39 protein-coding genes and 1 pseudogene (2 of these 40 only partly in view) are annotated in these 57,671 nt (G+C 34.5%); 31 read left to right on the forward strand and 9 right to left on the reverse strand.

The window, feature by feature from the left end; genetic code table 11:
• On the forward strand, positions 1-855 hold the 3' portion of the coding sequence (gene gtfB, locus JN168_RS00975) for an accessory Sec system glycosylation chaperone GtfB (RefSeq protein ID WP_279526082.1). It extends 480 nt beyond the left edge of the window; 855 of the gene's 1,335 nt are visible here — the last part of the coding sequence; its start codon lies off the left edge, out of view; the stop codon is at positions 853-855.
• Positions 856-1,096: 241 nt separating this feature from the next.
• Here the strand turns inward: gtfB and JN168_RS00980 are convergent, their stop codons facing one another.
• Positions 1,097-1,486 (reverse strand): tautomerase family protein, encoded by a 390-nt coding sequence (locus JN168_RS00980; protein ID WP_042740526.1) that lies wholly within the window; start codon positions 1,484-1,486, stop codon positions 1,097-1,099.
• 269 nt (positions 1,487-1,755) lie between these two features.
• Here JN168_RS00980 and JN168_RS00985 point away from each other — a divergent pair, with 269 nt between their 5' ends.
• The gene (locus JN168_RS00985) at positions 1,756-3,183 is read left to right on the forward strand and encodes an aldehyde dehydrogenase family protein (protein ID WP_107512373.1); all 1,428 of its coding nucleotides are present in this window, start codon (positions 1,756-1,758) and stop codon (positions 3,181-3,183) included.
• A 296-nt stretch (positions 3,184-3,479) separates the two neighbouring features.
• Here the strand turns inward: JN168_RS00985 and JN168_RS00990 are convergent, their stop codons facing one another.
• From JN168_RS00990 to JN168_RS01000, 3 genes are all read right to left on the reverse strand, one after another.
• Entirely contained in the window at positions 3,480-4,835 is a 1,356-nt protein-coding gene (locus tag JN168_RS00990; RefSeq protein ID WP_042740524.1) for a dihydrolipoyl dehydrogenase family protein, read from the reverse strand.
• A gap of 18 nt (positions 4,836-4,853) precedes the next feature.
• On the reverse strand, positions 4,854-5,303 hold the full coding sequence (locus JN168_RS00995) for a MarR family winged helix-turn-helix transcriptional regulator (protein WP_042740523.1): 450 nt from the start codon (positions 5,301-5,303) through the stop codon (positions 4,854-4,856).
• A gap of 269 nt (positions 5,304-5,572) precedes the next feature.
• Positions 5,573-6,148 carry a LysE family transporter gene (locus tag JN168_RS01000; protein ID WP_042740522.1) on the reverse strand — a complete coding sequence of 192 codons (576 nt, stop codon included), beginning with the start codon at positions 6,146-6,148 and terminating at the stop codon, positions 5,573-5,575.
• Positions 6,149-6,279: 131 nt separating this feature from the next.
• On the opposite strand from JN168_RS01000, the gene JN168_RS01005 reads away from it, so the two are divergent.
• Positions 6,280-6,828 carry a helix-turn-helix domain-containing protein gene (locus tag JN168_RS01005; protein ID WP_042740521.1) on the forward strand — a complete coding sequence of 183 codons (549 nt, stop codon included), beginning with the start codon at positions 6,280-6,282 and terminating at the stop codon, positions 6,826-6,828.
• 162 nt (positions 6,829-6,990) lie between these two features.
• Here JN168_RS01005 and JN168_RS01010 read toward each other — a convergent pair whose 3' ends face one another.
• On the reverse strand, positions 6,991-7,848 hold the full coding sequence (locus JN168_RS01010) for an oxidoreductase (protein ID WP_232162069.1): 858 nt from the start codon (positions 7,846-7,848) through the stop codon (positions 6,991-6,993).
• An 80-nt stretch (positions 7,849-7,928) separates the two neighbouring features.
• Here JN168_RS01010 and panB point away from each other — a divergent pair.
• The 7 genes and pseudogenes from panB (at position 7,929) to JN168_RS01045 (ending at position 28,840) form a co-directional block, all read left to right on the forward strand.
• Positions 7,929-8,766, forward strand: a pseudogene (panB, locus tag JN168_RS01015) (3-methyl-2-oxobutanoate hydroxymethyltransferase).
• A complete protein-coding gene (gene panC / locus JN168_RS01020; RefSeq protein WP_042740518.1) occupies positions 8,738-9,589 on the forward strand; it encodes a pantoate--beta-alanine ligase in 852 nt (283 codons plus the stop codon). The pseudogene panB and the gene panC overlap by 29 nt, the downstream one beginning before the upstream one ends.
• A 261-nt stretch (positions 9,590-9,850) precedes the next feature.
• The gene (mqo, locus tag JN168_RS01025) at positions 9,851-11,338 is read left to right on the forward strand and encodes a malate dehydrogenase (quinone) (RefSeq protein WP_042740517.1); all 1,488 of its coding nucleotides are present in this window, start codon (positions 9,851-9,853) and stop codon (positions 11,336-11,338) included.
• A gap of 368 nt (positions 11,339-11,706) precedes the next feature.
• Positions 11,707-12,063 carry a hypothetical protein gene (locus JN168_RS01030; RefSeq protein WP_042740516.1) on the forward strand — a complete coding sequence of 119 codons (357 nt, stop codon included), beginning with the start codon at positions 11,707-11,709 and terminating at the stop codon, positions 12,061-12,063.
• A 124-nt stretch (positions 12,064-12,187) separates the two neighbouring features.
• Complete coding sequence (gene exaC / locus JN168_RS01035; RefSeq protein ID WP_107527708.1) at positions 12,188-13,708, forward strand: acetaldehyde dehydrogenase ExaC; 1,521 nt, start codon at positions 12,188-12,190, stop codon at positions 13,706-13,708.
• Between the two features lie 254 nt (positions 13,709-13,962).
• Positions 13,963-14,292, forward strand: coding sequence for a hypothetical protein (locus JN168_RS01040; protein WP_042740514.1), 330 nt, complete (start codon positions 13,963-13,965; stop codon positions 14,290-14,292).
• Positions 14,293-14,623: 331 nt separating this feature from the next.
• Positions 14,624-28,840 (forward strand): Ig-like domain-containing protein, encoded by a 14,217-nt coding sequence (locus JN168_RS01045; RefSeq protein WP_279526083.1) that lies wholly within the window; start codon positions 14,624-14,626, stop codon positions 28,838-28,840.
• Positions 28,841-28,922: 82 nt separating this feature from the next.
• On the opposite strand, the gene JN168_RS01050 is transcribed toward JN168_RS01045, so the two are convergent.
• From JN168_RS01050 to JN168_RS01060, 3 genes are all read right to left on the reverse strand, one after another.
• On the reverse strand, positions 28,923-29,375 hold the full coding sequence (locus JN168_RS01050) for a hypothetical protein (RefSeq protein ID WP_042740512.1): 453 nt from the start codon (positions 29,373-29,375) through the stop codon (positions 28,923-28,925).
• On the reverse strand, positions 29,372-30,184 hold the full coding sequence (locus JN168_RS01055; protein WP_279526084.1) for a DUF3100 domain-containing protein: 813 nt from the start codon (positions 30,182-30,184) through the stop codon (positions 29,372-29,374). The genes JN168_RS01050 and JN168_RS01055 overlap by 4 nt, the downstream gene beginning before the upstream one ends.
• 347 nt (positions 30,185-30,531) lie before the next feature.
• The gene (locus JN168_RS01060; RefSeq protein WP_229366471.1) at positions 30,532-31,722 is read right to left on the reverse strand and encodes an MFS transporter; all 1,191 of its coding nucleotides are present in this window, start codon (positions 31,720-31,722) and stop codon (positions 30,532-30,534) included.
• Positions 31,723-31,837: 115 nt separating this feature from the next.
• Between JN168_RS01060 and JN168_RS01065 the strand changes: the two genes are divergently transcribed.
• The 21 genes from JN168_RS01065 (at position 31,838) to JN168_RS01165 (ending at position 57,136) form a co-directional block, all read left to right on the forward strand.
• A complete protein-coding gene (locus JN168_RS01065) occupies positions 31,838-32,722 on the forward strand; it encodes a LysR family transcriptional regulator (RefSeq protein ID WP_229366472.1) in 885 nt (294 codons plus the stop codon).
• Between the two features lie 207 nt (positions 32,723-32,929).
• Positions 32,930-33,913, forward strand: a complete 984-nt coding sequence (locus JN168_RS01070; RefSeq protein ID WP_232139620.1) for a DUF4352 domain-containing protein — start codon at positions 32,930-32,932, stop codon at positions 33,911-33,913.
• Between the two features lie 38 nt (positions 33,914-33,951).
• The gene (locus tag JN168_RS01075; protein ID WP_229366475.1) at positions 33,952-34,302 is read left to right on the forward strand and encodes a DUF4064 domain-containing protein; all 351 of its coding nucleotides are present in this window, start codon (positions 33,952-33,954) and stop codon (positions 34,300-34,302) included.
• 161 nt (positions 34,303-34,463) lie between these two features.
• Positions 34,464-35,210 carry a glycerophosphodiester phosphodiesterase family protein gene (locus tag JN168_RS01080; protein ID WP_229366476.1) on the forward strand — a complete coding sequence of 249 codons (747 nt, stop codon included), beginning with the start codon at positions 34,464-34,466 and terminating at the stop codon, positions 35,208-35,210.
• A 301-nt stretch (positions 35,211-35,511) separates the two neighbouring features.
• Positions 35,512-35,952: an NAD(+)--rifampin ADP-ribosyltransferase gene (gene arr / locus JN168_RS01085; RefSeq protein WP_042740505.1), complete on the forward strand. Its 441-nt coding sequence runs from the start codon at positions 35,512-35,514 to the stop codon at positions 35,950-35,952.
• 202 nt (positions 35,953-36,154) lie between these two features.
• Positions 36,155-37,096, forward strand: a complete 942-nt coding sequence (locus tag JN168_RS01090; protein WP_042740504.1) for a mechanosensitive ion channel — start codon at positions 36,155-36,157, stop codon at positions 37,094-37,096.
• Between the two features lie 623 nt (positions 37,097-37,719).
• Positions 37,720-38,178, forward strand: coding sequence for a MarR family winged helix-turn-helix transcriptional regulator (locus JN168_RS01095; protein WP_279526085.1), 459 nt, complete (start codon positions 37,720-37,722; stop codon positions 38,176-38,178).
• Between the two features lie 465 nt (positions 38,179-38,643).
• Positions 38,644-40,287 carry an alpha-keto acid decarboxylase family protein gene (locus tag JN168_RS01100; protein ID WP_279526086.1) on the forward strand — a complete coding sequence of 548 codons (1,644 nt, stop codon included), beginning with the start codon at positions 38,644-38,646 and terminating at the stop codon, positions 40,285-40,287.
• Positions 40,288-40,572: 285 nt separating this feature from the next.
• The gene (locus JN168_RS01105; RefSeq protein WP_411841293.1) at positions 40,573-41,148 is read left to right on the forward strand and encodes a PadR family transcriptional regulator; all 576 of its coding nucleotides are present in this window, start codon (positions 40,573-40,575) and stop codon (positions 41,146-41,148) included.
• Between the two features lie 30 nt (positions 41,149-41,178).
• The gene (locus JN168_RS01110; RefSeq protein WP_279526087.1) at positions 41,179-42,300 is read left to right on the forward strand and encodes an FAD-dependent oxidoreductase; all 1,122 of its coding nucleotides are present in this window, start codon (positions 41,179-41,181) and stop codon (positions 42,298-42,300) included.
• Positions 42,301-42,556: 256 nt separating this feature from the next.
• Entirely contained in the window at positions 42,557-43,429 is an 873-nt protein-coding gene (locus tag JN168_RS01115) for a squalene/phytoene synthase family protein (protein WP_279526088.1), read from the forward strand.
• 135 nt (positions 43,430-43,564) lie between these two features.
• Positions 43,565-44,638 (forward strand): GntR family transcriptional regulator, encoded by a 1,074-nt coding sequence (locus tag JN168_RS01120; RefSeq protein WP_229366480.1) that lies wholly within the window; start codon positions 43,565-43,567, stop codon positions 44,636-44,638.
• 423 nt (positions 44,639-45,061) lie between these two features.
• On the forward strand, positions 45,062-46,693 hold the full coding sequence (locus JN168_RS01125) for a xylulokinase (protein WP_279526089.1): 1,632 nt from the start codon (positions 45,062-45,064) through the stop codon (positions 46,691-46,693).
• Positions 46,662-47,357, forward strand: a complete 696-nt coding sequence (locus JN168_RS01130; RefSeq protein WP_042740496.1) for an L-ribulose-5-phosphate 4-epimerase — start codon at positions 46,662-46,664, stop codon at positions 47,355-47,357. The genes JN168_RS01125 and JN168_RS01130 overlap by 32 nt, the downstream gene beginning before the upstream one ends.
• Positions 47,358-47,370: 13 nt before the next feature.
• A complete protein-coding gene (araA, locus tag JN168_RS01135) occupies positions 47,371-48,792 on the forward strand; it encodes an L-arabinose isomerase (protein WP_279526090.1) in 1,422 nt (473 codons plus the stop codon).
• Positions 48,793-48,847: 55 nt separating this feature from the next.
• Complete coding sequence (locus JN168_RS01140; RefSeq protein ID WP_042740494.1) at positions 48,848-50,254, forward strand: sugar porter family MFS transporter; 1,407 nt, start codon at positions 48,848-48,850, stop codon at positions 50,252-50,254.
• A gap of 231 nt (positions 50,255-50,485) precedes the next feature.
• Positions 50,486-51,592 (forward strand): ROK family protein, encoded by a 1,107-nt coding sequence (locus JN168_RS01145; RefSeq protein ID WP_459213962.1) that lies wholly within the window; start codon positions 50,486-50,488, stop codon positions 51,590-51,592.
• Between the two features lie 148 nt (positions 51,593-51,740).
• Positions 51,741-53,063 carry a xylose isomerase gene (gene xylA / locus JN168_RS01150; protein ID WP_042740492.1) on the forward strand — a complete coding sequence of 441 codons (1,323 nt, stop codon included), beginning with the start codon at positions 51,741-51,743 and terminating at the stop codon, positions 53,061-53,063.
• A 5-nt stretch (positions 53,064-53,068) separates the two neighbouring features.
• Positions 53,069-54,559 (forward strand): xylulokinase, encoded by a 1,491-nt coding sequence (gene xylB / locus JN168_RS01155; protein WP_279526092.1) that lies wholly within the window; start codon positions 53,069-53,071, stop codon positions 54,557-54,559.
• An 18-nt stretch (positions 54,560-54,577) separates the two neighbouring features.
• Positions 54,578-55,966 carry a D-xylose transporter XylE gene (gene xylE / locus JN168_RS01160; RefSeq protein ID WP_042740490.1) on the forward strand — a complete coding sequence of 463 codons (1,389 nt, stop codon included), beginning with the start codon at positions 54,578-54,580 and terminating at the stop codon, positions 55,964-55,966.
• 180 nt (positions 55,967-56,146) lie between these two features.
• Entirely contained in the window at positions 56,147-57,136 is a 990-nt protein-coding gene (locus JN168_RS01165; RefSeq protein WP_279526093.1) for a Gfo/Idh/MocA family protein, read from the forward strand.
• Positions 57,137-57,269: 133 nt separating this feature from the next.
• On the opposite strand, the gene larC is transcribed toward JN168_RS01165, so the two are convergent.
• On the reverse strand, positions 57,270-57,671 hold the final stretch of the coding sequence (larC, locus tag JN168_RS01170; RefSeq protein ID WP_279526094.1) for a nickel pincer cofactor biosynthesis protein LarC. Its footprint extends 807 nt past the window's final position; the window shows 402 of its 1,209 coding nt (coding positions 808-1,209); its start codon lies off the right edge, out of view; it ends in the stop codon at positions 57,270-57,272.

A 57,671-nucleotide genomic window follows, 5' to 3' on the forward strand; every position in this document is an offset into this window, starting at 1 on the left:
GACATTGTTTTAGATTGGAAAGGAAAATCGCACTTCTTTGATTCAGAAGTAGCATTTATTATGTTTTATTTACAGACCTTAAATTTAGAAACACAAAGCTTTGTTATTAATTCACTAGCGACATCGTTTGCAGTCCTTTATAATTTGTCTACACCAGGAAATGATATTTTATTCTGGCAAGAAGAAAGTCACGGCAATATACCAGGTAATATGCAACTGATATTAAATCATGAACTACAACGTAATATAATGATTCATATTCCTGAGCAAGATGAATATCAAACGATTACGAATCAACTTGCTGACACTAAGCGTAAACAAATTATCCCTTCAGGTTATCTGTATAAATATAAGAAAAAGAACAGACATACGAAGGAAGCACTTATTATGACGAATTCAGATCAATTGATGAATATTGAGCTGTTTTTAGAAAAATGTCCAGATATTACATTTCACATTGCAGCAATTACCGAAATGTCTACAAAGTTAATGAATTTAAGTAGCTATGCCAATGTTAAACTTTATCCAACTGTTGATGCTGAAACAATTGAACGTTTGTATCAAAGTTGTGATTTATATTTAGATATTAATGAAGGTAAAGAAATTATGGGTGCACTAAATAAAGCTTTTGAATATGAATTGTTAATCATGGGTTATAATGATATCGCTCATAATCAAGTGTTGACTGCTAAAGCCAATTTATTTAGTAAACAAAGCGTAGGTAGTGAGTTTATTCCTACATTGTTGAAGATTACGCAAGATAAGGCAACATTCGCCAAACACTTAACAACTCAAAAAGAACATGCTAATGAAGTAAATAAACATTATTTCAATCAGCAATTATTAAAGCGATAAATGAATTAAAGCCATGGATAGTACGATTTGTGTAGAGAACCAAAAGCGTCCTACCTTTGTTATAAAACAATCAAAAAAACAGCAGCGAAGGCCAAAGTTAAAGGCTAACACTGCTGTTTTTTGATTTGGAGTAAACGGATTGTTGCTCATGATATCGATTGAATGAGTTAAAGTGAGGCGCATTATTTTACTGGCGATTTCTGATTCGCATCATTTAAAGTGCGATGTAGCATGATGATAATTATAAATCGCCTGTTAAGAATTGAGCTTTACCATTAAAGAAACTCCAGTCTGAATCCGTATTTTCCACTAAGCTAATCATGATATCTTCTGTGCGAATACCTAATTGTGTGTTTAACGCAGAGACTAGATTGTGATAAAAGTTGGTCTTTTGTGTTTCTGTACGTGGACGTGTCACAAGTGTAAAGACAAGGACTTGATCAGAACGTTCAACACCTAAACCAGTGTCTAGAATTTGCATTTCATAGTCTTCATGTTGATTAACAATTTGATATCTGTCGCCTTCAGGAGCTTCGAAAGCTTCCAACATTACGCGATACGAAATATCTAAAATGGATTTAATTTCGTCTTTAGTTCTTCCTTTTAACATATCGATTTTTATTAGTGGCATGTGCTGATCACCTATCCTTATTTGTTTTTGCGAAATGAACTATCACAATATTAACGATTTATCATTCCTAATACCCTAAATTGTGTAAAATAATTACCCAGGAAATAAGCATTTGTGACATATTAAAGGACGATACATTTTATTAACGATTTGGTAAGCCGATTATTTGAAATGTATTACACATGAGCGTAATATTCGTTTGGTCTTAATTTTTATTAGCTTGTTAAGTAAAGAGTTAAGCGTAAAAAAGATACATGAGGAGCGGTAATATGTTCGAACAAACTAAACAATATATTAATGGGCAATGGGTTGAAAGTCATAGTAACGAAACAATAGATGTAATCAATCCAGCAACGGAAGAAGCATTTGGAAAGATTGCGAAAGGGAATGCGCAAGATGTTGAAGATGCAGTTAATGCAGCAGACAGCGTATACTTAGAATTTAGAAATACTACTGTTGAATACCGTAAAAATTTATTAAACGACATCGTTAAAGAATATGAAAATCGTAAAGAGGATTTAGTTAAAGCGATGACTTTAGAATTAGGTACACCAGTAACTGCTTCAGAAAATGTACATTACGAAATGGGATTATCTCATTTTAAAGCTGCGAGAGACGCATTAGATCATCTTAACTTTAGAGAACGTAGAGGAAATAATGTAGTCATTAAAGAGGCTATTGGTGTTTCTGGTTTAATCACACCTTGGAATTTCCCAACGAATCAAACAGCATTGAAACTTGCTGGTGCATTTGCTGCTGGTAGTACAGTTGTTTTAAAACCATCTGAAGAAACACCATTTGCTGCAATTATCTTAGCTGAAATCTTCGATAAAGTAGGCGTGCCGGCAGGTGTGTTTAATTTAGTTAATGGTGACGGTATGGGTGTAGGTAATCCAATTTCTGAAAATGAAAAAATTAGAATGGTATCTTTCACAGGTTCTGGTAATACTGGTAGTAAAATAATGGAAAAAGCGAGCAAAGACTTTAAAAAAGTTTCACTAGAATTAGGTGGTAAATCACCTTACGTTATTTTAGCAGATGCAGATCTGGATAAAGCGGCAGACGCTGCAGTGCATAAGGTTGTAGATAATTCTGGACAAGTTTGTATTGCTGGTTCAAGAACAATCGTTCCAGAATCAATCAAAGATGATTTTATTGCAAAGGTAAAAGAAAAAATGGCTGCCATTCGTGTTGGCGATCCACAGGATGCTAGTATCGAAATGGGACCTGTTATCAATGAAAAACAATACAATCAAATTCAAAAATTTATTGAAATTGGTATTGAAGAAGGCGCAACATTAGAATTAGGTGGATTAGGCAAGCCGGAAGCATTAGAAACAGGTTATTTTGTACAACCAACGATTTTCTCTAATGTAGATAACAGTATGACAATTGCTCAAGAAGAAATCTTTGGACCAGTCATGTCTATTATTACTTATAATGACATTGATGAAGCAATTAAAATTGCGAATGATACGAAATATGGTTTAGCTGCCTATGTATATGGTTCTGACATGGATACTTTACAAAAAGTAGCAACTGCGTTTGAAGCGGGTGTTATTGAAATAAATGAATATCCAAGAAGTGCAGATATGCCATTCGGTGGATATAAACAATCTGGTATTGGTAGAGAATGGGGAGACTACGGAATTGAGGAGTTCTTAGAAGTTAAAACTATTTCAGGATTCTTCCAATAATTTTCATCTTTTACTAGCACCACACATATAAATAGTAAAAATTAATTAAAGAAAGCACACATACATGAAGTACATTACATACTAACAAATTAATTAGTATGTAGCGTCTATCGATGGATGTGTGCTTTTTTCTATAATGTCTTACTATGAACAATATTATAGCAAGATAAATACAATATCTTAGAAACGAAGTTAAAATAGAATACTTTGCGCTCAAACAGATTGGTAACACGATATACAACTGAGAGCCACAAAGGGTTTGGAAATGAAATGGATTGCGTAATTGAATTACTAAATTACATCATATTCATTTTTAATAAATCTAACACACCACTAGAACTGCCAGGGAAAGCAAATACCATTTGATTTAATTCTTGTGCTGTAATTTGTTTGTTGACAATAAATGTGAGCAAGTTAATTAAATCAGGCGCATCATTAGCATAAATTTCAGCACCAACTAGGTGTTTTTGTGAATCTAAGACAATATCCATTTCTGCTGTAGTTTCATTTTTATATTCGAATAGTAATTGTTTGCCAAATGGAATTGTTTTGATTGTATATTGATCTTCGTTTTGTTTAGCTTCTTCAACAGTTACACCAATTTGTGCTAATCGCGGTAATGAATATAAGACAGATGGAATAGCAGGGTATGCAATTGCTGAAGTAGTCATACCAAGAATATGAGCTGCGATATAATTAGATTCAAATGTTGCAGTTGGTGTTAATTTAGGAATTACTTTATCCAACACATCTCCACTCGCGTAAATATTTGGTACATTTGTTCTTAAATATTCATCAACTTGTATACCTTTTGCACTGTATTCAATACCTAATTTTTCTAAGCCGATACCTTCAATATTTGGACGACGACCAGTTGAATCTAACACGTAGTCTGTCTCAATACTTTCTCCTTTAGCTGTAGTTACAATATAACCAGCATCTGTTTTACTTACTTTTTCAGGTGAATCTTCAAGATGGAATTGAACACCTTCATTAGCCAATTTATCTATTAACTTATCGACATGTTTACGGTTGAATCCAGTTAATGCTTCATCTGTATGATGGATGATTGTTACTTCGCTACCATTTTTAATAGCGATTGAAGCAAATTCGATTCCAATAATGCCTGCACCTATAATAGTCATGTGTTTAGGGAAATGTTCTAATGATAAGAAATTACGACTATCAAAAGTATGTTCTGTACCTTCGATTGGCAATTTATTGCTGTGTTGTCCTGTTGCAAGAACGATATAATCAGCAGTAAGTTGTTGTTCGTTTACTTCGATTAAATGTTCGCTAACAAGTGAACCTGCACCGTGATATACATCAATACCATATTGAGTAAACATATGTTCTAACGTACCTGATAGTGGAGAGATAACTTGTTGTTTATAGGACATAAGATTTTCCCAGTTTACAGATAATTGTTCTTGATTAATGATATTAGGATAACTTTCAGCTGCTTCTAATATTTCGTAAGGGCCTTCTAATAAAATTTTGGCATTACAACCATAGTTTGTACATGTCCCAGCAATCTTATCTTTCTCAATAATAGCTACTGATTTGTTAGCTTGCTTTAAAGTTAAAGCAGCATGCCATGCTGCATGTCCACTACCTAAAAATATAACATCATAGTTAAATTGTTCTGACATAAAAAATTCCTCCTAAATTTATTTCACGATATGATTTAATGACTGTTCTAAACGATCCATAATTTCCTTTGCGTGTTGATATTCACTTGTATCCATATGTTCTGCGACACATTGTGAAATTGCAGTATAAATTTCTTGTTCTTTATTTTTACCCATTTCGGTAAGGCTGACGAGCAATTGACGCTTATCAGATTCAATTTTCTTTCGCTCAATCCATCCAGCTTGTTCTAAGCGCTTGAGTAAAGGCGTAAGTGTATTGCTCTTTAAATTTAGTGCATGTCCAATACGATATAAAGTTTGGTTGTCTTGTTCCCAAAGAGAGACTAAGACAATATATTGTGAATATGTTAATCCATAATCTGAGAGTACCTGTTCATAAAACTTAGAAAATAAACGGCTAACATTATATACAGAGAAACATAGTTGATTTGTTAATTTCATTGTGTCGTCCAAATAGGTCACCTCCATGAAATAAATTAATCGTGCGCGATTGATTAAAGTGTAACGTGCTAAATATAAAAATGCAAACAATAAATTTCGTGTAATTGAAAAAAGTAATATAAAAGATAATGGAGAAATATTTTAGTAGAAAAAGTGGTAGTATCAATAGTTATAAAAAAGTGAGGTTAGAGTGCATTCAAAATGTGAATCGTGTTTATATTATGGGAAACATAACTTAATAAAGTGAAAGTTGAAGGCATAATTTATTTAATAGTGAGACATCTAACCTCGATTTCTTATTCAAACAGCATCATACAAGCTAAGATAACTAAACTAGCTGACATAATAATCTTATATTGTGTGTTGTACTTAGTCAGTAATTGTTTGAAGCAAAGCCCCATCAACGACCAAGCAATGGCACCAGAAACACCAATTAAGGCAATAATGAGTGTGTAGCTAATCATCATAAAATAGCTAGAACTTTGTACTGTGGCATAACTAACAATTGCAGTAAGTACATAAACAATTGTCTTAGGATTCATGTATTGTAGGTAAAGTCCATCACGCAATCTATAACAACTACGGTTGTCTTTTCCCTTTTCATGACTTTTAAATACAGAAAAAGCTAAATAAAGTAAGTAGATAAAACCTAAGATTTTGATTAGTAGGACGAAATTTTTAAAATAAAGCGTTAGATAGGTGCTAAACACTAAACATATAATAGACAATGATAAAAATCCTAAACCGATACCGAATAAAAAACGTTTCGTTCCTTTGAAACCAAAACGGAGTGATCCATCTAAAGCAAGTAAATTATTTGGTCCTGGTGTATAACTCATAAATACTGTATATAAAATAAAAGAAATAAGCATAATTGTATTCTCCTTGTCATTTCCTGTATGATGGATATATAAGCTAATAAATCCACAATAAAGGATAATCCTGTTAACTGGATTTTATATCCTTTAAACTGGAAAGTCAATATAAAGAAGGAGACTTAACTATGGAGTTCCATAAAATTGTAGCTAAAAATATTTATTTATATAGAAAGAAAAATAAGATTAGTTTGGAACAACTTTCAAAACTGACAGGTGTTAGTTCATCATCTTTAAATGAAATTGAAAAGGGAAATACCATACCTTCTATCAATACAGTATGGAAAATTAGTAACGGTTTGAAATTATCATTTAGTAGTTTAATGAATGAAAGTGAAGCGGATTATAAATTTATCAAGAAGGATGATATCATTCCAGTAACAGAAGAAGAGGGGAAATATAAAGTGTTTCCTTACTTTCCATTTGAAAAAAGTAAGTCGTTTGAATTCTTTCATGTTGAATTAGATCCTCAAGCAAAGCTTGAATCTGAACCACATTTATCAGGGTCTGAAGAATCAATCATTATTATTGAAGGGGAATTAGAGATGCACCTTGAGAATGAAGTGCTTACTCTAACTGAGGGTGATGCATTAAGATTTAAATCGGATATACCACATACGTATATAAATAAAGGAAATCATAGGACATTGATTTCTATGGTTATTGATTATAAATAATAGTAAAGCACTGTTGTTTCCTATAGATGTTCGCTTCTGTACGTTAGACTTTGAGTAAAACGTCTGAAGAGAATAATGGAAATACAGTGCTTTTTAAAATTTATTAAACAAAGGTATGGCTGAGGGTTGTCTTACCTCACAGTGCGCGCATAATTGTGGCGCTTATTGTTGTTGTGCTAATAATAATGGATAGACGGTATCAAGTGTCGGCGTTGCTAGTTGATGCTTACGAGCAACTTGATAGAGAAAGCCTTGAATGCCTGCAATTTCCAATGGCTTTCCTTCGATAATATCATAATACATGCTAGTTCCCATATGATCAGGATAACCTTGATAGATAGTCATAATTTCACTAATAACATCTTGGTGGAATATAACACCTTCCGCTTGAGCTATCTTCACGCCTTCTTGTAACAATCGTTCACATAAAGTTTGTATGCCTTCAACCTTTAGCACTTGAGCAGTTTGGCGACTTAATGCTGTTACTGTATTAATCGCTAAGTTAACCAATAATTTATACCAAATAGATTGATCAATATCTTCAACTAAAGTGATATCTAATTGCGTATTTGAAAATAACTGTTGAAGTTGTTGTGTTGATGGTGAATTCTGTAATATCAATTGATGATCTCTAAAATGAGTAATATGTTGTTGGCGCTTTTGCCCGCTAATATAAACCACTGCTTGAAATACGTGTTTGTGTGGGATGCGTGATAATTGACCTGTGCCATTTTGCGCTAGAATAATAATGGTGTCTTCATGAATGAAGTTTGGTAATTTTTGTATTACTGCATCTAGTTGTGGAATTTTAACTGCAATAAATAAAATGTCGACAGGGTCCTTAAACTCATCAATAGCGGTCACGTTTATTATTGTCTCAGTGTTTGGTGCAGTGCTTTCTGTGTAAGTGATGGTTTGTGACTGTCTACCCACTAAAGTGAGATGCGTAAATGTTGGTAATAAATCATGTGCAATCGTACCACCGACTGCGCCAGGTCCAATAATAGCAATCTTAGTCATTTCGTGTTTCCTTTTCTAAAAAATTTCGTTAATATGTGATTATTAATACAAATATAACAAAAATACGGGGGATATAGTAATTGAAAACATTAAATCAACTACTGGCAATGAAACAAGATAATGACAAAATTTCAATGGTAACTGCATATGATTATCCGAGTGCTAAGCAAGCCGAAGCAGCACAGATTGATACGATTCTCGTAGGAGATTCACTGGGCATGACGGTCTTAGGATATGAGAGTACTGTACAAGTAACTGTGGCAGACATGATCCATCATACGAAAGCAGTGCGACGTGGTGCACCTGATACCTTTGTCATTGTTGACGTACCATTCGGAGCTGTAGGTATAAGTGAAGCGCAAGATATTCAATCAGCAATTAAGTTATATCGTGAAACGGATGCCAATGCAATCAAAGCAGAAGGTGCCCACTTAACAACATTTATTAAAAATTGTAGCAATATTGGAATTCCAGTTGTTTCTCATTTGGGACTTACGCCGCAGAGTGTCGGTATTATGGGATATAAGATGCAAGCAAATACCAAGGAAGCAGCACAACAACTCATTAATGATTCATTAGAAGTGCAACATGCTGGTGCAGTGATGATTGTATTAGAAGCAGTGCCAAGTGATTTAGCAAAAGTTATTGCTGAGAAGGTAGATATCCCTGTCATTGGCATTGGAGCAGGCAATGGTACAGATGGGCAGGTATTGGTATATCACGATATCTTAAATTATGGTGTAGAGCATAAAGCGAAATTTGTGAAACGCTATGGTGATTTTTCAAGCGGTGTAGATGCATTAAATCAATATAATAGAGAAGTTAAAGCAGGACAATTTCCTGATGCAGAACATACGTATAAAAAGCAAATTTTGAGTGAGGAATCATAATGACGAAGTTAATTACTACGATTGCTGAAATGCAACAACTTACACAAACATGGCAACAATGTGGGTTAAATATTGGTTTTGTACCTACGATGGGCGCGTTACATGAAGGTCATTTGACTATGATGCAACAATCTATTGATGAAAATGATATTACTGTGATTAGTATCTTTGTAAATCCTTTACAGTTTGGGCCGGATGAGGACTTTGATGCATACCCAAGAAATATTGAACAAGACAGTGCTAAAGCTGAAAGTATTGGCGTAGATTATATCTTTTATCCAAGTGTAGCAGAGATGTATCCTTCAGAACCGACGATTCAAGTTAGAGCAGGTAGATTAGCATCAGTGTTAGAAGGTGCACAAAGACCTGGCCATTTTGATGGTGTCGTCACAGTGGTTAATAAATTATTTAATATTGTTCGTCCAACTTATGCATATTTTGGAAAAAAAGATGCACAACAATTAGCAATTATTGAACAAATGGTTAAAGACTTTAACCATCCTATTAAAATTGTAGGTGTGGAAATCGTTCGTGAAGCAGATGGACTTGCACGTAGTTCGCGCAACATCTATTTAACTGAGGAGGAACGTAAACAAGCACCTCATTTATATCAAAGTTTAAAGCTTGCACATGAGCGTTATATTGCAGGTGAGAAGGATAGTACTAAATTAATAGAAGCGGCATGTACTTATTTGAATGAACATACTGATGGAGAAATAGAAACATTTGCCATCTATAGTTATCCGGAACTTGTTGAACAACAAACCATAACAGGTGATATATTTATCTCTTTAGCGGTTAAGTTTAGTAAAGCACGACTTATAGATAATATTATTGTAACCGATGACTAATTAACCAATAATTATTGTATAGCATTTAATATAAATTGTTAGAAGAAATGTAACACACACATTTTACATTTTCTTAACGTTGATTTATCATTAAACGTGAGAGAGATTTATCGAGAAAACAAGTAAAATGATCAGATTACATTAATTTGGGTATATACCTAATAACATTGGAAAAATGTTTGTATTGTATCATACCATGAAATAGTAAGTGCTATTTTTGTGGGCTATTCAAAGAAGTGAATTATGAAAGGTGGTAAAAAAATGAGTGATTCAAACTCTAAAGACGTCATTTTAATTGGCGCGGGTGTTTTAAGTACAACATTCGGCTCATTTTTAAAAGATCTTGCACCAGATTGGAATATTAAACTTTTTGAAAGACTTGAGAAACCTGCAATTGAAAGTTCAAACGAACGAAATAATGCTGGTACTGGACATGCCGCATTATGTGAGTTGAACTATACAGTTGAACAAAAAGATGGTTCTATCGATATTGAAAAGGCAAAGGAAATCAATGAACAATTTGAGATTTCTAAACAATTTTGGTCTTACCTAGTTAAGACTAACCAAATTCAAAACCCTCAAGAATTTATTCGTCCTTTACCGCACATTAGTTTCGTACAAGGCGAACGTAATATTAATTTCTTGAAAAGACGTTTCGAAGCACTTTCTCCATTATCTATGTTTAAAGGCATCGAATATACGGAAGATCATGAAAAGCTGAAAGAATGGATTCCGTTAATGATGGATGGACGTAACCCAGAAGAGAAAGTTGCTGCTAGTAAGATAGATGAAGGTACTGACGTAAACTTTGGTGAACTTACTAGAAAAATGGCTAAAAACTTAAACGAACATGATAATGCTGAAATCTTCTATAAACATGAAGTTCAAGATTTCAACCGTCGTAAAGATGGCAAATGGGAAGTTAAAGTTAAAGACCTAAACACTAAAAAAGTAGAAACATATATCACTGATTATGTATTTATTGGTGCTGGTGGACATGCGATACCATTGTTACAAAAAACAGGTATCCCTGAAAGCAAACACTTAGGTGGTTTCCCAATTAGTGGTGCATTCTTAGTTTGTAACAATCCAAAGGTTGTTGCAGAACACGAAGCCAAAGTATATGGTAAAGAACCACCTGGCACACCTCCAATGACAGTACCACACTTAGATAGAAGATATATCCAAGATGAGAATACGTTACTATTTGGTCCATTTGCTGCAATTGGTCCTAAATTCTTGAAGAACGGTTCTAACTTAGATTTATTCAAATCGTTAAATACAAGTAATGTGGGTACAATGTTAGCATCAGCATTCAAAAACTTCCCATTAGTGAAATACTCTATCCAAGAAGTATTGGCTAAAAAGGAAGACCGTATGAAAGAGCTACGTAGATTTGTGCCTAATGCCAAAGACGAAGACTGGGATATTCATATCGCAGGTAAACGTGTTCAAGTTATCAAAGATACGAAAGAACATGGTCGAGGCTACATTCAATTTGGTACTGAGGTAGTTAACTCTAAAGATCATTCAGTTATCGCATTATTGGGTGAATCACCAGGGGCATCTACTTCTGTTTCTGTAGCATTAGAAGTATTAGAGAAAAACTTCCCTGAATATATCAAAGAATGGGATGGCAAGATTAAAGAAATGATTCCATCTTATGGACAATCATTAATCGAAGATTATGCTTTATTGAAAGAAATTAGACAGGCTACTGGTAATGAGCTTGATTTAATCAATAAATAATAAAGTGCTTTATGTTGTATGCTGTTGAAAAGCACTTCGGATATAAATCTGAGAAATAGAACTCGTAAATGAGTTTTATAATAAGCTCCCTTCAAATGTTTATTTTGAAGGGAGCTTTTATAATTAAACACTGCGTATTATTAATACGATTTACTAGTATAAGAATATGTCTCGAAATGCGTCTGCGATTCGTATTGTAATATCAGCAACTATGACACATTATTTTACATTAAAATATAGTAGGCTATTATCTATTCTTATTATAGTTGTAAAAATATTAAAATATAAATAATTATACATAATTTGTTGACAAAGAATTATATTAGAGTAAAAATATATTAAAAAGATAAACTATTGAGGTGTATATTTTGAAAGCGCGTATAGGATTTATTATTTTATCAGCAGTTTTGATTATTTTTACATTATTAGTTTGTGCAAAGTATTCGATAGGTGAACATGCAATTAGCTTTGAACAACCATACGAATTATTACTAAGTATTGCGACGATTTTATTATTATTTTTACCAGCACTTATCTTTGGAATCTTCAAGTATACAGCAACTGGCATCATATCAGGCATCTGGCAATTGTTCTTTGCTTTTATATTTATTATGGGTGGCTTGATACTTACATTTATATCACCGATTATCTTATTATTGTTTATGTTTTACTTAACAGGCATTGTCTTAATTGTTAGTGCCATCACATCAATGACAGTTAGATAGCTACATAATTTAGTTCATCCATTTTCACATATAATTCAAGTGAAAATGGAAAAAAATTCCTTCTGAAGAAAACGCTTACAATATTGTCCTATAGGGTATACAAGCGAATAGAGGAGGTTTTAATATGCTATATACAAATCCAACTGAGCAAGATGCGAAATACAAAGTGAAATCAACATATGCAAATTACATTGGAGGCACTTGGAAAGAACCAGAAGAAGGTCAATATTTTGATAACATTTCGCCTATTACAGGTGAAGTTTATGCACAGATTCCAAGATCAACAAAAGCAGACGTAGATTTGGCAGTTGCAGCAGCGAAAGAAGCACAGATTGAATGGGCAAAGCAATCACCTGCAGAACGTTCGCAACTATTGTTGAAAATTGCAGATAGGGTTGAGGAGAATTTAGAATATTTAGCTGTAATCGAAACATTTGATAACGGGAAACCGGTTAGAGAAACATTAGCTGCAGATTTACCGTTAGTTGTTGATCATTTTAGATATTTTGCAGGAGTTATTCGTGCTGAAGAAGGTGGTATTTCACAAATTGATAATGATACCGTTGCATATCATTACAAAGAACCACTAGGTGTTGTTGGTCAGATCATTCCATGGAACTTCCCATTGTTAATGGCGACATGGAAGATTGCGCCTGCATTAGTAACTGGAAATGCTGTCGTGTTAAAACCGGCAGAACAAACACCAGTTTCTATTTTGCACTTTATCGAATTAATTGAAGATCTATTACCAGCAGGAATTTTAAATGTAGTTAATGGCTTTGGGGCTGAAACAGGTGAAGCTTTAGCTACACATACAGAAATTAATAAAGTGGCTTTTACGGGAGAGACTACAACTGGAAAAATAATTATGAAAAATGCGAGCGATAATATTATTCCAGTGACGTTAGAATTAGGTGGTAAATCACCGAATATATTTTTTAAAGACATTATGGATGAAAATGATGAATATCTAGATAAAGCAGTTGAGGGATTAGTTATGTTTGCCTTGAATCAAGGTGAAGTCTGTACATGTCCATCCAGAGCGTTAATTCACGAAGATATTTATGATGACTTTATTGAGTTGTGCATAGATAAAGTGAACAAGATTAAACTTGGCAATCCTTTAGATGACACAACTATGGTGGGAGCACAAACTTCTAATGAACAACAAGAAAAGATTAAAAAATACTTAGATATTGGAAAATCTGAAGGAGCAGAAGTATTAGTTGGTGGGGGTATCCGTACCGAAGGAGACGACTTAGAGAATGGATTTTATATAGAACCTACAATTTTTAAAGGTACACAAGACATGAGAATTTTCCAAGAAGAAATATTTGGACCGGTACTATCTGTTGCGACATTTAAAGATGAAGCTGAAGCCTTGGAGATGGCGAATGATACAGAATACGGACTTGGTGCAGGACTATGGACTAGAAATCAAAATACTGCTTATCGAATTGGCCGTGGTATTCAAGCAGGTCGAGTATGGGTGAATAACTACCATACATATCCCGCACATGCAGCGTTTGGTGGTTATAAAATGAGCGGGATTGGTAGAGAAAATCACTTGATGATGCTAGAACACTATCAACAAACTAAAAATTTATTAGTGAGTTATGATACTAAACCAACAGGTCTTTTTTAGATTATATTTTAGGTAGAAAGCACACACAATTAAATATACTGCTTTAATTAGGAGATTGCTATTGAGCTCATCCATGAATGCCATTTTAAACGGATAAGATACGTGGTAAAGGATTAGTGATAGGAATCTCTTTTTCATTTTTAGTGGGAAAATCAATCCTTGCATATAAGTTGCGCAAAATTAAGAAAAAATGTTTTGTAATTGCCTGAAATGTATATACTATTAATAAATGATAAATAAAGTGGTGTGATTTGATGTATTTAATTGTTAGATATAGTATGGGTAATACACTTTTGTATCTAAGAAATGACAGAAAAGAGCCAATTAATTCTAGAGTCATTGCAATTTCAAATCAAGACTATATAAATCAATTAACGTTATATATTGAAGATTTAATCAAGAGCGTAGGTGCTAACGTTAATGTGATTCGCTTTATTGTATTAGAAATAAATGATATTAAATCATTACACTTAGATGCAGTGTGTATTGTTAGCCGAGTATTAGAAATGATTATAGGTACTAAAGTAATTGTAACAAATGATATTAATAGTTTTGATTATGACAAATATTTAAGAACGGCATAATTAAGATTTAAAATTAACACAAAGATTAACTCTGTGAATTAATTGTTAAAATGATTAATATAATGACATTAAAAGAGGTTTATTAGTGAAATTGAAATACTAATGAACCTCTTTTTATTGCGTTTAAAAATAGAATTAAAAAGGTGTTTTTCAATTTAAAATGTGATTTAAAGCATGCAATACGTACGCTTTGATTATGGGTTAATAAGATTGATATGTAATATTTTATAAAAATACGTTAATAATCTAAAATAAATACTTAAATTATTTATAGTATTGTGATAATATACATATTAGAATTGTTTACAATATAATAACGTGGAGGAATCTAATGAACAAAAATTGTAATAACATTTCGAGTCAAAGGAATAAATACTCGATTAGAAAGCTTACAGTTGGTACAGCATCTTTACTCATAGGTGCTACATTAGTGTTTGGATTAGGTAATGAGGCATACGCCGATGAATTAGCAAGCCAAGAAAAAAACAACACAGTTGCTAATTCAAACGAAAATTCCGAACCACATGAACAACAAGAGAGCACAACGGTAGACAAATCACAAGAGCAATCCATACAACAATCGACACAAGAGCAAACCGCATATGAAACAAAGCATATTGATGAAGCGCAACAGAGTACAAATGAAACAACGAGTAAACCTAATGCAATTCAACATGAGCACATAGATAAAGACGTTACTAACGAGCACACGAGTAACGAAGAACAACAGAACAAAGAAGAAAGCATAGAGACACAAGCTGAACCAATTAACAATAAAGAAGAATCTGTGCTAACAGAACATAAACCAGAAGAAACAAAGCAACAGATTACTGAAGATGAAGCATCGACTGAAGAAAGAGAAACGTCATCGGTAGAAGCACCTGAGAATTCAAATGTAAACAATTCTATTAATAAACCACAGATTATTAGGCCCGAAGAACAAAAGAATGAAAATACAAAAGAAAGTCGCAAAGTTAACGGGCAAGCACAGCCAGATAAGCAATCACAGAATAAAAAGCTTAGAAAAGTTGTTGCAACTCACGAACCATCAACACGTACATTAAAAAGAACAAAACGCCAAACTACTGCGAACAGAGATAAGACAGAAGATGCGTCTCTTGAGGCATTAAAGTACTCAGATAATTATACATTCCAAACTTTGATATTTGATCCTGAAAAATTGTTAAAGGATGATATCTTAAAAGGTAAAAATATTCCATTCAGAATTCATAGCTATATGACAGGAGCAAATTCAGGAGATCGTTTTAAGATTAATTTACAATTAGATGAAGTAATTGCGAATCATATTACTAAAATATCAGCTATTCCAGCTAACCAAACAACGCCTGTTGAATTTAACAGAGTAATTACACCAGAAGGAAAGAAAACTAATATTTGGCAAGTGAATTATATTAGAGCGAATAATGGTTTATTTGGAGGAGCTGAAATTTTAAGTCAATATACTGCTGAAGGCGGTATGATTGAATTAGACGATACAGTTGGCAATATCTTGCATGCTGAAACAGATTTAGACGGCGATAAACTCAATTATTTAATTTATGTAAAAGACTCATTAGAAAATACAAAAATTAGAACATCTGAATCCAGTGGTTACTTTATAACAAAAGCTGACAAATCATTTACAAATTTAAAATTATCTACCTCAACAGCAGCGAATAGTGCATTTAAAGCAAGTTCTGGGTCAGTACAGTTTGACCCTACTATTGGCAAATATGGAGCATTCGTAGGAGACCAACAAATTTTAAAAAATGGAATATTAAATTATGGAGGACCATTATTAGATTTAGGACTCAATAAGCAGTGGGTTTATTTTTATAAAATTGACCCTAAATTAATTCCATTTGCAGAATCGATAGAATTGCACAAATATGACTTTAAAGGCCTAGCAGGCTTCGATAAAACATATTATGAAGAAACCTTAGTAGCAAAATTGCCATTGAGTCAAAATGGTGAAGGATCAATTACTGCGTATGATTTAAACACTTTAATTGAATTTAATAATTCGCTACCTGAAACAGTGGGTATTAGAATTGTTGTTAAATTTAATCAATCACCTAATAATATTTTGATTAGAGATGGAAAGTTTGATGAAAATGGAAATATCATTCCAGGGACATCCAAAGTGAGAGAAGAATTTACGTTTTATGGTTATTTTACAGACCGTGAAGGTGGTTTAATAGAAAATACCTTTGGCACATCAACATATTATATCCAAGATAAAGATAGAGATGGCTTAACAGATAGCTTTGAAATTCATAGTTCTCATACTGATCCTGAAAATGCTGACACAGACAATGACGGAGATACAGATGGCAATGAATACATGAATTTAAGAACATCTCCATTAGTTGGCAAACCTAGAGTAGAAGCTGTCACTACAGACATGACTAAAATTCATGGCAGAGTTGATATTATGGATGGCGCTACAGAACAAGAAGTTACTATTGTTGACTCAGCTGATAAAGTGATCGGTAAAGGTAAAGTAGATATTTATGGACAATTTGATATTAAAGTATCCCATTTAACACCAGGTAAGTACACGGCTAACGTAATGTCGAAAAAATATACAAACCCCGAATCTACAACGTTTGATGTTATAGATATCACAAAGGCATTGAAGCCGACAATTGAGCCAGTAACTGATATTGATCCAAATATTGGAATACTAGGTTTGAGTGGCTCTACAATTACTGTCAAAGATGACAAAGGTAAATTTATTGGTCGCGTGGATATTGCTAAGGGTCAAACTGGCAACTTTATTATATTAAAGAAACCCTTAAAGGCAGGAACTGTTTTAATCGCTACAGCGAAGAGAGGAAAATATACTAGTATTCCTTCAGATCCAGTTATTGTTAAAGATACTTCTGTGATAGATCCACCTACAGTTAACCCAGTAATGAATAGAGATAAAAGTATAACTGGAACTACTGAACCAGAGACAATTGTTAGATTAATATTACCAGATAGTTCTGAAATATTATCCAAAGGTGATGAAAATGGAAGATTCGAAATCCAATTGCCAGCTGATTATAAGTTAAAAGTTGGAGAAGAACTTCAATTAGTGGCTATCAGTGGAAAAAGTATTGCATCAGAACCTACGACTGTTACTGTGGAAGGATATGTAGGATTCCCTATTGTGCAAACAGTAACGACTGAATCGAAAAAAATAACTGGTTTAGCTACTTCAGGGTCTTTGATTAGTGTGAAATTACCTGATGGCACATTGCTATATGGTGAAGTAGCAGATTCGGGAAATTTTGAAATTTTATTGCCGAGTTATATTAAATTTATTGGTGGAGAAAAAATAGATCTTTCTGCTACGAGTCAACCAGGAAACTTTGCTTTATCAACGTCAATTATAGTTCAAGATGCAACAGCGCCAGAACCTCCAACAGTCAATGAGTTTACTGATACAAGCACACAATTATCAGGTACAACTGAAGCTGGCGCAATTGTAAATGTGGAATTGCCAGATGGTTCTGAATTGAGTGGTCTAGCAGATGGTCAAGGTAATTATACAATCGATTTTCCAACTAATAATAAGTTTAATGGTGGAGAAAGTATTAAGGTCACATCAACAGATGCTGCAGGAAATAAGTCTGAAGCGACAGTGATAGATGTGAAAGATACAACGCCACCAGTGGTTCCAACGGTGAGTGAAGTTACGAGCGAAAGTACACAAGTGACAGGCACAGGCGAAGCGGGTTCAACGGTGAAAGTAGAATTACCGGATGGTACTGTATTGAATGGAGTAGCGGATGCCCAAGGGAATTACACAATCGATCTTCCAGCTAATATGAAATTCAACGGTGGAGAACGCATTAAGGTCACATCAACAGATGCATCAGGCAACAAGTCTAATGAAACAGTGATAGATGTTAAAGATACAACGCCACCAGTGGCTCCAACGGTGGGCGAAGTTACGAGCGAAAGTACGCAAGTGACAGGTATAGGCGAAGCTGGCTCAACAGTTAAGGTAGAATTACCAGATGGTACTGTATTGAATGGAGTAGCGGATGCCCAAGGGAATTACACAATCGATCTTCCAGCTAATATGAAATTCAACGGTGGAGAAAGTATTAAGGTTACATCCACAGATGTGTCAGGTAATAAGTCTAATGAAACAGTGATAGATGTTAAAGATACAACACCACCAGTCGCACCAACGGTGAATGAACTTACGAGTGAAAGTACACAAGTAACGGGTACAGGTGAACCAGGAAGTACAGTCATGATAGAATTGTCGGATGCTACAGATTTATTTGGTAGAGTAGATAATCAAGGTCATTTTACGATAGATATTCCGTCAAACAAGAGATTTAGTGGGGGAGAACGTATCAAAGTCGCATCAATCGACACATCAGGTAATAAATCTAAAGAAATAGTCATAGATGTAAAAGATACAACGCCACCAGTTGCACCAACAGTGAGCGAAATTACAAGTGAAAGTACACAAGTCACAGGTGCGGGTGAACCAGGAAGTACTGTAAAAGTTGAGTTACCAGACGGCACAGAGATAACAGGTGTAGCGAATGATCAAGGAAACTATACAATCGATCTCCCAAGTAATAAGAAATTTAACGGTGGAGAAAGTATTAGGATCACATCAACAGATGCTTTAGGCAATAAGTCTGAAGAAACAGTGATAGATGTGAAAGATACAACACCACCAGTGGCACCGACGGTGAGTGAAGTTACGAGTGAAAGTACGCAAGTGACAGGCACAGGTGAACCAGGCTCAACAGTTAAGGTAGAGTTACCAGATGGAACAGAGTTAACAGGTGTAGCAGATGATCAAGGCAATTACGTTATTGATCTGCCAGCTAATAAGAAATTTAACGGTGGAGAAAGTATTAAGGTAACATCAACAGATGCATCAGGTAATAAGTCTGGTGAAACAGTGATAGATGTGAAAGATACAACGCCGCCAGTGGCACCGACGGTGAGTGAGGTTACAAGTGAAAGTACGCAAGTCACAGGTACGGGTGAACCAGGATCAACGGTTAAGGTAGAATTACCGGACGGCACAGAATTATCAGCAGTGGCAGATGATCAAGGAAACTACACAATCGACCTTCCATCTAATAAGAAATTCCAAGGTGGAGAAAGTATTAAGATTACATCAACAGATGCGTCAGGCAACAAGTCTGATGACACAGTCATAGATGTGAAGGATACAACGCCGCCAGTGGCACCGACGGTGAGTGAGGTTACAAGTGAAAGTACGCAAGTCACAGGTACGGGTGAACCAGGCTCAACAGTTAAGGTAGAGTTACCAGATGGAACAGAGTTAACAGGTGTAGCAGATGATCAAGGCAATTACGTTATTGATCTGCCAGCTAATAAGAAATTTAACGGTGGAGAAAGTATTAAGGTAACATCAACAGATGCATCAGGTAATAAGTCTGGTGAAACAGTGATAGATGTGAAAGATACAACGCCGCCAGTGGCACCGACGGTGAGTGAGGTTACAAGTGAAAGTACGCAAGTCACAGGTACAGGTGAACCAGGCTCAACAGTGAAAGTTGAGTTACCTGATGGAACAGAGTTAACAGGTGTAGCGGATGACCAAGGTAACTATACAATCGATCTCCCAAGTAATAAGAAATTTAACGGTGGAGAAAGTATTAAGGTCACATCAACAGATGCATCAGGTAATAAATCTGGTGAAACAGTGATAGATGTGAAAGATACCACACCACCAGTAGCACCAACGGTGAGTGAGTTTACAAGTGAAAGTACGCAAGTAACAGGCACAGGAGAGCCAGGAAGTACGGTTAAGGTAGAGTTACCAGATGGAACAGAGTTAACTGCAATAGCTGACGACCAAGGAAACTACACAATCGATCTCCCAAGTAATAAGAAATTTAACGGTGGAGAAAGTATTAAGGTCACATCAACAGATGCATCAGGTAATAAATCTGGTGAAACAGTGATAGATGTAAAAGATACAACACCACCAGTGGCACCAACGGTGACTGAAGTTACGAGTGAAAGTACACAAGTCACAGGTACGGGTGAACCAGGAAGTACGGTTAAGGTAGAGTTACCAGACGGCACAGAGATAACAGGTGTAGCGAATGATCAAGGTAACTATACAATCGATCTCCCAAGTAATAAGAAATTTAACGGTGGAGAAAGTATTAAGATCACATCAACAGATGCGTCAGGTAATAAGTCTAATGAAACAGTAATAGATGTAAAAGATACAACGCCACCAGTGGCACCAACGGTGAGTGAAGTCACAAGTGAAAGTACGCAAGTGACAGGCACAGGTGAACCAGGCTCAACAGTGAAAGTTGAATTGCTTGATGGTACAGTATTGGATGGAGTCGCAGATGATCAAGGCAATTACACAATCGCCCTTCCAACTAATAAGAAATTTAATGGTGGAGAAAGTATTAAGATCACATCAACAGATGCGTCAGGTAATAAGTCTAATGAAACAGTAATAGATGTAAAAGATACAACACCACCAGTGGCACCAATGGTGAGCGAAGTTACAAGTGGAAGTACGCAAGTGACAGGAACAGGTGAACCAGGTTCAACGGTTAAGGTAGAATTACCGGATGGTACGGTATTGGATGGAGTCGCAGATGATCAAGGCAATTACACAATCGATCTTCCAGCTAATAAGAAATTTAATGGCGGAGAACAAATAAAAGTCACATCAACAGATGCATCAGGTAATAAGTCTGATGAGAAAGTCATAGATGTGAAAGATACAACGCCGCCAGTGGCACCGACGGTGAGTGAGGTTACAAGTGAAAGTACGCAAGTCACAGGTACGGGTGAACCAGGATCAACGGTTAAGGTAGAATTACCGGACGGCACAGAATTATCAGCAGTGGCAGATGATCAAGGCAATTACGTTATTGATATTCCAGCTAATAAGAAATTCAATGGCGGAGAAAGTATCAAAGTCACATCGACAGATGCGTCAGGTAATAAGTCTAATGAAACAGTGATAGATGTGAAAGATACAACGCCACCAGTGGCACCAACGGTGAGCGAAGTTACAAGTGAAAGTACGCAAGTAACGGGTACAGGCGAGCCGGGAAGTACGGTTAAGGTAGAATTACCGGATGGAACAGAGTTAACTGCAATAGCTGACGACCAAGGAAACTACACAATCGATCTCCCAAGTAATAAGAAATTCCAAGGTGGAGAAAGTATTAAGATTACATCAACAGATGCGTCAGGTAACAAATCTGGTGAAACAGTGATAGATGTTAAAGATACAACACCACCAGTGGCACCAACGGTGAGTGAAGTCACAAGTGAAAGTACGCAAGTGACAGGAACAGGAGAACCAGGAAGTACAGTTAAGGTAGAATTACCGGATGGTACAGTATTGGATGGAGTCGCGGATAATCAAGGAAACTATACAATCGATCTCCCAAGTAATAAGAAATTCCAAGGTGGAGAAAGTATTAAGATTACATCAACAGATGCGTCAGGTAACAAATCTGGTGAAACAGTGATAGATGTTAAAGATACAACACCACCAGTGGCACCGACGGTGAGCGAAGTTACAAGTGAAAGTACGCAAGTAACAGGCACAGGCGAACCAGGAAGTACAGTTAAGGTAGAATTACCTAATGGTACAGTATTGGATGGAGTTGCGGATGATCAAGGCAATTACACAATCAATCTTCCAAGTAATAAGAAATTCCAAGGTGGAGAAAGTATTAAAGTTACATCAACAGATGCGTCAGGTAATAAATCTGATGAGAAAGTCATAGATGTAAAGGATACAACGCCGCCAGTGGCACCGACGGTGAGTGAGGTTACAAGTGAAAGTACGCAAGTCACAGGTACGGGTGAACCAGGCTCAACAGTTAAGGTAGAGTTACCAGATGGAACAGAGTTAACAGGTGTAGCAGATGATCAAGGCAATTACGTTATTGATCTGCCAGCTAATAAGAAATTTAACGGTGGAGAAAGTATTAAGGTAACATCAACAGATGCATCAGGTAATAAGTCTGGTGAAACAGTGATAGATGTGAAAGATACAACGCCGCCAGTGGCACCGACGGTGAGTGAGGTTACAAGTGAAAGTACGCAAGTCACAGGTACGGGTGAACCAGGATCAACGGTTAAGGTAGAATTACCGGACGGCACAGAATTATCAGCAGTGGCAGATGATCAAGGAAACTACACAATCGACCTTCCATCTAATAAGAAATTCCAAGGTGGAGAAAGTATTAAGATTACATCAACAGATGCGTCAGGCAACAAGTCTGATGACACAGTCATAGATGTGAAGGATACAACGCCGCCAGTGGCACCAACAGTGAGTGAGGTTACAAGTGAAAGTACGCAAGTCACAGGCACAGGCGAACCAGGCTCAACGGTTAAAGTAGAATTACCGGACGGCACAGAATTATCAGCAGTCACAGATGACCAAGGAAACTACACAATCGACCTTCCATCTAATAAGAAATTTAATGGTGGAGAAAGTATTAAGATTACATCAATGGATTCATCAGGTAATAAGTCAGATGAGACAGAGGTAGATGTAAAAGATACAACACCACCAGTGGCACCAACGGTGACTGAAGTTACGAGTGAAAGTACGCAAGTAACAGGTACAGGTGAACCAGGAAGTACGGTTAAGGTAGAGTTACCAGATGGAACAGAGTTAACAGGTGTAGCGGATGATCAAGGTAATTACACAATTGATCTTTCAGCTAACAAAAAGCTTAACGGTGGAGAAAGTATTAAGGTAACATCAACAGATGCATCAGGTAATAAATCTGGTGAAACAGTGATAGATGTGAAAGATACAACGCCACCAGTAGCACCAACGGTGAGTGAGGTTACAAGTGAAAGTACGCAAGTAACAGGCACAGGAGAGCCAGGAAGTACGGTTAAGGTAGAGTTACCAGATGGAACAGAGTTAACTGCAATAGCTGACGACCAAGGAAACTACACAATCGATCTTCCATCTAATAAGAAATTTAATGGCGGAGAACAAATAAAAGTCACATCAACAGATGCATCAGGTAATAAGTCTGATGAGAAAATCATAGATGTGAAAGATACAACGCCGCCAGTGGCACCGACGGTGGGTGAAGTTACGAGTGAAAGTACGCAAGTAACAGGCACAGGCGAACCAGGTTCAACGGTTAAAGTAGAATTACCGGACGGCACAGAATTATCCGCAGTGGCAGATGATCAAGGCAATTACGTTATTGATATTCCAGCTAATAAGAAATTCAAAGGTGGAGAAAGTATTAAGGTCACGTCAACAGATGCATCAGGTAATAAATCTGATGAGAAAGTCATAGCTGTGAAAGATACAACACCGCCAGTCGCACCAACGGTGAGTGAGGTTACGAGTGAAAGCACACAAGTAACAGGCACAGGCGAACCAGGAAGCACGGTTAAGGTAGAATTACCAGATGGCACAGAATTATCAGCAGTCACAGATGACCAAGGAAACTACATAATCGACCTTCCAGCTAATAAGAAATTCAATGGTGGAGAAAGCATTAAAGTTACATCAACAGATGCATCAGGCAATAAATCTGATGAGAAAGTCATAGATGTAAAAGATACAACACCACCAGTGGCACCGACGGTGAGTGAAGTCACAAGTGAAAGTACGCAAGTAACAGGCACAGGTGAACCAGGCTCAACAGTTAAGGTAGAGTTACCAGATGGAACAGAGTTAACTGCAATAGCTGACGACCAAGGAAACTACACAATCGATCTCCCAAGTAATAAGAAATTCAAAGGTGGAGAAAGTATTAAGATTACATCAACAGATGCGTCAGGTAACAAATCTGATGAGAAAGTCATAGATGTAAAAGATACAACGCCGCCAGTCGCACCAACGGTGAGTGAGGTTACAAGTGAAAGTACACAAGTAACAGGGACAGGCGAGCCAGGAAGTACAGTTAAGGTAGAATTACCGGACGGTACAGAATTATCCGCAGTGGCAGATGATCAAGGTAACTATACAATCGATCTCCCAAGTAATAAGAAATTTAATGGTGGAGAAAGTATTAAGGTTATATCAACAGATGCATCAGGTAATAAGTCTAAAGAGACAGTGATAGATGTAAAAGATACAACACCACCAGTGGCACCAACCGTGAGTGAAGTTACAAGTGAAAGTACGCAAGTAACGGGTACAGGCGAGCCGGGAAGTACGGTTAAGGTAGAATTACCGGATGGAACAGAGTTAACTGCAATAGCTGACGACCAAGGAAACTACACAATCGATCTCCCAAGTAATAAGAAATTCCAAGGTGGAGAAAGTATTAAGATTACATCAACAGATCCATCAGGCAACAAGTCAGATGAGACAGTGGTAGATGTAAAAGATACAACACCACCAGTGGTACCAACGGTGAGTGAAGTAACAAGCGCAAGCACACAAGTAACAGGGACAGGCGAACCAGGCTCAACAGTGAAAGTTGAATTGCCGGATGGTACTGTATTGAATGGAATTGCAGATGACCAAGGAAATTATGTCATCGACCTTCCAACAAATAAGAAGTTTAACGGTGGAGAAAGTATTAAGGTGACATCCACAGATACATCAGGTAACAAGTCAAATGTATCGACAGTCGAAGTAAGAGATGTTACACCTCCTAAACCACCAACAGTGCTTCCTATTACAAGTGAAAGTACACAAATTAGTGGTCTAGCTGAACCAAATGCCAAGATTAAATTAACAATTGCAGGTGGAAATGAATTAACAGCTGTAGCAAATGATCAAGGTATTTACGTTATAGCTCTTCCGAATGGATGGATTCTTGATGGTGGAGAAGATGTGAATGTGTATGCAATTGATGCATCAGGAAATGTTTCATTACCCACTTATATAAGGGTTTTAGATGTAACAGCACCAGAAGAGCCAATAGTAAATCCAATTACTAGTGAAAGTACACAAATCACGGGTACAACTGAACCTGGAGCGACAATTAAAGTCGAGTTACCAGATGGAACAGAATTGTCAGCAATTGCAGATGACCAAGGTGACTACACTATTATTGTTGATGATGCCAACCGTTTCCGTGGTGGAGAAAAAGTGAAAATTACAGCAACAGATGATGCAGGTAATAAATCAGAAGTTATTGTAATTGATGTTAAGGATACAACACCGCCACTAGTACCAACAGTAAGTCCTTTTACAAGTCAAGATACGTTGATTAGTGGAACAGCGGAGCCAGATTCTATAGTGAAGGTATTACTTCCAGATGGTACAGAATTAACAGCTACAGCAAATCTACAAGGCAATTATTTGATTGATATTCCTAACAATCAAAAATTCCAAGGTGGAGAAAAAATTAAATTAACAGCTACAGATCAATCGGGTAATACATCACTTGTAGAAATAATCGATGTAGAAGATAAGACACCGCCAACGCCACCTACAATCGGTAAATTAACGAGTGAAAGTATGGAAATATCAGGAACTAGCGAACCTGGAGCAAAAATAATTATGGTGTTACCTGATGATTCAGAGTTAACAGCAGTGGCAGATGATCAAGGAAATTATACAATTGATTTGTATGACACAATTTTTGCTGGAAATGAAACACTCAGAGTGACTGCGACAGATTTAGCAGGTAATAAATCAGAAGCAACAATCATACAAGTTATAGATGCTACACCACCTGAAGCACCAAAGGTAAATCAAGTTACAAGTGATGATAATAAAGTCGCTGGAACAAGTGAAGAAAATACAACAGTAACACTTACACTACCAGATGGCACAGAATTAACGGGTCAAACAGACGATCAAGGTAACTACACAATAGATATACCTGCTAATAAGCAATTCCAAGGTGGGGAAAGTATCCAATTAACTACAACGGATGCAGCAGGAAATAAATCAACAGTAACAATTATAAATGTTGCTGATGTCACACCACCTGTTGTACCAAGCGTAAATCCTATTACAACTGAAAGTACTACAATCACTGGTACAGGTGAACCACAAGCAGTAGTAAGAGTAGAACTACCAGATGGAACGTATTTAGTTCAACATATTGATGATCAAGGTAATTATTCAATAGATATACCTTCTAATACTAAATTCCAAGGTGGAGAACAACTTAAAGTAATATCAATTGATAAATCATTTAATATTTCGGAAGAGAAAGTAATAAATGTGAAAGATGTTACACCGCCAAAAGAGCCAGTTGTTTACCCAATTATTAGCTTTAGCCAAGGTGTATCTGGTTTCTCAGAACCTGATGCATTGATTACAATTAAATTACCAAGTGGAGAGTTACTTAAAGGAAAAGCTGATAATAATGGCTCCTACATGGTACCTTGGAAAGATGGCTTTGAATTACAAGGTGGGGAAGTTATAGAGGTATTCGCCACTGATGCAGCTGGTAATGATTCTACAACAGTACGTTCTACAGTCATTGATAGAACACCACCAGAGGAACCAACAGTGAATGAAATTACAAGTGAAAGTAAAGTGATTTCTGGTAATACAGAACCACTTGCGACAATAATAGTAGAAGCAGCATATAAACCTACACTTACTGTTGAAGCTGATCAAAACGGTAATTTCACATTACAATTACCTAAAGATTATGGATTACAAGGTGGAGAACAACTTAAGGTAATTTCTATGGATAAAGAGGGCAATCAATCTGATGTATTGAGAGTTTCTGTGACAGATGTTACACCTCCAAAATCGCCATTAATTGATGAAATCACAAGCGAAAGTAAAGCAATTACTGGTGAAGCAGAGCCATTGTCTATAATAGAAGTCAATATTTCAAATGGCACTAAGATTAAAGGGAAAACAGATGGATTTGGTAACTTTATAATCTTACTACCTGATAACATGAAATTAAATGGTGGAGAAACAATTGAGGCGATTGCAACAGATATCTCAGGCAATGCTTCGAAACCAACAAGACTGACAGTCGTTGATAATACACCGCCATCGATACCGACTGTAAATGATCTAACAAGTGAAGATACAATGATTACTGGTACAGGTGAGGTCGGTAGTACAGTCAGTGTTAAATTACCAGATGGTACAGTACTTAAGAAATTAGTAGATAATAAAGGTCAATATACTATAGAATTACCGAATAAAGTAAAATTTAAAGGTGGAGAAAGTCTGCAAGTTATTGCAACTGATAAAGCAGGCAATCAAACGGCTGCACTAGAAATAATAGTAGAAGATACAACACCACCTGTTATGCCAAAAATTGATTCGTTTACAACTGAAAGTAAGCAATTAACAGGTATCACAGAACCAGATGCGGTTGTGAATGTTCAATTACCTACAAGTGAAAAATTATCTATAAAAGCTGACGATAAAGGTGCTTTTGCTATAGATTTACCTTCTGGATTAGTATTTAAAGGTGGAGAAAAGCTAAGTATTACCGCAACAGATGCTCAAGGTAATGAAACATCTCCAATTATAATCATTGTTAAAGATACAACAATTCCAGAAACACCTAAAGTAAATAAAGTGACAAGTGAAAGTACTCATATTACTGGTACAGCAGAACCAGGAGCTCTTGTAAAAGTTAAACTACCAAATGGTAAATTATTAACTGCACAAGTAGATAAACAAGGTGCTTTCAATGTTGAATTACCGTATAAAGGTACATTTAAAGGTGGAGAAGTACTAAAAGTATCAGTTGTGGATCCTTCAAGTAATGAGTCGTTAGCTACAACAATTCATGTAGAGGATATCACAGCACCTAAATCACCAACTGTGAAACCAATAACAAGTGATAATCCACTCGTTGTCGGTACAGCAGAGGTGGGTTCAACGATTAAAGTTAAACTGCCAAATGGTAAAGTTATATCTACAAAAGTGGGTAAACAAGGAAATTACAAAGTGAAAATTCCTAATAACTTTAAATTAAATGGTGGAGAATCATTGATTATTACAGCAACGGATGTGTCTGGTAATACATCAGAAGAAATTACTGTTAAAGTTACTGATAATACAGCACCGACAAATCCTAATGTAAATCCAATAGATAAAGATAGCAAAAATATTTCAGGAACTGCTGAAGCAAATGCAACTATTAAGATTAAATTACCGAATGGTAAAGTTTTAGTTGGAAATGCAGATAGCAAAGGTAGATTTGATATTAAAGTTCCAGAGACTGTAGATTTGAGTAAAATGAAATCTATTAAAGTGATTGCTATTGATGCTAATGGTAATGCATCCAATGAAGTAAATGTAGACATTGAACAAACAAATCATACTCAAGATGTAAACCAGAATAATGGAACTGCAAATGACCAACAAAGTAATATCAGTCACAGTCAGGCATTAGATCATGTACAAAGTGATATTGAGCAAGACTTGAGTGGACAACACAATGCAGATAAATCAATGAATTCAAATCGTGAAAATGAACCAAATGGTAGCAACCACGAGCAAAGTGAATTACCATCAACAGGACAAAATGATGCTGTGAATACAACAGCTTATGGTAGTCTGATGGCACTAATTGGTTCAGCGTTATTGTTTACTAGACGCAGAAAAAACAATGACAAAAATAAGCAAGATAATTAAATAGATGCAAGTCTCCCTAACCATTAACTTGGATTAGGGAGATTTTTTTAATAAGTGATAATGGATGAGCTTTATTTTCGGATTATACTAATCCTTGAATACGCAAGATGATTTCTGCAACTAAGGCAGCACCAAGATAGGTACTGATTAACATTACAATACCAATGATAACAGTCTTCCAACCTAATTTTGCGAAGTCGACCCAAGAGCTACCGATTGAAACGCCCGCATATGCAACAACTGGCGTGGCAAGGGACAATAATTCAACTTGTTCAGTCCACTTTACGATATATGAGGAACCTGGCATGCCAGGGATTGTGAGTATTAAACCAATAATGCCAATGTAGGCGATACTAGGAACATTAAATGGAAGTAATTGATGTAATATTAAACCTATAAATGCGATAAACATAAGTGATAAGATGCCAGGTAATGCTTTGAAAGGCATTATACTCTGTCCGATCCAATTACTGATAAGTGAAATAAACCCAACAACAATAAGTGTGAGAAACCAGTCTAAATATTTAGATGTCATTCTATTTCTTCTCCTTTGCTACTGAAATTTCCTTTTATGGCCATCATTAATTGATAGTATTTTTGTGTTAATGGGAGAGCTATAAGTATACCGATATATAATCCTGTCACTGATGTCAGTAAGTTACTTACCCCTGAAAAAGCAGTGATCGTACTTGCTTGATCTGGATACATTGAAACCAAAGGACCTAATGCGGCAGCTGTCATAACACCACTACCTACACCAGATGCCATAGCATATGCAAGTGGACTTAGTGGAACAATAGAAATGATTAATCCAGCAAATATACTAAAGAAAATAGCACCAAATATGGTTCCGAATATGTAAATAGACATAACACCGCGCCATTCAGGAGACGATATGCCGAATTTTTCAGTAATCAAAGCTAAATTTGCTTCTCTACCAATAGAATGAGTCATTCCGATAGCTTCTTTGCGTAATCCCAAAACTAAAGCTAGTGGTAATGCGAAGATTATAGTAGCTAGGTGCCCAATTTCTTGTAGTATTAAGGCTGGCCCAGCAGCGATAATTTTGGGTAAAGCTGGACCTGCTTCAACACCGAATTTCGCGATAAGTAACGCTACAGAAATAAAAACCATTGATTCCGCATGTTTAGCTTGTGTCTTTTTAATTATTGGTGTGAAATAAACGGCTAAACCTAGTAATACGGCATATACTACTGGTAATAACAGGAGTGACGTAGGACCTAAAGGGATTTTATGTGTTCCGATGAATTCAGATATAATCATTATGACGAAGACGATGCCATGTAGACGCCAATCTTTCCATAAGCTCGTTTTTGCTTTCATAGTGTATAACCTCCATATATAATTTTGAATTTTCTGACATTAATAGCGTCTATTTTATACTTATTTTTCTGAAAATTAAAGGGCGTAAAAAAGATTTTTAAAAAAGTTAGTTTCTAACGAGGTGAGCTAAGTGCAATTAATGAAAAGTGATAATGTTACAGAATATAATATATATGAAAGTAAGAGAGCCCACCTTGAAAGATGAGCTCTCTTGTTGCTTTGTAGAAAAACTTATTAGCATTGTGATGCTTTAAAAAAAATTATAGTTAGCGTTGCGATGCTTTTTCTAAAAATATAACTATTGGTTATTAGGAATTTAATCAGAACAGTAATTAATAATTGAATAATCAACGCTGTTTAATAGTCATCGAAATGATAAAGGCAATTGCCATAAATATAGTGATCATTGCGACGACGCCAGGCCATTGAAACATACCATAAAAATAACCTGCTAAAGTACCACCAACTGAAGAACCAATATAATAAAACAGCAAGTATAAACTAGAGGCTTGAGCTTTATGATGTTCTGCTCTACCTGCAACGACTGCACTGGCAATAGCATGACCGCTAAAAAAGGCGTAAACACTAAATGCGAGACCAAGTATTTTAAATGGAAGCGGTGGTAACAATGTAATCCAAATACCAACAATAAGTAGTAGAATACTGAATTTTAATGCATTTAATGTGCCTAATGCGCGGCGTAATTTGGCATTTAGAATTGAGGACAACATGCCAATTAAAAATAATAAATAGATAAAGCTAATAATTGTATCATGTAATTGATAAGGCTTTGAAGCTAAGACAAAGCTGATATAGTTGAAAGCAGCTATATTACAGCCCAATAATAGAAAACCAACCATAAATGGCTTCAACAATCTAACATTTTTAAGGTGTTGGCTATAACTTTTGAGTAATTCTGTAATTGAAAAGCGTTGCTTTTCAAAGTGTTGTGAAGTTGGTAATAAAAATGAAAATAAAATTGCAGCAATGACACTGATAATGCCTATGGACAATAAACCGATTTGGTAACCATATATACTGGATATGATACCTGTAAATATTCTACCGAATGCGCCACCGAAAGCATTTCCGCTAATATAAATACCCATAGCTGCTGGGAGACTTCGCGCTGATACTTCTTCGCCGATATATGCCATAGCAATAGAAGGGAGACCTGCTAAACAAATGCCTTGGATAAAACGAATAATTAGAAACACATTGAAATCTGTAATAAATGATTGCAATAACGCTAATAGTGATACTGAAATCACAGAAAATATCATTATCGGCTTTCGACCAATAACCTCTGATATTGCACCAAAAAATAGCATGGCAAGCGCTAGTGTTAATGTTGTGACAGATAAAGCTAAACTTGCTACAGTCTCACTAACATTAAATGATTTTGTGAAATGAGGTATAAGTGGTTGAACACTATACAGAATTGAAAAAATAGTGAACCCGGAGATAAAGAGTGCAATAATAATTTTTGCATATGCCTTAGTCCCTTTTTCTACGAAATTGTTTGTTTGATAATCCAATGAAATTTACCTCACTTTTAGTTGATAGATTTATCGTAGCATGTATATAATGATTTAAAAAATGCATAATTATCATATAACTTATGCGTTTATAGCATAAGGGAGGGCCTTTAAAATGGAATGGCATCATTTTGAATACTTTAAACAGTTAGCTAAATTAGAAAATATGTCTGAAACTGCGAAGATTTTAAATGTAAGTCAATCTGCATTAAGTAGAGCTATTAAAAACTTAGAAAAGGAATTAGGTGTGCCACTATTTAATAGAATCGGAAGAAAGTTGAAGCTGAACCAGTATGGTATAGACTTTTTATATACAACGAATAATATTGTGGGAGAAATGGAAATATATAAGAATCAAGTCGCACATGATACTAATATTGAAAGTGGGAAATTGACGATTGGTTTCTTGCATTCAGTAGGTGTGACATACATTTCAGATTTTCTGAAAGCCTTTAAAAAGAAATTTCCAAAGGTACGTCTGAAATTAATTCAAAATCATGCCAAAAAATTGCTAGAAATGTTAGATGATGGAGAAGTGGATATCATCGTTACTACAGTATCTGAAATAACACCTAATACTCAATTTGAACCACTGTTAGAAGAGGAATTATACATCACGTTAAATGACACACATCCATTAGCGCACCATGATCAGATTTCGATCAAAGCTTTATACGATGAAAAGTTCATACTATTAAAGCAAAATTATGTGTTGAGAGAACAGATTGATGAATTGTTTAAGCATTTTGATTTTGTTCCTGAAATTAACTTTGAAGGAGATGAAACGATAACAATTGCGGCATTCATAAGTTCAGGATTAGGGATTTCAATTTTACCGCATTTACGAAATATACAAATTGCGAATTTAAAACAAATACCAATCAGTGACTACGTAGCTAATAGAAAAATTGGACTCTGTTATAAAACTAAAAACCAATCCGTCCCGATTATCAATCAGACTAGAAAAAGTTTAATCGACTATTTTCAAAGCGTGAAATAGAGTGGTAGGGAATAGTGACAATTAGTTAGGAAAATAAGTAGACCTATGGGTCTGCTTATTTTTTTAACTAATTATGGAGAAAATAATTAAAATTTTAAAAAATCTTAAGGAAACATATTGATTTTAATTAAAAATATTATAGAATTATAGAAGGTTGATTAAATAAATTATATGATGGTGTTATGCATACATGTGTGGAGGGATTGAATGAAAAGATTTTTAATTATTATGGTTTTGGGGATTTTTGTGTTAGCTGGCTGTGACATTAATTTAAATACATCTAGCGATAACAGGGACAGTGAAGAGAATTCGAGAAAATCTGATAAAGCTAAAGCAACTTCGAAAATGAAGGACTTTAAAATAGGACAAGTTATAGATGCTGATGGTGTTGATGTAAAAGTTACAAAAGTGGAATTTGTAAATGATTATGATGAATACAGTGCACCAGAAAACGGAAAAGCAATTAAAGTATATCTAAAGTTTAAAAATAACAATGATGAACAGGTGTTAGTGGATTCAACTGATTTCAGTATGAAAGTGGATAATGAAAACTATCAAGAATGGTTTGGCAATGAAGATGTAAATGATGGATTTACTCACCAATTAAACAAAGGGAATACTGCATCAGGTTATATTACATATGATGTACCAGATAGTGAAGAGTATACTTTAGAAATGGATGCTACCCCTAACTTTGAAAGTGTAAAAGCGCGTTGGAAAATTAAAAAATCTGACATTAAAGAAGGAAATAAAGGAAACGTTAGTCAAACATCAACACCTGTTGAAACAGAAGATACATCTGATGAAGATACATTTGATAGTGAGGATACAGAAAGTGAGGATACACCATATACTGCGGAAATGTATAACGATTTAGTTGATGAATACAATAGTTTAACAGATGGAGAAAAGATGGATCATGTGGATCATGACGTTTTAGAAATTGAATATACACAATTAGAAGATCGTATAGAAGCATTATATGACAAACAAATAGAAGAAGAAGATAAAGCTCTAGAAGAAGAATTACAGCGTGAAGAAGAAGAATATGAAAAAGAAATGGATGAAATAGATAAGCAATACGAGGAAGACATGAAAGAATTAGAAGAGGAAGAATCCTCTGAAAGTGAAGATACTTCAGCTGATGATAGTGAAATGCCTGAAGAAAATGCTAAAGAAACTACAGAATAAAGAGATATAAAAAATTTAAATAATGGAGGAATTGTGAGATGAACAATAATCATTATGTGAGACCAACAAATCGTGTTGCGGAAATGATATTAGGTATACTGGGGAGTGTATTTGGAATTCTAGGTGGTCTATTCGCTATTATGCTTGGAGGAATTGGTTCAGAATTTGGAGATGCAGATAGTGCGAGTATAGGTGGCTTAGGAACTGCTGTAATCTTAACCTGTATTATCACGTTGATACTAAGCTGTATTATCAATAAACAACGTATTGTTATGGGGATTCTGTTAATTATTGGTGGAATTTTAAATATGATATTTATCGGCTTTTTCGGAATTTTATCTGGAATTTTAATTTTGGTAGCAGGTATTTTAGCATTAGTAAGAAAATAACTCAAAAAGCGCAAGGTTTATAACAATCCTTGCGCTTTTTGATATAAATGTACTTTATTTATATCTAGTATATATGATAACTAAGCAATCGCATTTATTTTGATTATTTGTATTATCATGTTTATCATGATTATAAATAATATATTGAAGGAGTAGAATCTATGTTTACGATATATGGTCACAGAGGTTTACCGAGTAAGGCACCTGAAAATACACTTGCTTCATTCAAAGAAGCTGCTTCTACACGAGGTTTGAAATGGGTGGAATTAGATGTAGCTATCACGAAAGATGAACAATTAATTATTGTGCATGATGATTTTTTAGAGAGAACTACAAATCATAAGGGTGAAATAACGCAAGTTGCATATGACCAAATTAAATCTGCTTCAGCTGGCAGTTGGCATAGTACGGAGTTTGAAAATGAAAAGATTCCTACATTTGATGATGTGATTACATTTGCCAATGAAACGCATATGAATATAAATGTTGAATTGAAGGGGGTTTCTGGCCCGGACGGAACACGTTTGTCTGAAAGTATGGTGCAACAAGTTGCTGAGAAACTTGCTTCTCTTGAAGATGGCATTGATGTGATGATTTCAAGCTTTAACATACCGTTATTAAAGCTTGCGGAAACATACATGCCACAGTACCGTAGAGCAGTTATATTTAAGGCGGTTGCCTTTAAAGCAGATTGGCGAACAATTTTGGATTTCTGTGGATCTAAGATTGTTAATATTGAAGATGCGAAGTTGACGCAAAATCGTGTTGAAATGATTCGTAATGCAGGATTTGATTTGAATGTTTGGACAGTAAATAAAAAAGAACGTGCCAATCAACTTGCGAATTGGGGCGCTACAGGTATTTTTACTGATAAAGCTGATGCGATGATACATTTGGAAAGAGATTAATGACAAGATTGTAAGAATAGATGTATTTGACAGAAACAGCATTTAGTTAATTTAATTAAGTCGATTTAGTTAGATTTAGTTAGATTTAGTAACAAAACCCTTAGATGAATTTGAACATTCATTTAAGGGTTATTTTTATAAAATAATATGTAATGATGTACTAAATTAAGATGCAAGCATTGAATATTTATGATTACCTTTGCTTTCATTATACGCTAAAATTTGTTTGAGAAAAAGGCTATTAGTTTTTACGTAATCGTTTTATACTCATTATCGAATAAAAATGAGGGAGTGTTGTGCGATGGCAAATAATACAGTTGAATCGGTGATTGATAATGGTCCGTTTTTTCATGGAACAAAAGCTCAATTAAATGTTGGTGATTTATTAGTGCCCAAAAGACAATCAAATTATCAAGATAGAATAATGAATCATATCTATTTCACTGCTACTTTGGAAGCGGCAAAATGGGGTGCAGAGTTAGCGGTTGCGCTTTCTAACACAGCAGAAATTCAAGATGAACGTATTTATATTGTTGAGCCGTTAGGTGAATTTGAGAATGATCCAAATGTCACGGATAAAAAGTTTCCAGGGAATCCTACAAGGTCTTATCGGTCGAAAGCACCTTTGAAGATAGTAGGAGAGTTAGCAACATGGGAACGCCACAGTGATGATGTAATCAATGAAATGCTAGATGGCCTTCAGCAATTAAGGGCAACTGGTGCCGATATTATTGAAGATTAAGCATTTATAAAAAGTGTATGTGATTCAAATGTATATATAATTAAAATTCAAATCGCTCTTTATAATTCATTCACTTACAAATCATGAAATACAATTCCTCTGAAATTTATCACTAAATTTAAAAGTTTTTTCTAAAAAATATATAAAATAAGATTATTTAGAATTTACTAGGGTAAATTGACAAAAAAGGAGGCGAATTATCATGAATAAAGTATTAAGTTCTTTGATGGGAGTAGTGGATAGTATTATTAGCTTTCTCCCTAATATCATTGGTGCATTAATATTCTTACTAATTGCATGGATAATTGCAGTTATTGTTAAAAAAGTTATAGTAAAAGGATTAGGTGCACTTGGTTTTGAAGAGTGGTTACAAAAGAAAGGTCTAGTAGATGCTGGAAAGGGCAAATCTGAATCAGAAGGTATTATTCAAACATTCGGTAAATTAGCTTATTTCTTAGTATTCTTATTATTCCTACCATCAGTATTTGATTCATTGAATATGCAATCAGTATCTAAACCAATTAAAGGTATGATGAGTAGTATACTTAATTTCTCACCTAAAATCATTGTAGCTGTCATTATATTGGTATTAGGTATTTTTATTGCCAAAGTGTTAGGTACATTAGTGAAAAATATTCTAGGTAGTCTCAATGTGAGTCGTTTTAATAAATATGTTAATTTCGGCGAAAATAAAGACAGCATTGATATACCAACTGCAACAGGCTGGGTTATTACAGCGCTAATTGGTTTATTCTTCACTGTACAAGCTTTGAATACAGTTAATTTATCAGTGTTAAATAAAATTGGTGAAGCAATCATTGGTTATTTACCATTAGTTATTTCAGCAGTGATTATCTTAGCATTAGGTTTAATTGGCGGCAATTTAATCTCTAAATTGATTAATAAATCAACAGGTAACGCAATGTTAGCTGAAATTGTTAAGTATTTAGTGATTATTGTTTCTGTATTCATGACTTTAGATCAATTAAACTTTGCGCAAAGCATTGTTAATGTTGCGTTCTTATTAATCCTAGGTGCTGTTGCTGTAGCATTTGCTATCGCATTCGGTATCGGCGGTAAATCATTTGCTGAGAAACAGTTAAATAAATTCTCAGATAAAATTGATTCAGACAAAAAACAATAATTTGCATAATTAAAATTTAACAACGCATTGTGTATTATACGTTGTTAAATATTGAAGCGTCTGGGACATCAATCCCAGCATGAAGCCCATCAAAGATCAAAATCTTTGATGGGCTTGTTATTGTTCACATATATAGAGGCTAGGTCGCTCCTCGGTCAAGACACGCATCCTACTCCCTCAGGTGTCTCACAAACCATACACATTTCTTATATGTTATTACTACAAAAAATAAGACACTTTATAAGGAATTAATTGAAACGGAAATTACTCCAGAGATAAAACAAGAAATGAATAACGGGTTAAAAGATGAAGATTTAAATAAAATAACATGTTCATTATTGTAATTTTAAATGATTTTTGTGTACTTTATCTTTCGATTTTGATGGATAAACTTACAAATCTAGAAAAACGTGAAAAAATCATATTGTCATAACGATAGAATCAGTGTATTTTTATTATGTAAAGCGAAAATAATGGTGACTAACATTTGAAATGTCTTATGTTAGTCTTTTTTGTTTTTATAGGACTGAACAATGATGTGATTATAAAATGGAGACCAAAATAGTTTGATAGATGGCATAATATAAATAAGAAGAAATATTGAATTAAAAGGAAGGTAAGCCATGCAAGAAAATAATAATGATTATGAGAATCTGTTGTTTTATTTTGCTTATAAAACATTTATCAATACAGCTGATGAAATTATTGAGGCTTATGGATTGAATCGTCAACATCATAGATTCTTATTTTTCATAGATAAAGTACCGGGGATTACTATAAAGGATTTATTGAAAAGTATGGAAATCTCTAAACAGGGTAGCCATGCTGCTTTGAAAAAGTTAAAAGACGAAGCATATATTATAGAGAAACAAACGGAACATGATAAGCGTGTTAAAGCATTATATGCTACGGATAAAGGAACAAAATTGGTCAGAGAATTAAATAAAGCGCAAAATGATTTATTTCAAGATATTCAAAAAAAGGTCGGGAATGATTGGTACGCTATCATGGAAGAATTTGCTTCTCATAGACAAGGATACGCAGATATTAAACATCTCAAAGATGATTTTGATAAAGACTAATGCTATCGCACACTAACCCATGGTTTAAAGGTAAATTCAAGTATGATTACATTGTAAATTGTCAATGTCATACGTGATAAATTAAAGTTAATCTACTTGAGAGATAAGCATGTCTGTCTAAATATACAGTCCAAATATTAATAAGTTGGCATTATTGGTAAATATAGGGGTTTACAGATCCACCATTACATATTGGAATATTGTAGGATGTCAGCCAATAAAATGCTTATTATCACATTTTTAAAGATAGAATGATCATTGATGTTGAAATAAACATCAGTGATCATTTTTTATTACTCCAGTGCTAGGTAAATTGGCAATGATTATAGTTCATTGCTTATTGATAAATGATAAGTGCAAAATAAAAAGTTTCACAATTTAAATAAGTCAATATAGTTGACCTTTTGTTTCATTTTTATTATTTTGGAAGTGTAATTCAATATAGATAAAAAGGGGAAATGAATTATGAGAAGACGTATTGGACAATATTTAATGGACTGTTTAAGTAATGTTGGCGTGGATAAAGTTTTTGGTGTTCCGGGAGATTTTAATTTAACGTTTTTAGATGATATTATCGGTAGAACGGATATGGAATGGATAGGTAATACGAATGAATTAAACGCGAGTTACGCTGCTGATGGTTATGCTAGAATGAAAGGCATTAGTGCAATGGTAACTACATTTGGTGTTGGCGAGCTGAGTGCTGTTAATGGTATTGCGGGTGCATTTGCAGAACGTGTGCCAGTCATTCAAATTACGGGCGCCCCTACACAAGCAGTGGAACAAGCAGGGAAATATGTGCATCACTCATTAGGTGAAGGTAACTTTGATGATTATCGCAAAATGTATGAACCAATCACGACTACACAAGCATATATTACAGAGGATAATGCACAATTGGAAATTCCAAGAGTTATCAATGCCGCATTAACTGAAAGTAGACCTGTACACATACATTTACCAATTGATGTTGCAGCAAAAGAGATTGAAGTGATGGAAGATTATCACTATAAAATGAGCAAACCTGCTGATGTTTCTCAATATATCGACATGGTTCAAGCGAAATTAAATAGTGCGGAACGACCAGTGATTATTACAGGACACGAGATTAATAGTTTCGGTTTGCATGAATTATTAGAACAATTTGTTAATCAGACGGGTATTCCAGTTGCCCAATTATCATTGGGTAAAGGTGCTTTTAATGAGGAGAGTCCATATTATATGGGCATTTATGATGGTTCAATTGCTGAGGAACGTATTAAATACTATGTGGATCATAGTGATGCGATATTAAATATCGGTGCTAAGCTAACAGATTCTGCAACGGCAGGATTTTCATATCAATTTGATATAGATGATGTAATTATGTTAAATCATCGTAACTTTAAAATGAACGAAACACGAGATGATAATGTAGCTTTACAAGATTTATTAATAGGTTTACAGCGCATAGATTTTCACTTCAATGGAGATTATCCTATGTTTAAAAAGCCAGTGCCAAATGATGATGTATTAGATGATACACCGTTAACACAACAAACATATTTTAAAATGATGCAAGATTTTTTAAATCGTGATGATGTAGTGATTGCAGAACAAGGAACATCTTTCTTTGGTGCCTATGATTTAGCATTAACGAAAACGAATAAATTTATTGGTCAACCTTTATGGGGATCAATTGGTTATACTTTACCAGCAACTTTAGGTTCACAATTAGCTGATGGAGAACGACGAAATGTATTGTTAATTGGTGATGGATCGCTACAATTAACAGTACAGGAAATGGCAACGATGATTAGACTACAGTTGAAACCAGTCATATTTATTATAAATAATGATGGCTATACTGTTGAGCGTAAAATTCATGGTGAAAATGCGTTGTATAACGATATACCAATGTGGGATTATAAAGCATTGCCTAGTGTCTTTGGTGGTAACGAAACCGTATCAGTACACGAAGTTGACTCAAGTGTGAGTTTACAACATGCTTTCAATGAAATTAATCTGCAACCTAATCGTATGCATGTCATTGAAGTTAAGATGGGTATGCACGATGCCCCTGAAAAATTAAATGATATTGGTAAAGCATTTGCAAAGCAAAATGGTTAATCTAGCACATCTTGTGTTAAACAGAGCGAGCAATTTCTTTGGATAATGTAGTTTGTTTAATAGCAATATATTCTGACATGTAATTTAAAATATTAGGTCCTTAAATGAAATGTGTTTATTCATTTAAGGACTATTTTTATTGAAAAATTTTATTCAAAAGACCGTGGTTGCGCTGTTTTGCACATCATTTAGTGTAAAAAGAAAGAAAAATAATGATATATCGTTGACGTATTTCGATATATCGTTTATAATTTCGATATATCGAAATAAGAAAGGGAGATTAATATGTTTAGAAGACATTTTCACAAAAGACACGCACATTTTGCACATAAGATGATGAATAGAGAAGATTTTGGTTTTGGTAGAGGTATGGATGGATTTGATCCTCGTGCAATGGCAGCAATGGGTAAGGAAAGATTTTTCAAAAAAGGTAATTTACAGTTTGTAATTTTAAAAATGTTGCAGCAAGAATCAAAGCATGGTTATCAAATTATCAAAGATTTAGAAGAACAGTTTAAAGGATTCTATTCACCTAGTCCTGGATCAGTTTATCCTATATTACAAATGCTAGAAGATAGAGAGTTTGTATCAATTTCGAAAGATGGTAAGAAGAAAGTGTATACGATTACTGAAGAGGGACAAACGTTCTTAAATGAAAATATGAATGATGCAATGTTGACTCGATTAGAACAATTAAAGCATATGGATTTTGACAAAATGCAAGAATCTAGAGCACAATTACAGGATTTATTTAGAACGTTTATGCTCAAGAGTAAAGAGTCATTTAACGAGGAAGAGAAAAAACGCAAATTTAATGAATTTGTCGAACGTACGAAGAAAGAACTTGAAGATTTATATTAAATCTAAATATTTGTAAGTGGGGAATACAAAATGAATCGTATTGCAATTATTGGTGGAGGTCCTGGCGGTTTAATGCTAGGACTGTTACTTCAACAACGTGGTTATCAGTTTACTATTTTTGAAAAATCTAATGGTCAAAATCATCAGTCGCAAGGTGGGTCATTAGATATACATGGGGATACAGGACAAATACCTCTGAAGGAAGCGGGGCTTATTGATGAATTTAATAAGCTTGCGCGATTTGAAGGTGAAGATACAAAGATTGTCGATGCAACTGGTAAAGTATATTATGAAGACGATGCAGATGGTCAAGGTGATCGACCTGAAATTGATCGTGGAGTGCTATGTGATTTAATTCGTAGTCACATTGATCCATCAGCAATTAAGTATGGCTATCAGTTTGAAAGTCTAAAGCAATTTGCTGATAGCAAATGTGAAGTTACTTTTTCTAATGGCTACCAAGAACAATTTGACTATGTGATTGGTTCTGATGGTGCATTTTCTAAAGTGAGACCTTATTTATCTGATGTAGATATAGAATATACAGGTATTAGCATGGTGGAGATTAACGTTGAAGAAGTGAGCCAACACTACCCGCAGTTGTTACAATACAATAAGAATGGAAAAATGATGGCTTTAGACCAAGATAAAGGTTTGTTAGCACAATTAAATGGTGATGACAGCATTAAAGTTTATGTATCTTACAGAATGGCAGAAGCTGAATTAGAAGATTATAAACAAATGTCGCACGATGAATTGAAAGCACGTTTGCTGAGTGACTTCGAACAGTGGGATGAGCAATTATTAAATTATATTAAAAATATGAGCAATAATATCTTGTTTAGAAGAATATATAGATTACCTATTGGCTTTAAATGGGAAACAAATCAATCTATTACACTAATTGGAGATGCCGCACATTTGATGAGTCCATTTGCTGGTGAAGGTGTAAATATGGCATTGTATGATGCTTATTTATTTGTGAAATCTCTAGACGAGCACACTGATAAAATGACAGTAGCTAAACAATATGAACAAGAGATGAATAAAGTATCTAAAAGTAGTGCGCAAGATTCTCAAGACAACTTAGAGCGCATGTTTACAGAAGGCGCCGCTAAAAAGTTAAGTGACATGTTCACATTTGTAAATTAATATCAATTAAATTAAAATTTAACGCGTTTAAGGATGAATTAATGCCTTGAACGCGTTATTTTTATAATAAGTGTATCATTGTGATATCATATGCGACATATAAGTAATAGATTGATTCATAGCTACACATAATCAAAATGAAAACGGGTAAATGTAATTAATATAACAATAAAATAGTACATAACATTTGGTGATTACTGCTTAAAATACAACATCTGATGAGCATATAAAGATATTAAATATAAGGTGTGTAAATATGGGGAACTTAGAAAAAGAGTATAAATATTGTCAAAAGATAATGAAAAATTATACAAAGACATTTGCGAATGCTTTTGAAAATTTATCAACTGAAAAGCGTAATGCGCTATGGTCGATTTATGCACTTTATCATAACGTAGACGAAAGTATCAAGGTGCATAAAGATATAGAATATTTAAATAAAATCAAGCAAGATGTCCAACAAATTTATAATGGGGAGACTAAAAAGTTTCATAGTAATACAAAAATAATGAAAGCATTGGCACAGACGATACATTTATATAATTTGCCAAGATCCTCTTTAGAGACATTTATCCAAACAGTTGAAGATGATTTTGTATTTTCTGCAAATGACACTGATCAGCAATTAGAGCAATACTGCTATGGTGTAAGTGGTGTTATTGGAGAATTGCTTAATCCTATTTTTACTCAATCACAAATTGAAGCAACTAAGGTAGCAGAAGTAAATGCGATGAGTATTGCTTTAGGAAAGGCCCTCCAATTGACTAAAATATTAAGAAATGTAGGCAAGGACTATAGCAATGGTAAAATCTATATAAGTATTGAAAAGTTGGAATACTACAATGTTGATTTGGATTCAATTTATTATAACGGCGTAACCCCTAACTACGCACATTTATGGGAAAGTTATGCGAAACTGATAGAACGGAATTTCTCATATATTTTGGATCACTTGTATTTATTTGACGATGATATAGAGCCCATCATTGTACTGACAATTAAGACTTATCAAGGATTATTAGAAGAGGTAAGAAAGAATTTGTATGATGTAACAAAACATGCAAATTTAAGTAGTTACAAAAAATCAAAAATTTATCGCAACGTTATGGAAACATATAGTAAGTCATGACTTGTACGCTTGGATAATCATTAAGTAACAAATACCAAGTAAACATCTTACTTTTGCGATAAATTGAATTTAACTTTTATATGATATACTAACAATGATTAAGCATATATCGTTAGAACTAGGAGATTGTATTTTATGAATAAGCCTAAATATCAAGTGATAGCAGATGAGATTAAAAATAAAATTATTAGTAAAGAATTCCAAGTAGGATCATTATTACCTACTGAAAAGGATTTCCAGCATCGATATAGTGTGAGCCGATATACGATACGTCAAGCAATGGAATTATTAGTTGCAGATGGTTATATAAATAAGAGAAAAGGTTCTGGTTCATATGTAAGTTATGAATTTTTAAATTCGGAAACGAACCATAATGCTAAGAAGATTGGATTAATTGTAACCTATTTATCAGATTATATATTTCCGAGTATCATACGAGGTATCGAAACAGTATTGAGAGAGAATGGTTACTCATTAATATTAGCAAGCACGAACAATAATCATGCTGACGAGCGTCAATGTTTAGAGATGATGTTAAATCAAGGTATCAAAGGTCTCATTGTTGAACCTACGAAAAGTAATGTCTACAATCCGAACTTATCGTATTATTCCTTATTTAAACAACGTAATATTCCGATATTATCTATTAATGCGCAATATGAAGAATTGAACTTACCCTATATTGCTATTGATGATATTAAGTCAGGACATCTTGCAACGAAATATCTTATAGATAAGGGACATGAGGATATCGCTTTAATTACCAAGATAGATGACAATCAAGGTAAGTTAAGGATGAAAGGTTATTTTAATGCCTTTGAAAATTGTAACAAAGTCTTTAAGAGTGAATATATTTATACGTATGATACAGAAAGTAAATTATCTGTGTTAGATCAATTTGTGGAACACGTGGTATCGAAGCAAATACAAGCTTCGGCTGTGGTGTGTTACAATGACCAAATCGCATATTACATTATGAAAAAATTAGAAAAACTAGGTATTGCCATTCCAAATGATATGTCTATTGTGGGGGAAGATAACTCAGTATTGAGCAAATTAGAAGATGTTGATTTAACAACGACATCCCACCCTCAAGAACTATTAGGAGAGAAAGCAGCTAATTGGGTATTGAATACAATTGAAACAGGTAAGGTACAACCTTCAGAACTATTAGATACCTATATTATAGAAAGAAGTTCCGTAAAGTAAATCATATATAGCGAATGATACGATGCAATGCGTTTAGTTGAGTGGTATAACTATACTTATAGTATCGAGTATCTTTAAATAACGACAGAGCCAATCCATATAACGGAATTTGGCTCTTTTTTTTATTTCATATAACAGTCACTTGTATGGTCTACGAATTGAAATTGAGACACCTGAACGAATAGGATAATAAGAAATGAGGAGCGAGACCAAGACACAGGCCAAGGATTTAGGTAGGTGGTTCAAATAATTTAGGTTGCCCCTACAAAACTAAGGGATAAATCTTTTGAATTAGATATTGTAAGAATTTGTATAAAAGGATTACACCAATTAATATATACGGACAAAAATTATAATATATTGACATGTACGGACAAATACTTTATGATTTATTTGAAAACGATTACAAAAGAGGTGTTTGCAATGCAAAATCCTACTAATATAACCGATAGTTCTGAGTTGTCTATTGGTATTGAGCTAGGTTCAACTCGTATTAAGACGATAGCAATTGATGCGCAATTTAACACATTAGCAACAGGTAGCTTTGAATGGGAGAACAATTATATAGATGGCTATTGGACCTATTCAGTAAATGATATTTGGGTTGGATTACAACAAAGTTATCAAGATATGGCAAAAAATTTAAAAGACAAGTTTGATATAACTATACGCAAAATTAATAGCCTTGGTATTAGTGCAATGATGCATGGATATTTGGCATTCGATGAACATGAGGATCTGTTAGTTCCATTTAGAACTTGGAGAAATGGCAACACGGTTGAAGCGGCAAAAATTTTGAGAACAGCATTTAACTATAATATCCCAGAAAGATGGAGTATCGCACATTTATATCAAGCGGTTATAGATAAAGAATCTCACGTAAATCAAGTGAATTATATTACGACATTAGCAGGCTATATTCACTGGTATTTGACGGGAGAAAAGGTATTAGGCATAGGAGATGCTTCAGGGATGTTTCCGGTAGATGTTGGGCAACAAGCATACAGAACAGACTTATTAGAAGAGGCAGATATATTATTCAATACAGAAGGATTTCATAAAGCAGTTATTGATTTATTACCAAAAATTAAAGTTGCAGGTGACAATGCTGGATATTTAACAGATGAAGGTGCAAGATTGTTGGATCCTGATGGCAATTTAGAAAGTGGCTGTGTTATGTGTCCACCTGAAGGTGATGCTGGTACAGGGATGGTAGCTACTAACGCTGTTACACCACGTTCAGGTAATATTTCAGCAGGAACAAGTGCATTTGCCATGATAGTCTTAGAACAATCTTTGAAAAATGTATATCCAGAAGTGGATATCGTTGCAACACCTTCAAGTAGTGAAGTAGCCATGATTCATACCAATAACTGTACTTCTGAAATAAATGCGTGGATGAATTTATTTGAACAAGTTCTTGAAACTATGGGAGTGCGTTTTTCATCAGATGATTTGTACGGACAAATGTTAAAAGAATCTGAAAAAAGTGATGATGACTTAGGTGGATTATTGTCGTATGGATATGTCTCCGGTGAAAATATTACCAAAGTTGAAGAGGGATACCCGCTATTCGTAAGAGAGCCGAATCATCATTTTACGCTTGCAAATTTCATGCAAACACAATTGTTTAGTGCCTTTAGTACATTAAAAATTGGCATGGATTTATTAAAAGCAAATGAAAATATTTCAATTAATAAATTAATTGCGCATGGCGGCATTTTCAAAACAGAGCGTATTGCACAATCAGTATTAAGTGCAGCTATGGATGCCCCGATTACAGTGATGAATCAAGCGAGTGAAGGTGGTGCTTGGGGCATTAGTGTATTGGCAAAATTTGCAACTATCAATAAAGATATGACATTGTCACAATTTCTAGATGATTTTGTGTTTTCCAATATAGATGAAACGACAATTGAACCTTCTGCGCAAGCAGTTGAAAACTTTGATACCTATATCGATAAGACTATAAAAGGATTACCTATTGAGCGACAATTATCACATTATTTAGAAGGTGAAGCGAATGTTAGAAAAATTAAAACAAGAAGTATATAAAGCGAATTTAGAGTTACCAGAGAGAGGTTTAATTAAATACACTTGGGGAAATGTCAGTGGATTTGACCCTGAAACGCAACTGTTTGTCATAAAACCGAGTGGTGTTGATTATGCTCAAATGAAACCTGAAGACATGGTGGTTTGTAATCTAGATTGTGAAATCGTTGAAGGCGATTTGAGACCATCATCAGATATGCCTACACATGCAGTATTGTACAAATCATTTCCAAATATAGGCAGTGTTGTACACACACATTCTCCTTGGGCGACAATTTGGGCTCAAGCAGGGTTAGATGTACCGGCAATGGGGACGACACATGCAGATACGTTTTATGGTTCAGTCCCATGTGCAAGATTTTTAACAGCAAGTGAAATTAACAGAGATTATGAGTATGAAACTGGAAATGTCATTGTTGAAACATTCAAAGAACGAAATATTGATCCAAATGCAGTTCCAGCTGTTTTATTACAAGGGCACGCGCCTTTTGTGTGGGCGAAAGATTGTGAACATGCAGTGATGAATGCAGTTGTTTTAGAAGAAGTATGTAAAATGAATTTATTTACGCAACAATTAAACGCATATGCGAAAGCGCTACCAGAAGAGATTTTAAATAAACATTATGAAAGAAAGCATGGCGAAAATGCTTATTACGGACAGAAATAGGAGGAATTTAAAGATGGCTACAGAAAAGAAATTTTGGTTTGTTGTTGGATCGCAAGCACTATACGGTGATGAGGCATTAGAGCAAGTGAAGTCAGACGCACAGGTAATGACTACATATTTAAATGAACAGGCTGATTTGCCTTTTAATATTGAACTACAAACACAATTGGCAACAACAGCGGATGCTATTACAAATATTATGAAAGAAGCAAATTATAGAGATGATATTGCAGGTGTTATTACATGGATGCATACATTTTCACCAGCCAAAATGTGGATTAGAGGGACTAAACTCCTGCAAAAACCATTATTACATTTAGCAACACAATTCTATGACAATATTTCCTGGGAAAAAATTGATATGGATTATATGAATTTACATCAATCTGCTCATGGAGATAGAGAGTACGGCTTTATCAATAAAAGGTTGGGCAAACAAAATAAAATCATTTTTGGTCATTGGAAAGATAAAGCGACTCAAGAAGATATTAAGTCATGGATGCGCATCGCTCATGCTTACAATGAGAGTTTCAATCTTAAGGTGGCACGCTTTGGCGACAATATGAGAAATGTTGCAGTTACTGAAGGTGACAAGATAGAAGCACAAATCCAATTTGGTTGGACTGTAGATTACTTTGGAATTGGGGATTTAGTTGCATATATAGAAGCAGTCAAAGAAGAGGAAATTACAACTCTGTTTGCTGAATATCAGAATCAATATGATTTTGATTACAGAAATAATGATGAAGCACATTTTAATGATTCAGTTAAAGAGCAAATTAAATATGAAATTGCCATTAAACGTTTCTTAGATGCTGGTGGATACACTGCCTTTACAACAAACTTTGAGGACTTACATGGTATGAAACAATTACCAGGTTTAGCTGTACAACGTCTAAATGAACAAGGTTATGGATTTGCAGGTGAAGGTGATTGGAAAACAGCGGCATTGGATAGATTGTTAAAAATTGCTACAGACAATAAAGCGACTGGATTTATGGAAGATTATACGTATGATATGCGAAGTGATAAACAGCAAATTCTAGGTTCGCATATGTTAGAAGTTGATCCGACATTGGCAGCAACTAAACCAAAAATCGTCGTAGATTACTTAGGCATTGGCGATAAGAACGACCCAGCACGCTTGGTGTTCGATGGTCAAGCAGGCGAAGGTGTTGTTGTGACAATGCTTGATTTAGGTACCCACTATAAATTTATCGTTAATGAAATTACTGCCGAAACATTAACAGAGCCTGCTCCGAATTTACCAGTAGCAAGAGTATTATGGCAAGCAAAACCATCACTTGAAAAAGGAGTGAGACGCTGGATTGAAGAAGGTGGCGGCCATCATACCGTACTTTCGTTGACGTTAAACTCGGCACAACTAGAGATGTTAATTAAGATGTTTGAAGCAGAGTATGTAGTGATTAAATAATGGATGAATTGTTGTGACATAGATGTATGCGAAAGGTAAAAAGAGGGTGAATGGGATGAAAACAAACAGTAAGGTGTCCAATAGTTTTATTTATTTCTTTGGTGCATTTGGTGGTATTCTATTTGGTTATGACATTGGTGTAATGACTGGTGCTTTACCATTTCTTAGGGAAGATTGGGGTATAGATAGTGGCTTTATTATAGGATTAATTACATCTTCAGTGATGTTAGGTGCTATTTTTGGTGGTATTTTAGCAGGTAGATTATCGGATAAATTAGGGCGTAGAAAAATGATTCTAATTTCCGCATTAATCTTTGTGTTAGGTTCGGTGTTATCCGGCATTGCACCACATCACGGCAATTATTTCCTAATTATTTCACGTATTATTTTAGGTTTAGCTGTAGGTGCAGCTTCGGCGCTTGTACCAGCATATATGTCTGAGATGGCACCAGCAAAATTCAGAGGTCAATTGTCTGGTTTGAATCAAACGATGATTGTATCAGGTATGTTGTTATCTTATATTGTGGATTTCTTGTTACGTGATTTACCGGTCGAATTAGGTTGGAGATTGATGTTAGGCATAGCCGCAGTGCCAGCTTTAATACTATTTTTAGGGGTATTAAAATTACCAGAATCTCCTAGATTTTTAATTAAAAATGGAAAGTTTGATGAAGCAAAGCATGTATTAATGAATTTACGAAAAGTGAAACAAGTTGATGCAGAATTTGAGGAAATTAGAAGTACGATTTTAACAGAGAATAAAGTGACAACAAATAATACATTAAGTACCTTATTTAATAGTAAATATAAGTATTTGGTAATTGCAGGATTGGGTGTTGCAGCTTTTCAACAATTTCAAGGGGCAAATGCGATATTCTATTATATTCCTCTAATCGTTGAACAAGCGACAGGTAATTCAGCAAGCTCGGCATTATTATGGCCAATTATTCAAGGCGTTATCTTGGTTCTAGGTTCATTACTATTTATTTGGATTGCTGATAAGTTTAATCGACGAACATTGCTCATGCTTGGCGGTACAGTGATGGGATTGTCATTTATACTACCTACAATTATTAATATTGTAATACCTAATGCTAACCCAATTATAATTGTGATATTTTTAAGTATCTACGTAGCCTTCTATTCATTTACATGGGCGCCATTGACTTGGGTAATTGTAGGGGAAATATTCCCGTTAACAATTAGAGGATTTGCATCAGGCGTTGCATCTTCATTAAATTGGCTAGGTTCATTTTTAGTTGGATTATTATTCCCGATTATGACGACACATTTTCCACAAGAAATGGTATTTGCGATATTCGGTATCATCTGTATTTTAGGTGTTATATTTGTTAAAAAATGTGTCCCTGAATCAAGAGGAAAAACATTAGAAGAAATCGAAACATTTTGTGGTACAGAAGAAAAAGTGAAACTTAATAATGTTAACGTTAAAGAAAGTTAATGTTAGCTAGTATAATGGCTTACATGTTAAAGTGCATGTTTAAGATTACAGTTGCAAAGATTGTGACTGTAATCTTTTTTTATTTATCCTAGATGAATGGGGGTATGCTATAGTTAAATTATTGAATGAAAGATTGAGTGCTATAAAATGAGTACTAAACATTATATTTAGGTGAGGTGAATAGAAATGGAGAAATTAGAAGCATTAAATTTAGATGAGAATGAACGACAAGTGCTTCAACAAATATTCAACAATCGCTATATTTCAAGGATTCAGATATCAAAAAATTTAGAAATCAATAAGGCAACGATATCTAACTTACTTAATAGATTAAAGCTTAAAAAACTCGTTACTGAAGTAGGACAGGGAGATAGTACTAAAAGTGGCGGTAGAAAACCGATTCTATTAGAAGTAAATAAACACTTTGGTTATACAATTTCGATAGATATCGCATACCATTCGATAGAAATTTTATATAGTTATTTTGATGGGGAGACAATGAAACATCAGTCTGTTCCTCTTGAAAGTAACAAGATGAGTGATATTATCGCAATGATTAAGCAATATGTGAATGCAGATGCATATTATGAAACAGAATTTGGCTTGTTAGGTGTAGCGATATCGGTTCATGGTATTGTTAATGAACAACAAGAAATTATTGATTTGCCGTTTCATGATTTAGAGGATATATCAATCGTCGAAGCGATAAAGCAAGTCACGAATGTGCCAGTTATATTGGAGAATGAAGCCAATCTATCGGCTATTTATGAGAGAGACTATCAAGGCAATCTCGAAATTAATAATCTGATATCTCTTAGTATACATAAAGGTATAGGGGCAGGATTGATCATCAATAAGAAATTATATCGTGGAAATGCGGGGCAAGCAGGAGAAATAGGCAAGACTTTGATTTCAAATGTTGCAACAGACGAACCCACATACCTTAAAATTGAAGATTTATGTTCACAAGAAGCAATTATTCAACACTTAACTAAACAACTCAACACCACAATGACAGTAGATAAAGTGAAAAAACACTATGTAGAAGGCGATTATACTGTCACTCAAACATTGGAATTATTCTGTAAGAGAATCGCTGTATTGGTGCACAACTTAAATTCACAAATGAACCCTGAGATGATTTATATCAATTGTCCATTAATCAATGAAATACCTGAATTGCTTGAAAAAATTAAACATGTGTCATGCAAATTTAATTCTAATAATAACAATGTAGCTATAACCTCTAATGTCCAATATGCGACATTAATGGGGGCAGCAATTGCTATTACGCAACAAATACTGGATGTTCATGATATAAAATTAAATTTCAAATAAATAATTTAGCCTTTTAACGATAATGTTAAAAGGTTTTTTATTTATATTAAGAAAGCGTTTACAAATATCGGCCGAAGTGATATAGTGATTAAAAAGTTAGTTAGTTTATTAAACTAACTAACCAAGTGGAAAACAGGAGGAATGAATCATGACATATTTTGATATTGAAAAAGTACAGTATGAAGGGCCGAAATCAACGAATCCATTTAGTTTTAAATATTATAATGCTTCAGAAAAAATTGGTGACAAAACGATGGCAGAGCATTTGAGATTTAGTGTAGCTTATTGGCATACGTTTACTGCTGATTTATCAGATCCATTTGGAGTGGGAGCTGCTATTAGAGATTGGGATAATTTAAATGATATGGATAAAGCAAAAGCGCGCGTATCTGCAATATTTGAATTTATGGAAAAAACAGGTATTGAATACTTTTGTTTCCATGACATTGATATCGCTCCTGAAGGAAAAAACTTAGAAGAATCAAATGAAAATTTAGATGTGATAGTTAAATTGATAAAAGAAAAAATGGATGAAACAGGTAAAAAATTATTATGGAATACAACGAACAACTTCACACATGAACGCTTTGTTCATGGTGCGGCTACATCATCAAACGCTGACGTATTTGCATATGCTGCCGCAAAGGTCAAAAAGTCATTAGAAATTGCGAAAACGTTAAATGCGGAAAACTTTGTATTTTGGGGTGGTAGAGAAGGCTACGAAAGTCTGCTGAATACCGATATGAAATTAGAGTTAGATAATTTAGCTAAGTTCTTTAAAATGGCTATCGCTTATGCAGAGGAAATTGGTTTTAAAGGTCAATTCTTAATCGAACCTAAGCCGAAAGAACCGACAACACATCAATATGATACAGATGTAGCAACGGCACATGCATTTTTACAAAAGTACAATTTAGATCATGTATTTAAATTTAATATTGAGGCCAATCATGCAACATTAGCGGGTCATTCTTTCCAACATGAACTAAGATATGCACGTGATAACCAATTGCTAGGCTCAGTAGATGCCAACCAAGGTCATCCTCAATTAGGTTGGGATACTGATGAATTTCCTACGGATGTCTATGACACTACACTTGCCATGTATGAAATTTTGAAAAATGGTGGATTAACGCCAGGTGGCTTGAACTTTGATGCTAAACCACGTCGTACCTCTTTCAAACAAGAGGACTTGGTATTAACACATATTGCAGGTATGGATGCCTTCGCTTTAGGTCTAAGAGTTGCACATCAAATGATTGAAGATAACTTTTTTGAAAATATAGTAAGTGAAAAGTATGCATCTTATCAAAGTGGAATTGGTCAAAAAATTCTAAACGGCGAAGTCACATTTAAAGAGTTAGAAAAATATGCTTTAACACTTACTGAAATTACAAATGAGTCAGATCATTTAGAAGTAATAAAGTCACAAATTAATCAATATATTTTAAATATTAATAGTAAAGGTTGATTGCGATGAACAATGTCATTGGTATGGATATTGGTACGAGTGGATTGAAGACAATTGTAGTTGATGAGTATGGACAAGTAATCGATAGTTATAGTGTTGAATATAAGACCGAACATCCACACACAGGATATAGCGAAATAAATCCGAATATTTGGTATGAAGCTGCTTTGGAAAGCTTAGCCTATGTCTTTGGAAAATATAAGTCCTCTGAAATAGCAGGACTTAGTTTTTCAGGGCAAATGCATGGTTTAGTGGTAGTCGATAAGCAAGGTGAAGTGATTAGACCGGCTATTTTATGGAATGACACTAGAACGCATAAAGAAGTCGAATGGATAAAATCTAAGTTAGGTTTATCGCTACTATTAAAAGAAACGCAAAACACAGTTTTAGAAGGATTTACTTTACCTAAACTTATATGGTTGAAAAATAATGAACCAGAGCATTATGAACAAATAGATCGATTTATGTTACCTAAAGATTATGTTGCTTATAAATTAACTGGCAATATTTTCACGGAACCATCAGATGCATCTGGAACAATAATGTTTAATGTCAAAAAGGGTCAATGGTCTACAACCATATTAGATAAATTAGAAATAAACCCACACATCTGTCCTGACATCATACCTTCACATGGCTATAATGGTGCGATAAAAGAATCGATTATGCAAAAACTAAATGTAAATGGTGATATAAAGGTTTATCAAGGTGGTGCAGATAATGCTTGCGGTGCTTTAGGTGCAGGTATTACTGATGAACAAAAGCGTTTAGTAAGTATTGGTACATCTGGAGTTGCATTAGCTATTCAAAATGATAAGACTTATGAAAATGACGGTAAGGTACATTACTTCCATCATTGTGTACCAGAACAAAAGTACATAATGGGTGTTACTTTATCTGCAGGTTATAGTTTGGAATGGTTGAAAAATGTATTGAATAGTGAAGAAAACTTTGATCATTTTTTAAAGGAAATCACATCATCTCAGAAAGGTTCAAATGGACTGTTATATACACCCTATTTATTAGGAGAACGTACACCTTATAATGATTCTTCAGTAAGAGGCAGTTTTATAGGATTAGATGCGAATACAACTATGGCAGATATGAAAAGAGCGGTGTTAGAAGGTGTAACTTTTTCAATAAAAGATAGTTTGGAAATTATCAAAAATGATGTACATGATAGTAGAGAAATTGTATCAATCGGTGGCGGTGCAAAAAATAAGACATGGTTGCAAATACAGGCGGATATTTTTGATACTGACATCACTACGAGAACAGAAGAACAAGGTCCAGCATATGGTGCGGCAATGTTAGCTGCGATGGGAGTGGGCTGGTTTGATTCTTTCAAAGACCTTAGCGCTGCTTGGATTGAATACAATGATTCCATATCAAGTAATAAAGCAGACGTTCAAGTGTATAAAGACATTTATAACGTATATACAGAAGTTTATGAGAATACACAAGCATTGTCGAAAAAGTTAGTTCAATTTAAGTAGTGTTAAGGGGATGGGAGCATGTCATCTTATAATAATAAGAAATTTATTTTTACAATTGCACTAATTGCTACATTAGGTGGTTTGTTATTTGGGTATGATACGGCAGTGATATCAGGTGCTGAACAATCGTTGCAACGTTATTTAACAGCTCAATATGGTAGTTTTATTCATGGAATGACAGTATCTAGTGCGCTCATTGGATGCGTAATAGGAGGGTTTTTATCTTCGTATTTTTCTAGTCGATTTGGCAGAAAACGATCGTTACAAATTGCAGCGATACTGTTTATAATCTCTGCATTATTGTCAGGTTACCCAGAATTTATATTTTTCGAACCAGGACAAGCCAGTTTAGGATTATTATTGACGTTTAATTTTTATCGTATATTAGGTGGAATTGGTGTTGGATTAGCGTCTGCGATTTCTCCAATGTATATCAGTGAAATTTCACCATCTTCTATCCGAGGTACACTAGTATCTTGGAATCAATTTGCAATTATTTTTGGTATGTTAGTGGTTTATTTTGTGAATTATGGCATAACGTTTGGTCAAAGCCAAGCGTGGATAGATCATGTTGGTTGGCGCTACATGTTTATGACCGCAGCAATTCCAGCTGTAGTTTTCTTTCTGTTATTATTTTTAGTACCGGAAACACCTCGATATCTGACATTAATGAATAAAAATGAAGCGGCATTAACTGTGTTGAACAGAATTTATAATTCAAAGAACCATGCACAAACAGTATTAAATGAAATATTGTCGACTAAAAATAAGACAAAGGATGTCAAAGCACCGTTATTTAGCTTTGGTAAAGCAGTAGTGATTATTGGTATTGTACTATCAATATTCCAACAATTTATAGGTATTAATGTTGCATTATATTATGCGCCGCGTATCTTTGAAAATTTAGGTGCAGGAAGTAACGCATCAATGATACAAACAGTAGTTATGGGGCTTGTGAATGTTATTTTTACAATCATTGCAATCATATATGTTGATAAATTTGGCAGAAAACCACTACTGATGATTGGTTCATTAGGGATGGCTATAGGTATGATAGGAATGAGTCTGTTAACTGCAAATGGTGCTTTCGGAGTAATTACGTTAGTGTTTATGGTTGTCTATACGGCATCATTTATGATGAGTTGGGGACCGATTATTTGGGTGTTATTGTCTGAAATATTCCCTAATAGAATTAGAAGTTCAGCTATGGCTATTGCAGTAGCAGTACAGTGGTTAGCTAACTTTACGATCACATCTACTTATCCATTTATGATGGATATCAGTGGAACGATGACATATGGATTCTATGCTTTAATGAGTATACTATCAGGTATATTTATTTGGAAATTTATCCCTGAGACTAAAGGTAAGACATTAGAGCAAATAGAAGCAATATGGAAATCATAAATTTTATAAAGTGAAATATTAATTTGTATGCTTCAGATAAATGATAACCTTCGTTTATATCTGAAGCATATTTTTATGCTTTTTAAATACTAAAATAATATGAATTGACAAATATTGTATAAAGATTATGCTTATTTATAAGTTGATTAAAAATTCAAAGGGGAAGAAGGGGTAACAATGATGAATATTGGTATTGTTGGTGCAGGGAAAATTGTTAAAGAAGCATTGCCTGTATTGGAACAAGTTTCTGGCGTTGTGTTTCAAAGTATTGTCACGACGGGAAGAAATCCACAAAATGTTAATGAATTACAAAAGCAATTTAATATCAAAGAGGTATATGAAAATTATACTCAATTTTTAGAGGATGAAGATTTAGAGGTGGTCTATATTGCTGTGCCGAATCATTTGCACTACTATTATGCACAGCAAGCGATAGAACACGGTAAACATGTCATTTGTGAAAAGCCTTTTACACTTACCAAGGTAGAACTTGAAACTTTAAAAGAACTCGCAGAAGCGAAACAAGTGATTATTACAGAAGCAATCACGAATCTTTATTTAGGCAATTATGATGTCTTGAAACATACACTCCAAGAAATTGGAGATATCAAGCTTGCCCAGTTTAACTATTCTCAATACTCTTCAAGATATGATAATTTTAAGCAAGATATAATTCAACCAGCATTTAATCCAGAAATGGGTGGTGGCGCGTTAATGGATATCAATGTCTATAATGTCCATTTAGCAGTGGGGTTATTTGGCAAACCTAAGGGTGTTGCATACTTTGCAAATGTTGAGAAAAATATAGATACATCAGGTATCTTGCAATTAGATTATGATAATTTAAAAGTAGTCTGTATCGGCGCAAAGGACTCTAGTTCTGATAATCATTCCTATATTCAAGGTGATCAGGCAACGATACACATTGAAGGTCCAACGAACGAATTACAATCATTTGAAGTTAATCACATTGGTGGCGGAACACAGCTTTACCAATTAAACCAATTTGAACATCGTATGCATGAGGAATTTGTAAAAATAATAAAAATGATTCAGAATAAAGATGATGTCTTAGCTAAACGTCAATTAGAACATAGTATAGCTGTCGTTGAAGTCCTAGAGTCAGCATTAGACAGTGCAAATATAACAATTGGACCTTCAAAGTCATAATCAAATACAATAATTATCATTAATAACATAAAACTAAGGTAGTTTACTTTCAATATCGAATGAACACTATATCAATCATAGATATGTGCTTACATTCAATAGTGAGGTAAACTACCTTATTCATTTTCATCATTTAATTGTTTAAGATATGTTGGTGAATTTCAGCTTCAATATCTTGATAAACACGCATGAATGGTATATTCGTCTGTAATGCAGCGCGTTTAACATCTTCAAATTCTGGTTTTGCTTTAATAATTTGGTTGTTTAATAAACCTAGCTTTACTGTAATAACACCATATTTTGTTGTTAGTGATTGGAACTGTCGAAATAGAGTTTGGCGTTGAATAGTGCTACTGCGCACGCCTAGTGTTGTAGTGTGCTGTAATAGATAGTCTTCAAATTCTGCAGCATCTTCAATTCTACAGATCATTGTAATTAATGTAGCTGGGCGACTTTTTTTCATAATTATAGGTGTGTAATATACATCTAAAGCCCCTTGGTTGAATAAAGCTTGTAGCAGAAAACCAAGTGATTC

The organism is Staphylococcus gallinarum (assembly GCF_029774255.1).
In the GTDB taxonomy this organism is placed as follows: domain Bacteria; phylum Bacillota; class Bacilli; order Staphylococcales; family Staphylococcaceae; genus Staphylococcus; species Staphylococcus gallinarum.

Coding starts and splice junctions, on each gene's coding strand:
- xylE (WP_042740490.1), top strand. CDS start 54,578: ATGTCATCTTATAATAATAAGAAATTTATTTTTACAATTGCACTAATT.
- JN168_RS01115 (WP_279526088.1), top strand. CDS start 42,557: ATGGGGAACTTAGAAAAAGAGTATAAATATTGTCAAAAGATAATGAAA.
- araA (WP_279526090.1), top strand. CDS start 47,371: ATGGCTACAGAAAAGAAATTTTGGTTTGTTGTTGGATCGCAAGCACTA.
- JN168_RS01165 (WP_279526093.1), top strand. CDS start 56,147: ATGAATATTGGTATTGTTGGTGCAGGGAAAATTGTTAAAGAAGCATTG.
- exaC (WP_107527708.1), top strand. CDS start 12,188: ATGCTATATACAAATCCAACTGAGCAAGATGCGAAATACAAAGTGAAA.
- xylA (WP_042740492.1), top strand. CDS start 51,741: ATGACATATTTTGATATTGAAAAAGTACAGTATGAAGGGCCGAAATCA.
- JN168_RS01000 (WP_042740522.1), bottom strand. CDS start 6,148: ATGCTTATTTCTTTTATTTTATATACAGTATTTATGAGTTATACACCA.
- JN168_RS01050 (WP_042740512.1), bottom strand. CDS start 29,375: ATGACATCTAAATATTTAGACTGGTTTCTCACACTTATTGTTGTTGGG.
- JN168_RS01010 (WP_232162069.1), bottom strand. CDS start 7,848: ATGACTAAGATTGCTATTATTGGACCTGGCGCAGTCGGTGGTACGATT.
- JN168_RS01005 (WP_042740521.1), top strand. CDS start 6,280: ATGGAGTTCCATAAAATTGTAGCTAAAAATATTTATTTATATAGAAAG.
- JN168_RS01055 (WP_279526084.1), bottom strand. CDS start 30,184: ATGAAAGCAAAAACGAGCTTATGGAAAGATTGGCGTCTACATGGCATC.
- JN168_RS01125 (WP_279526089.1), top strand. CDS start 45,062: ATGCAAAATCCTACTAATATAACCGATAGTTCTGAGTTGTCTATTGGT.
- panC (WP_042740518.1), top strand. CDS start 8,738: ATGACGAAGTTAATTACTACGATTGCTGAAATGCAACAACTTACACAA.
- JN168_RS01080 (WP_229366476.1), top strand. CDS start 34,464: ATGTTTACGATATATGGTCACAGAGGTTTACCGAGTAAGGCACCTGAA.
- JN168_RS01105 (WP_411841293.1), top strand. CDS start 40,573: ATGTTTAGAAGACATTTTCACAAAAGACACGCACATTTTGCACATAAG.
- JN168_RS01040 (WP_042740514.1), top strand. CDS start 13,963: ATGTATTTAATTGTTAGATATAGTATGGGTAATACACTTTTGTATCTA.
- JN168_RS01100 (WP_279526086.1), top strand. CDS start 38,644: ATGAGAAGACGTATTGGACAATATTTAATGGACTGTTTAAGTAATGTT.
- arr (WP_042740505.1), top strand. CDS start 35,512: ATGGCAAATAATACAGTTGAATCGGTGATTGATAATGGTCCGTTTTTT.
- xylB (WP_279526092.1), top strand. CDS start 53,069: ATGAACAATGTCATTGGTATGGATATTGGTACGAGTGGATTGAAGACA.
- JN168_RS01075 (WP_229366475.1), top strand. CDS start 33,952: ATGAACAATAATCATTATGTGAGACCAACAAATCGTGTTGCGGAAATG.
- JN168_RS01140 (WP_042740494.1), top strand. CDS start 48,848: ATGAAAACAAACAGTAAGGTGTCCAATAGTTTTATTTATTTCTTTGGT.
- JN168_RS00985 (WP_107512373.1), top strand. CDS start 1,756: ATGTTCGAACAAACTAAACAATATATTAATGGGCAATGGGTTGAAAGT.
- JN168_RS01130 (WP_042740496.1), top strand. CDS start 46,662: ATGTTAGAAAAATTAAAACAAGAAGTATATAAAGCGAATTTAGAGTTA.
- JN168_RS01095 (WP_279526085.1), top strand. CDS start 37,720: ATGCAAGAAAATAATAATGATTATGAGAATCTGTTGTTTTATTTTGCT.
- JN168_RS01070 (WP_232139620.1), top strand. CDS start 32,930: ATGAAAAGATTTTTAATTATTATGGTTTTGGGGATTTTTGTGTTAGCT.
- JN168_RS00990 (WP_042740524.1), bottom strand. CDS start 4,835: ATGTCAGAACAATTTAACTATGATGTTATATTTTTAGGTAGTGGACAT.
- JN168_RS00995 (WP_042740523.1), bottom strand. CDS start 5,303: ATGGAGGTGACCTATTTGGACGACACAATGAAATTAACAAATCAACTA.
- mqo (WP_042740517.1), top strand. CDS start 9,851: ATGAGTGATTCAAACTCTAAAGACGTCATTTTAATTGGCGCGGGTGTT.
- JN168_RS01065 (WP_229366472.1), top strand. CDS start 31,838: ATGGAATGGCATCATTTTGAATACTTTAAACAGTTAGCTAAATTAGAA.
- JN168_RS01120 (WP_229366480.1), top strand. CDS start 43,565: ATGAATAAGCCTAAATATCAAGTGATAGCAGATGAGATTAAAAATAAA.
- JN168_RS01090 (WP_042740504.1), top strand. CDS start 36,155: ATGAATAAAGTATTAAGTTCTTTGATGGGAGTAGTGGATAGTATTATT.
- JN168_RS01045 (WP_279526083.1), top strand. CDS start 14,624: ATGAACAAAAATTGTAATAACATTTCGAGTCAAAGGAATAAATACTCG.
- JN168_RS01110 (WP_279526087.1), top strand. CDS start 41,179: ATGAATCGTATTGCAATTATTGGTGGAGGTCCTGGCGGTTTAATGCTA.
- JN168_RS00980 (WP_042740526.1), bottom strand. CDS start 1,486: ATGCCACTAATAAAAATCGATATGTTAAAAGGAAGAACTAAAGACGAA.